This window comes from Gemmobacter lanyuensis, from assembly GCF_014652355.1.
Classification (GTDB): domain Bacteria; phylum Pseudomonadota; class Alphaproteobacteria; order Rhodobacterales; family Rhodobacteraceae; genus Gemmobacter; species Gemmobacter lanyuensis.
This window is the reverse complement of sequence record NZ_BMYQ01000001.1, coordinates 396999-454669: the sequence shown is the minus strand read 5'-3', so window position 1 is coordinate 454669 and position 57671 is coordinate 396999. Positions and strand designations below refer to the sequence as shown.

Genomic DNA, 57671 nt, shown 5'->3' with positions numbered 1-57671 from the left:
GCTGGACGCTGAACGCCCTGAACCCCGAGGCCGCGGCCACCTTCCAGCCGCGTGGCACCCTGCCCTCGGATCTGACGGCCGATGCCATCCGCGACAGTTTCGGCAGCCCTGCGGCCATTCCGGTTTGGGATCTGCCCGCCTATATCGCCGGGCTGGAGCGCGCCGGATTTTCTGCCCGCAGCCACCAGGTCTGGCTGCAGATGCAGCTCGCGCTGCCGCTTCTGATGGGGGCCATGGTGCTGATCGCGGCGGGTTTCACCATGCGCCACGCCCGTTTCGGCAAGACCGGGATCTATGTCCTGATGGCGATCCTCGGTGGTTTTGCGATCTTCTTCCTGCGGAATTTCGGGCAGGTTCTGGGCGAAAACGGACAGGTGCCGGTCATGGCGGCCGCCTGGGCCCCGCCCCTTGCCGCGGCGCTGTTTGCGCTGGGGCTGCTGCTGCATCTGGAGGATGGCTGATGCGCCTGCGACGCCTGATTGCAACCCTTCTGCTGACCGTGGCGCCGCTGGCGGCGGTCGGGCAGGACATGGCCTCGCTTCAGGCCGATCAGGTGGCCATCGCCGGCGATAGCCTGCTGACCGCAACGGGCAATGTCGAGGTGCGCTACAAGGGCCAGATCCTGCGCGCGGCGGGCGTGCGCTATGACCGGACCAGGGATCATCTGACGATCGAAGGCCCGATCACCGTCACCGATCCGGCCGGGCATGTGATCACCGCCGCACGGGCCGAGCTTTCGGCCGACCTGTCCGAAGGTCTGCTGACCTCGGCCCGCTTCGTGCTGAACCGCCAGATGCAGATTGCCGCGCGGCAGATGTTTCGCACCCAGGGGCGCTATACGCAGCTGACCGATACGGTCGCCTCCTCCTGCCAGGTCTGCACCATTGATCCGGTGCCCTTATGGGAAATCCGGGCGGACAAGGTGGTGCATGATCAGGTCGCACGACAGCTATGGTTCAGCGGCGCACAGCTGCGGGTGGCGGGTCTGCCCGTGGCCTATGTTCCGCAACTGCGGATGCCCGACCCCACGCTGAACCGCGCAACCGGCGTTCTGGCGCCCACCTTCCGCACCACGACCGATCTGGGCACCGGGATCGAGCTTCCCTATTTCATCGCGCTTGGCCCCAGCCGCGACCTGACGGTTTCGCCCTTTCTGTCCACCAAGGACGGGCGCACCCTGAAGCTGCGCTACCGCGAGGCCTTCACCTCTGGCAGCATAGAAATCACGGCCGCTTCGTCGCGCGACAGCATTCTGCCGGGACAGGCCCGCGGCTATGTGGTGGCCGAGGGCGATTTCCGCCTGCCCGACGGATTTCAACTGCGCTTCAGTGGCACCGTGGTTCAGGATGAGGCCTATCTGCTGGATTATGGCATTTCGGATGAGGACCGCATCGAAAGCAGCGTCGAGGTCAGCCGCACCCGCCGCAACGAATATGTGCAGGGTCGGATCGTCAATTACCGTTCGATCCGGGATATCGGCGGCCAGCTTGAAAGCAATGCCACGCTTCCGACACTGATTGGGGATTTCACCCTTCACCGGCGCTTTTCCGGCGGCCCCCTTGGCGGCGAGGCGGGTTTGCGCGTGCAGGCCCACAGCCATTACCGCAGCTCGGACTCGGAATTCGACAGCGACATCGACCCCGATGACATCGCCGACGGGCGCGATGTCTCGCGCCTGTCGGTGCGGGCCGATTGGCGGCGCAACTGGATCTTCGGGCCGGGGCTGGTGGGGTCGGTCTTCGGGGAAGGCACGGCCGATATCTACAGCTTCCGGCAGGATGCCGAATATGCCGGGACCGTCACGCGCCTGCATGGCGCCGCCGCGGCCGAGCTGCGCTGGCCCTGGACCGGCAGCACCGCCGATGGCGCGGCCCATGTCATCGAACCGGTGGCGCAGGTGGTCGTGGCCCCTTCGGATACCAGCGACATTCCGAATGAGGACAGTGCGCTGGTGGAATTCGATGAGGGGAACCTCTTTTCGCTCGGGCGCTTCTCCGGCTCTGACGGGCGCGAGGAAGGCCGTCGCATGAACCTTGGTCTCAGCTGGACCCGCTTTGACCCCGCAGGTTGGAGCCTGGCGATGGCGGCAGGCCGGGTCTACCGCATGGCGGATGAGGCACAGTTTACGGCAGCCTCGGGCCTGGACGGGATCAATTCCGACTGGCTGCTGAGCGGACAGGTCAGCCTGCCGCAGGGCCTGTCGGCCACCGGGCGCGCGCTCCTTGACCCGGATTACGAATTGACCAAGGCCGAGCTGCGGCTTGATCTCGACATGCAGAAATACGGGCTTTCGACCTCCTATGTCTGGCTTCAGGCCGATACTTCGGAAAATCGCCCGGTCGATACGCAAGAGCTTTTCTTTGATGGCCGCTACGCGCTGACCCCGACCTGGACCGGCAAGCTGTCAGGGCGTTATGACCTTGAGGCAGATCGCGCCAATCGTGCTGCCATCGGGTTCGAGTTCCGCAACGAATGCCTGAAGGTCGATCTTTCCCTCTCGCGCCGCTTCACGACCTCGACTAGTGTGAAGCCGACGACGAATATCGGGGTTTCGGTCGATCTGCTTGGCTTTGGCGGCAAGGCAACGGCTGGCCCCGCGCGGGCCTGCCGCGGATGAGGAGACCGACCATGACCCCGACGCCCCGCATGGATTTTGGCCCCCGGCCGCAACGGAAAGACCGCCCCAAGATGTTCCGCTTCCTGCCCCTGCTGACTGCAAGCCTGATCGCGCTTTCTGCGCCCGTGCTGGCCCAGCAGAACCTGTTTGCGCCGCGCATCATCATCAATGACCGCGCCGTGACGGAATTCGAATACCAGCAACGCCTGCGCTTCCTTCAGCTTCTGCGCGCGCCCGGCGATGTGGAAAAGGCGGCGCTCGAAGGGCTGATCGATGACCGCCTGCGCCAGCAGGAAGCCAAGCGCTTTGACGTCAAGCTGAACGAGGATGACCTGAAGAAGGGCATGGAGGAATTCGCTGCCCGTGCCAATCTGAGCGCGGAGGAGTTCATCAAGGCGCTGGGGGAAGCCGGGGTCGAACCCGAAACCTTCCGCGATTTCGTCAGTGCTGGTCTGCTGTGGCGCGAGATCGTGCGCGGCAAGTATTCCGCCTATGCCAAGGTCAGCGAAGAGGAAATCGACCGCGCGCTTGAGGCCGAAACGCGCAAGGCGGCCCTGACCGTGGGTCTTGCAGAGCTGATCATCCCCGCCGAGCCGGGACGCGAGGCCGAAGCCCTGGCGCTGGCGCGTGACATTCAGGCCAATGTGCGCAGCGAGGCGGACTTCAGCGCCGCCGTGCAGAATTACTCGGCAGCCGCCACGCGTGATCGTGGTGGCCGATTGAACCCGATGCCAATGGCGAACCTGCCGCCCGTTGTCGCGGCGGCGGTCGGCCAATTGTCGCCGGGGCAGATTTCCCCGCCCGTGACCATTCCGGGGGCGGTGGCGCTGTTCCAGCTGCGCAGCCTTGTGGAAGGCAAGCCGGGCGATGGCAGCGCCGTGCAGGTGGAATATGCGCGCCTGCGCCTGCCGGCAGGACGCGAAACTTCCACCCTTTTCGCAGAACTCCGCGCCAAGGCGCAGATTTGCAAAGATTTTTACGGTATGGCATCTGGCGTACCCGCCGATCAGATCACGATTGAAAGCCAGCCGATGTCGGCTGTGCCCGCGGATCTGGGGCTGGTCTTGTCGCGGCTGGACCGCGGAGAGATCGCAGAGCGCACTCAGGCTGGTCAGCAAGAGCTGATCATGCTTTGCAGCCGCAGTGTCGTGCGGGAAGAGCCGGTGGATCGCAACGCGCTGCGTATCCAGCTGCTGAACCAGAAGATGGAAAAGCTGGCGGATCAGTACCTGGCGACGCTGAAGGCCGAAGCCATCATCCGAGAGCCGTGATCCATGGCCGAGATGCGTCCCGTTGCCCTGACCTGCGGCGAACCGGCGGGGGTTGGCCCCGAAATCGCCGTGAAGGCGCGCGCCATTCTTGGTGACAGCGTGCCGCTGTTCTGGCTGGGCGATCCGCGTCACCTGCCCGACGGGACGCGGTATCAGGTGATCGCCAGCCCGGCCGAGGCCACGGCGGTTCTGCCCGCGGCGCTGCCCGTGCTGCCCCATCCCTTTGCGGCCCCTGCTACGCCCGGCAAGGTCACCTATGCCAATGCCCGCGGCGTGGTCGAGGTGATCGCCCGCGCGGTGGATTACGTGATGAAGGGGCAGGCATCGGCCATTTGCACCGCGCCGATTGCCAAGAAAGTGCTGAAGGACGGTGCCGGGTTTTCGCACCCCGGCCATACCGAGTTTCTGGCCTATCTGGCGCGGGTCGAGACGGTGGTGATGATGCTTGCCTCGCCGCTGCTGCGGGTGGTGCCGGCGACGATCCATATCCCGCTCGCCGAGGTGCCGCGCGCCCTGACCGCCGCCGGGCTGGAAGAGATCATCCGCATCACCGCAGCCGGGCTGACCCGTGATTTCGGTATCGCCCATCCGCGCATCGCCGTGGCGGGGCTGAACCCCCATGCGGGCGAAGGCGGGGCCATGGGGCAGGAAGATGCCCGCATCATCGCCCCGGTGATCGAGAAACTGGCGGCCGAGGGCATGGCGATCCGTGGCCCTTTGCCCGCCGATACCATGTTCCATCCGCGCGCGCGGGCGGCCTATGACGTGGCGGTCTGCATGTACCACGATCAGGCGCTGATTCCGATCAAGACCATCGATTTCGATGGCGGGGTGAATGTGACGCTGGGCCTGCCCTTCGTGCGGACCTCGCCCGATCATGGCACGGCCTTTGACATCGCGGGCAAGGGCATCGCCGAACCGGGCAGCCTTGTGGCGGCGCTGCGTCTGGCGCATGAGATGGCGGCCGCGCGCGGGATGTGAGCCGCCGGGGGTTTCACACCCCCGGACCCCCGTGGGATATTTGGACCAAGATGAAGGAGCCGGATCTGATGGCGACGATTGACGGTTTGCCGCCGCTGCGAGAGGTGATCCGGGCGCATGAGCTGGTGGCGAAGAAACAGCTGGGGCAGAACTTCCTGCTGGATCTGAACCTCACGGCCAAGATCGCGCGGCAGGCGGGCGATCTGTCGGGCTGCGATGTGCTGGAGGTGGGGCCGGGCCCCGGTGGGTTGACGCGCGGGCTTTTGGCGGAAGGGGCGCGGCGGGTGCTGGCGGTCGAGAAGGACGCGCGCTGTCTGCCCGCGCTGGCCGAGGTGCAGGCGGCCTATCCCGGCAAGCTGGATGTCATCAACGGGGATGCGCTGGAGGTGGATGTGCTGTCGCATCTGACCCCGCCGATCCGGGTGGTGGCGAACCTGCCTTACAACGTCGGCACCGAGCTGCTGATCCGCTGGCTGACGCCGAAGTCCTGGCCGCCCTTCTGGGAAAGCCTGACGCTGATGTTCCAGAAAGAGGTGGCCGAGCGCATCGTCGCCAAGCCCCGCACCGATCACTACGGGCGGCTCGCGCTTTTGGCGCAGTGGCGCTGCGAGGCGAAGATCGTGCTGCATTTGCCGCCCGAGGCCTTTACGCCCGCGCCCAAGGTTCATTCGGCGGTGGTGCATCTGACGCGGCTGCCGGGGCCGCGCTATCCGGCGGATGAGGCGGTGCTGTCGCGTATCACGGCCATGGCCTTCAACCAGCGGCGCAAGATGTTGCGCTCCTCGCTCAAGGGCCTTGGTCCGCAGATCGAGGCGCAGCTTGAGGCCGCGGGGATTGCGCCCACGGCACGGGCCGAGGAGATCTCGCTTGAGGGGTTTTGCGCCCTGGCGCGCGAGGTGGCCCGGAAGCCAGAGCAGAAACCGGAATGAAAAACGGGGCCAGTTGGCCCCGTTTTCTTATTCTGCAGCTTCGGAATTGTCCTTGGGCGCGGCATCGGCCTTGGGCTTTTCCGCGCGCGGCTTGCGCGGGGCGGCGGGTTTGCGCGGCTTGGCGGCCGGCTGATCGCCCGCGACCGGCTGGGCCGAGCTTTCGGGGCTTGCGGCTTCTGCCGGGGCCGCTTTCGGCGCGCGGGGTTCGCGCTTCGGTGCGGCGGGGGCCGGTTCGCTGATGGGGGCGGGTTCCGGGGCGGCAACCTCGACCACGGGGGCAGGTTGTGCGGCGGTCTCGACCGGCTTGGGGCTTGTCTCTTCGGACTGCGGGCGACGATCCTGCTGCGGGCGGGGCGCGCGGAATTCGCGGCGTTCGCCACGGATTTCGTTGCGCTCCGGACGGTCGCCCCGATCCTTGCGTTCGTTCCGGTCCTGACGCTCGCCGCGTTCTTGACGGTCACCACGGTCCTGGCGCTCGCCGCGCTCCTGCCGATCACCACGGTCCTGACGCTCGGTCCGGTCTTGGCGGTCGCCGCGGTCTTGACGGTCATTGCGCGGGCGGTTGTCGTCGCGGCGCGGTTCGCGCGGCTTCATCTCGGGCGTGTCGATGAGGATGGTATCCTCTGCCCCGCCGCCAAAGCCGCTTTCCGGCAGGTCGGGCTGATCACCCAGACCCGGCTGGTCGTCGCCACGGTCGCGGTAATCGGCGCGATCGCCGCGGTCACGGAAGCCGTTGCCGGTTTGCTGATACTGCTGCTGGCGCGCTTCCTGTTCGGCGGCAAGCTCGCGCTGCGCCTCACCCAGCATGCGGGTATAGTGTTCGGCATGCTGCAGGAAGTTTTCGGCCGCGACGCGGTCATTCGAGAGTTGGGCATCCCGGGCAAGGATCAGGTATTTCTCGATGATCTGCTGCGGCGTGCCACGCACCTTGCCTTCGGGGCCGGAGCTGTCGAAGACGCGGTTGACGATATTGCCCACGGAACGCGGGCGGTTCGACTTGGAACGCGAACGGGACTTGGAGGATCTCATCTTGACCTTTGATCCGGGTATGGGGCCTTGACAACCATCCGCAGCGATCCGGCCCTGCCGGTCTGCGTGTCGTCGAGTTATCGGCTTGATCGCAGGCGCCGGTCGAAACCGCCTGTCTGCTGGGTTCCGAGTAACCATGCACGGCCCCGGCTGACAAGCGGATTCTTGGGGCGAGTGCCGAAATTAAGGCGTTTTTCCGCCCCTGTTGCGCGATTTCCGCGATCAGGCGGGGCGGATCGCCGCCACCACCCGATCCCGACCGTCGAAATCAGGCAGGACGCGAATTTCGGCAAGACCCGCGGCGGCGAACAGGGCCGCGACATCGGCGCCCTGCGCGGGGCCGATTTCCACCATCAGGCGCCCGCCGGGCCGCAGATGGGCCGGGGCGCCCGCGGCAATCGCGCGATAGGCGTCCAGCCCGTCGCCGCCGGGGGTCAGCGCGAGATGCGGCTCCCACTCCAGCACCTCGGGCGAGAGACCGGCCATTTCCGCGGCCGAGATATAGGGCGGGTTCGAGACGATCAGGTCAAAGCTTCCCACAACCGGGTCAAACCAGCTGCCCTGGGCAAAGCGCGCGCGGGCGCCAAGGCCCAGCGTCGCGGCATTGGCCTGCGCCACGGCAAGGGCGGCGGGTGAAAGATCGGTCGCAAGGCCCTGGGCCAAGGGGCGCTCTGCCAGAAGCGTCAGCAGGATCGCCCCGGAGCCGGTGCCAAGATCGAGAACCTCGGAAAAGGGCGCCCTCAGCGCCTCGGCGATCAGGCCCTCGGTTTCAGGGCGCGGGTCCAGCACATCGCGCGTCACGCGGAAGGACCGGCCCCAGAAGTGTCGCCGCCCGGTGATCTGGCTGACGGGTTGGCGCGCCGATCGGGCGGCAAGGGCGGCGTCAAACAGGGTGGCGGCGTCCTCGGACAGCGGGTCTTGCAGCGCCAGCATCACCCGGTCTGGCGTCACGCCGAGGGCATGGGCCAGCAAGAGGCGCGCATCCCGCGCGGGATCGGGCACCCCTGCCCCGGTCAGCCGCGCGACGGCGGCGCGAAAGGCCTCGGCCCCGGTTATGGCGCGGTCACTCATGCGTCCATCTCGGCCAGTTTGGCGGCCTGATCATGGGCGATCAGCGCCTCGATGATCTCGCCCAGATCGCCCTGTAGGATCTGCGGCAGTGCATAGAGCGTCAGGTTGATGCGGTGGTCGGTCATGCGCCCCTGCGGGAAATTGTAGGTGCGGATCCGCTCGCTCCGGTCGCCGGATCCGACCTGGGCCTTGCGGTCGGCGGCGCGGGCGGTGGCGGCCTTGTCGCGTTCCATCTCATAAAGACGTGCGCGCAGCACCTGCATGGCAATGGCGCGGTTCTGGTGCTGCGATTTTTCCGACGAGGTGACAATGATCCCGGTCGGGATATGGGTGATCCGCACGGCCGAGTCGGTGGTGTTCACATGCTGCCCGCCCGCACCGCTGGCGCGCATCGTATCAATGCGGATATCGGCGGCGGGGATGTCGATATCGACCTCTTCGGCCTCGGGCAAAACGGCAACGGTGGCGGCGCTGGTATGGATGCGCCCGCCCGCCTCGGTTTCCGGCACGCGCTGCACGCGATGCGTGCCGGCCTCATATTTCAGCCGCGCAAAGACACCGTCGCCCTGCACATGGGCGGTGAATTCCTTGATCCCGCCCAGATCAGATTGCTGCTGTTCCAGAATGTCGAACCGCCATCCCATGCGTTCCGCATAGCGTTGGTACATGCGCGCCAGATCGCCTGCGAAAAGCGCGGCTTCCTCGCCCCCCGTGCCGGGCCGGATTTCCAGGATCGCGGGCCGGGCATCGGCAGCATCCTTGGGCAGCAGCGCCAGCCGCAGCGCCTGTTCCATCTGCGGGATACGGGCGCGGAGTGCGGGGATCTCTTCCTCGGCCAGCGCCTTCATGTCGGGGTCCGACAGCATCGACTCGGCCTCGGCCAGATCGGCCAGCGCACGGCGATAGGCCTCGATCTCGGACGCGACGGGCTTGAGGTCGGAATATTCGCGCGACAGGGCGGCAATTTCGGACGGGCCTGCGCCTTCGGCAAGCTTCGCCTCGAGAAACTCGAAACGCCGGGTGATCTGGTCAAGTTTGTCGAAGGGCACCATGCGGGCGGGTTTCGCGCGAAAGGCGGGCCGGGGTCAAGGGTGGAACGATCAGGGATGGGTCAGCGCCGCCAGCCAGCGTTCGGCCCGCGCCCGGTTCACCCCGAAATCGGAATAGCCGAACCGCGCCCGCGACCAGAGCCGCAGCGTCGCGCCCCCCGGCACGGCAAAGGTTTCCACGGTGATGACATCGGGGAACCCCCAGATCCGGCTGCGCTGCACGAAGGTCAGCCGCCCCTGGGCCACCGATCCGGCCATCAGTTGCGTGCGGGGTTCAGCCAGCGCAATCTGTTGGATGCGTTCGGCCAGGGCCTGCGGTGTCAGGGGCAGCACGGGCGCCGACAGGTCGGCCCCCGTGGGTGCCACGGTCACGTCATTGGGCTTGATGCTGCGGGGCGCGCTGGCAAGCGAGACATGCCAGCGCGCGGGGTCCAGGGGTGTCAGCCGGACAAAGGCCATGGCGACCAGCACCGCCAGCAGCGGCAATCCGAAGGTGACACCCAGCAACCATTTCATGTGCGGAACTTCTTCCAGTGATGCAGACAGAGGATTTCATAGGCCACATGCGCCCCGGCAATCGCCGTGGCCCCGGTGGTGTCGTAGGGCGGGGATACCTCGACCACATCGCCGCCGACAAGGTTGATCCCGGCCAGATCGCGCAGAATGGCCGCCGCCTGCCAGCTGGCAAGCCCGCCCCAGACCGGCGTGCCGGTGCCGGGGGCAAAGGCGGGGTCCAGCGCGTCGATGTCGAAGGTCAGATAGACCGGATGGTCGCCCACCAGCGCCTTCACCCGCTCGACAATCCGTGCCACGCCGATTTCGTGGCATTCGCGCGCCTCGATCACATTCATGCCCAGATAATCGTCGCAGAAGGTGCGGATGCCGATCTGCACCGACCGCGCGGGATCAACCAGCCCGGTCTTGACCGCCTTGTACATCATCGTGCCGTGGTCGATGCGCGTCAGATCATCATCGGCCCAGAGATCGGAATGGGCGTCGAAGTGGATCACGCTCATCGGGCCATATTTCTCGGCATAGGCCTTGAGGATGGGATAGGTGATGTAGTGATCGCCCCCCAGCGTCACACTGCCCGCCCCGGCAGCAAGGATGGTGCGGATATGGGCGGTCAGCCGATCGGGGAAATCGGCGGTCTTGGCATAGTCGAAGGCCAGATCGCCGTAATCGACCACATTCAGATCGACCAGCGGGTCGGTGCCCCAGCCGGTCGGCGGATCATAGGCCTGAAGGGTGCTGGCCTCGCGGATAGCGCGGGGGCCAAAGCGGGTGCCGGTGCGATGCGTCACCGCTTGGTCGAAGGGCACCCCCGTCACCGCAAGGTCGACCCCGGTCAGATCCTTGGTATAGCGGCGGCGCAGAAAGCTGGTGGCCCCGGCAAAGGCGTTTTCAAAGGCATAGCCCCGCGACCCGGGACGGGTAAAAGCGGTGTCAACTTCGTTCTTGGCATCTTCAAGGGCCATGGAACGCTCCTGTTCATGAAGCGGTCGTCGTTCTGGTCCTCGGAGACGCGCCGGATCCGGTTGCGGCGACTGTGCCGGGCGGCGCGGCGATGGTCAAGTTTGATCATATCACCGCGCGGTGATCATTCGCAGACGCCCGGCACCTCAATGCTATAGGTGGTCATGCCGGGGCCGTCGGGCAGATGCGGCACGACCCAGACCTCAAGGTCGCAGTCCTGCACGCGGACCTGCCAGATATCCTTGCCGTCCTTGGTGGTGCCGATATTGCTGATGGCGCCGATGGGCGCCTGCCGCAGGGCATCGCCCACCGCCTCACTGGCCAGAATGGCAGTAATCTTGGCGCCGCTGTCGTAAAATCCGGACAGTGCCGCCAAGGCGGGGCTGGCCGGGATCAGAAGGCCCAGGGCCAGGGCACGGAACATGGCGCGTCCTTTCCTTACTTGGCGGCCAGCGGCAGGGCGCGTTCGACCAGCCGGGCAAAGAAGCTTGCACCGATGGGCGCGGCCTCATCGTTGAAATCATAGGCCGGGTGATGCAGCCCCGCCCCCGGCCCGGTGCCGAGGAAGAGATAGGCCCCCGGACGCGCCTCAAGCATATAGCTGAAATCCTCGGACCCCATTTCGCGCGGGGCATCGGTCAGCACCGCCCCCTCGCCCGAAACCTCGGCCGCGACCAGACCTGCGAAATGCGCCTGATCGGGGTGATTCACCGTGGCGGGATAGCCCCAGTCGTAATCGATGCGCGCCGTGCAGTTGAAGGCCATCGCATGGCCTTCGACAATCTCGTAAATCCGCTTTTTCAAAAGCTTGCGAACCTCGGGGTTGAAGCAGCGGATGGTGGCGCAGAACATCGCCTCTTCGGGGATGATGTTCGAGGCGGTGCCGGTGTGGATCTGGGTCACGGAAATCACCGCCTCATCCAGCGCATAGACATTGCGCGGGATGATGGTCTGCACCGCCTGCACCATGGCCACCACCGCCACCACCGGGTCCACGCATTCATGCGGCGTGGCGCCGTGGCCCCCGCGCCCGGTGATATAGACAAAGGCCGTATCGACCGAGGCCATGAGCGGACCGGGGTTGGTGTGGAAATGCCCGAAGGGCAGCCCCGGCGCATTGTGGATGCCGTAAACCTCGGTCACGTTGAAGCGATCCATCACCCCTTCCTGCACCATGACCTGACCGCCGCCGCCATCTTCCTCGGCCGGTTGGAACAGCAGCGCCACCCGCCCGGCAAAGCGCCGCGTCTCGCACAGGTATTTCGCAGCGCCCAGCAGCATGGTCACATGGCCGTCATGCCCGCAGGCATGCATCTTGCCCGGCACGGTCGAGGCATAGTCCGCCCCCGTCGCCTCGACGATCGGCAGCGCATCCATATCGGCGCGCAACCCGATGGTCGGGCCGTCGCCCTGCCCGTTGATGATGGCCACGATCCCCGTCTTCGCGATGCCCGGATGGATCTCATCCACCCCCATCTCGCGCAGGCGATCCTGGATGAAGGCCGCCGTCTGGTGACATTCGAATTCCAGTTCCGGGTGTTGGTGCAGATGGTGACGCCAGCCCTTCATCTCCTCGGCGAAATCGGCGATGCGGTTCAGAACGGGCATGGTGGACTCCTCGTGGCGTTCAGGTCTAAGCCGGAAGGGAAGCCGAAAACCGAAGGAGCCGCAATGCCTCAACGCCCACTCCCCCGTCCTGAAAGCGACGCGCTGGTGCATGACGCTGCGGCAGGCATGGCGCGGCTTCTGGAAATCATGGCCCGGCTGCGCGCGCCCGATGGTTGCCCCTGGGACATCGAACAGACCTTCGCCACCATCGCGCCCTATACGCTGGAAGAGGCGCATGAGGTGGCAGATGCCATCGAGCGCGAGGCCTGGGATGAGCTGAAGGGCGAGCTGGGCGACCTGCTCTTCCAGTCGGTCTTTCACGCGCAGATGGCCGAGGATCGCGGCCTGTTCCGCTTTGAGGATGTGGTGACGGCGATTGCCGACAAGATGGTCGCGCGCCATCCCCATGTCTTCGGCGATGAAAACCGCGACAAGAGCGCCGATCAGCAGACCGCCGACTGGGAAAAGATCAAGGCGGCCGAACGGGGCGCTGCGCGCACGCTTGACGGCGTGGCCATGGCGCTGCCTGCGCTGACGCGGGCGGTGAAGCTGCAGAAACGCGCGGCGCGCGTGGGGTTTGACTGGCCCTCCACCGCCGAGGTGATCGACAAGATTGCCGAGGAGGCGCGCGAGCTGGTTGAGGCCCGCGACATTTTGACCGAAACCGAGGTGGCCGAAGAATTTGGCGACCTGCTTTTCGTCATGGCCAATCTGGCGCGTCACCTGAAGGTGGACCCCGAGGCTGCGCTGCGGGCCGCCAATACGAAATTCACGCGGCGCTTCAACCGTATAGAGGACTTTCTTGCCGCGGATGGCCGCCGCCCCGAAGACAGCGATCTGGCCGAAATGGACGCCCTGTGGAACCGCGCCAAGGCCGAGGAAAAAGCCGCTTCACAAATTTCTGACCAGATCAGTCAGACATTGACCTGAGTGAAAAACTAAGGTTTAAGTCCGGCCATAATCTGACGAAAGAGGTCAAGAATGAAACGCGCCCTTCTCGCCATTGCCCTGTCCAGCGCCGCGCTGCCCGTCCTTGCGGATGAGGTGAATATCTATTCCCACCGCCAGCCCGAGCTGATCCAGCCGCTGCTGGACGCTTTCACGGCGGAAACCGGCATCACCACCAACGTGGCCTTTGTCGACAAGGGCATGGCAGAGCGTCTGCAGGCCGAAGGCGACCGGTCGCCCGCCGACGTGGTGCTAACCGTGGATATCGCGCGGCTGAAGCAGATCGTCGATGCGGGCGTGGTGCAGCCGGTGCAATCGGATGTGCTTGAGGCCAATATCCCCGCCGCCTTCCGCGATGCCGATGACCAGTGGTTCGGCCTGACCGCGCGGGCGCGGATCGTCTATGCCTCAAAAGACCGCGTAGCCGATGGTGAGGTCACCAGCTACGAAGACCTCGCCAACCCGAAATGGAAGGGCAAGATCTGTTCGCGGTCGGGCACCAATGATTACAACGTGGCGCTGCTTTCGGCCTATATCGCCCATCACGGCGCCGAGGCCGCCAAGACCTGGGCCGAAGGTGTGAAGGCCAATCTCGCCAAGAAGCCCGAGGGTGGCGACCGCGATCAGGTGAAATCGATCTGGGCTGGCGAATGTGACATTGCCATCGGCAATACCTATTACATGGGCCAGATGCTGAAAGACCCGGAGCAGAAGGCCTGGGCGGATTCGGTCCGCATCGTCTTCCCGGTGTTTGACGGCGGCGGGTCGCATATGAACATCTCGGGCGTGGCGATGACGAAATCGGCCCCGAACAAGGAGGCGGCGCTCAAGCTCATCGAATGGCTGTCCTCGGATGCGGCGCAGAAGATCTATGCCGAAACCAACAATGAATTCCCGGTGAAGCCCGGCGTTCCGGCCTCGGAACTGGTGCAGAGCTGGGGCAGCTTCACCCCCGACGCAATCCCGCTGACCGAAGTCTCGGGTCACCGCGCCGAGGCGCTGAAGATCATGGAAGAAATCAACTTCGACGGCTGATCTGCGTCCCAGACCGTCCGAGTGCAAGCGCCGTCCCTGCGGGGGCGGCGCCTTGCATTTCGGGGGAAAGGTATTGTCATTGATACAATGTTTCGTGATTTGCGACGCGATCTGGTCGCAACCTGTGGTTATATCGGGCAAAAATTGCCCCACAGTTGCCCCGTGCAAGATGGCCTAGGACCCTGACATGACCCATACCCCCCGCAAGATCATCATCGACACCGATCCCGGACAGGATGATGCCGTGGCGATCCTGCTGGCGCTTGGCAGCCCGGAAGAACTTGAAATTCTGGGCATTACCGCCGTTGCGGGCAATGTGCCGCTGCCACTGACGCAAAAAAACGCGCGCATCGTCTGTGAACTGGCGGGCAAGCCCGACACTCGCGTCTATGCCGGCTGCGACCGGCCGCTGAAGCGCAAGCTGGTCACTGCGGAACATGTGCATGGCAAGACCGGCCTGGATGGCCCGCAGATGGCCGATCCGGTGATGCCGCTGCAAGATCAGCATGGCGTCGATTTCATCATCGAAACCCTGCGCCGGGAACCGGCCCATACCGTCACGCTCTGCCCGCTGGGGCCGCTGACGAATATTGCCACCGCTTTCCAACAAGCGCCCGATATCATCGCCCGCGTGCAGCAGATCGTGCTGATGGGCGGCGCCTATTTCGAGGTCGGCAATATCACCCCGGCCGCCGAATTCAACATTTACGTCGATCCGGAAGCTGCTGAAATCGTGTTCAAATCCGGCGTTCCGCTGGTCGTGATGCCGCTGGATGTCACGCATAAGGCGCTGACCACCCGCGCCCGGATCGAAGCCTTCCGCAATCTTGGGACAGAGCCGGGCCGCATGGTCGCCGAATGGACCGATTTCTTCGAACGGTTCGACATGCAGAAATACGGCAGCGAAGGCGCCCCCCTGCATGACCCCTGCGTCATCGCCTATCTGATCCGCCCCGATCTGTTCAAAGGCCGCCATATCAATGTGGAAATCGAAACCGGATCGGAACTGACCCTGGGCATGACCGTCGCCGATTGGTGGGGCGTGACCGACCGGCCTGCCAATGCCCTGTTCATCGGCGATCTCGACGCGGCCGGGTTCTACGACCTGCTGATCGAACGGATCGGGCGGCTCTGATCACTCGGCGGGCAGGATCACCGCAAAGATGCTGCCCTTGCCCTTTTCGCTTTCGATCTTCAGCCGCCCGCGATGGCGGCTGACGATATGCTTCACGATGGCCAGCCCCAGCCCGGTGCCGCCCTTTTCGCGCGACCGATGGCTATCGACCCGGTAGAAGCGTTCGGTCAGGCGCGGCAGGTGGATTTCGTCGATCCCCTCGCCATGGTCGCGCACCGCCACCAGCGCCGCCCGCCCCGGCATGCCTGACGCCCCGGAGAGGACCGAAAGCCCCACCTCGACCCGCTTTCCGCTGCCGCCATATTTCACCGCATTTTCAATGAGGTTATGGAACACCTGCGTCAGCTGGTCACCATCGCCGCGGATCAGGCAAGGCACCTCGGCCCCGGTCACGGTCAGCGTGACGCCTGCATCGCCGGCCAGCGGCTTCAACGTCGCCGCCACTTGCAGCAGCAGCCCTCCCAGATCGACCTGACCGGCCGGGCGCTGACGCTCCTCTGCCTCGACCCGGCTCAGCGACAGCAGATCCCGCACAAGCCGCGTCATCCGCCCGGCCTCGCGGGCCATGATGCCCAGAAACCGGTCCCGCGCCGCCGGATCATCCCGCGCCGGGCCTTGCAGCGTCTCGATGAACCCCAGAAGCGAGGTCAGCGGCGTCCGCAGCTCATGGCTGACATTGGCGACGAAATCGCGGCGCAGCTGGCTGATCTGTTCCTGTTCGCTGATATCGACAAAGGTGCAGACCGCCCCGCCCCCGGGCACCGGGCCGACCGTCACCTCGTAATTGGCCTCATGCCCCGCGATGGTCAGCGTGACGCGCAAAACCCGCCGCGCATCGCCCCGGCTGACGGCCTCGATCGCGGCCACAAGTTGCGGCTGGCGGATGGTGAAGTTGTAATGCCGCTCCAGCCCCGCTGCGCCCAGCACGCGCGCGGCAGCCTCGTTCATCGCCATGAGGCGCTGGTCCCGCCCGACAAAGAGCATGGGAAAGGGCACGGCATCGAGGATCGGCTCAATCTCGTCGCGCTGCATTTCTGTCCCCCGTGCTGCCCCGCAGGTCTTGTGCCGCCTGCAGGCCCAGCTTGCAACGCCCGGACGACAGAAATGCAACAAGGGCCAGACGTTTCCGCCCGGCCCCCGCAAGATTCATCCCTGCAGATCGCGCTGATAGATCCAGTCATGATCCGGATCATTGTTGAACCGCCACTTGCGGATCGGCCCAGCCATGACGTTCAGGTAATACATCTCATAGCCATAGGGCGTGCCGCAGGGGTGATGGCCCTTGGGCACCAGCGTGACATCGTGGTTCTTCACCGCCATGGTCACATCAAGACTGCCATCCTCGGTATAGACCCGCTGGATGCCAAAGCCCTGCTCCGGGTTGAGACGCATGTAATAGGTCTCTTCCAGATAGGTCATATTGGGATAGTCGTCCTCGTCATGGCGATGGCTCGGATAGCTCGACCAGTTGCCTTGCGGGGTGAAAACCTCGGTCACCAAGAGGCTGTCGGCCACATCGCGGGCTTCCATGGCGATATTGTTCACATAGCGGGTATTGCTGCCCTTGCCACGCGGGGTCAGCTCGATCCCCTCGGGGCCAAGCTGCTGGGCCGCGTAATTCCCCTTGCCCGGCGCCGAGCAGACGGCCAGCGTGCAGGCCGTGGTCGCCTCGGCGGCCCAGTCACTGCCATTGGGCACGTAAAGGCAATGCGGCGGCGTCTTTTCAAAGACATTCATCCGATCGCCCATCTCGCCGAAATCCTGTCCTGCGGTGGTGATGCGCGCCTTGCCCTCGACCAGCACCAGAATGACCTCGCGCTCGCCCGTCACCTCAGCGACCTTGTCGCCCGCCTCAAGCCGATAAAGCCCGAAGCCCACATAGCCCCAACCGGCGCTTTCGGGCGTCACATCATGCACCTTGCCGCGCGTCCCCGCGGGCTTCACCAAAAGCTCGGTCATCCGCATCCCTTTCATCTTGGCAAAAATATCCTCGGGGGGTCCGGGGGGCAGACAGCCCCCCGGCCTTTCCACCGGGATCAGATCAGACCGGCCTCTTTCGACAGCCGCTTCAGCGTCGCCAGACCCAGCGTCTGATAGAGCAAGGGGTTACGGACATTCGGGTCCTGTTCGGCCTCGATGACGATCCAGCCGTCATAGCCCGCGCAGGCAAGGATCTTGAGCAGCGGCCCGAAATCGACGCCCCCCTCCTGATCGCCCGGCACGGTGAAGGCACCGCCGACGACGCCCTGCAGGAAGGACCAGCCCTCGGCCCGGACCTTCTCGACAATCGCGGGGCGGATGTTCTTGGCGTGGAAGTGGCGCACGCGGGCAACGTGCTTCTTCAGCACCTCTTCCGGGTTGCCGCCGCCAAAGGTGCAATGCCCGGCATCGAACAGCAGATGGGTATGGGGGCCGGTGGCCGCCATCAGCGCGTCGATCTCTTCGGGGCTTTCGACGATGGTGCCCATGTGGTGGTGGTACACCAGCGTCACCCCTTCCGAGGCGAGATAGGCGGCAAAGGCCTCAAGCTTCTGGCCGAAGGCCACCATCTCTTCCGCGCTCAGCACGGGGCGGTCGTTCACCGGCTTTTTCGCATCGCCATGAATCGCGTTCGAGGTTTCGCAGACGATGCAAACCTTGCAGCCATTGTGTTTGAGCTTGGCCAGATGGTCCTGCACGGCCTTGATCTCATCCTCGACCGAACGGACCAGAAGCTCGGTCGAATACCAGCCCGAGATGAACTTGAGCCCATAGTCGGCCAGCAGCGCGCGCAGCGCCTCGGGGTCGTTCGGCCAGCGGTGGCCGTTCTCGATCCCGTCAAAGCCGATCTGACGGCCCGCTTCGTCCAGAATGCGGGTGGTGGGGATATCGGCGCCGATGGTCTGGTCGTCGTCATTCGCCCAGGCGATGGGGTTGGTTCCGAAAAGGATCATGGTCTTGACCTCAGTTGCCCAGCCACTGGCGGGCGGTGTTCTGTTCATATTTCTCGCGCGCGGCATTGACCTGCGGGCGCTCGGACACTTCGGGGACGGCGACATCCCACCAGGTGCCACCCGCGCCGGTGCCGGGGCCGGCATCGGTTTCAATCAGGATGACGGTCGGCAGGGCAGCAGTCTTCGCCTCGGCCATGGCGGCCTCAAGCTCGGCCACCGACCCAACTTTGCGCGCAATCGCCCCCATCGACCCGGCATGGGCGACAAAGTCGATATGGGCGGGGTTCACGTGATAGCTGTCATCCAGCATATTGTTGAACGGCGCCCCGCCACAGCCCTGCTGCAGACGGTTGATGCAGCCATAACCGCGGTTGTCCGTCAGGACCACCGTGAAGGGCACGGCCATCATCACGGCGGTGGCAAGCTCGCTATTGGCCATCATGTAGCTGCCATCGCCCACCATGCAGACGACATGTTTCTCGGGTGCGGCCATCTTGATGCCCATGGCGCCCGCCACCTCATAGCCCATGCAGCTGAAGCCGTATTCCATGTGATAGCCGCCCGCGGCCGCCCGCCACAGCACATGCAGCGCGCCGGGCATGGTGCCTGCGGCCGACATGATGATGCTGTCCTTGCCGGTGGCCCGCGTCACCGCGCCGATGATCTGGGCATCGGTCGGCAGGCTGTTGCCCTCGGGTGCCGCAAGCAGGGCATCGGTGGTGGCAAACCAGGCATCGCGCGCGGCGAAATCCGGGTCGGCAAAGCGGTGATCGCCCAGGGCCGCACTGATCTTGGCCAGGGCCACCTTGGCATCCGACACCAGCGCCTGCGCGCCGCGCTTGCCCGCGTCATAGCCGTGGATGTTGATCGACAGGATCTTGCGCCCCGGGGCGCTGAACACGGTCCAGCTGCCGGTGGTGAAATCCTGAAAGCGGGTGCCGACACCGATCACCAGATCCGCCTCGGCGGCAAGCTTGTTGCCGCAGCCCGTGCCCGTCACACCGGGGGATCCGAAGTGCAGCCGCTCTTCCCAGTCGATCGCGCCCTTGCCGGCCTGCGTTTCCACGAAGGGGATATTATGCCGCTTGGCAAAGGCCAGCAGATCGGCCTCGGCGTCGGAATAGATCACCCCGCCCCCGGCCACGATCAGCGGTTTCTGCGCGGCCTTGATCGCGGCGACAGCGGCCTCAAGCTCCCGTGCATCGGGTTCGGGGCGGCGGATGGACCAGACCCTCGGCTCGAAGAAGCTGACCGGATAGTCATAGGCTTCGGCCTGGGTGTCCTGACAGAAGGCCAGCGTCACCGGCCCGCAATTCGCCGGATCGGTCATCACCCGCAGCGCGCGCGGCAGCGCGGTCAGCAGATGTTCCGGGCGCGAGATACGGTCGTAGTAGCGGCTGACCGGGCGGAAGCAATCATTGGCCGAGACGGTGCCGTCGTCGAAATCCTCGATCTGCTGCAGCACCGGGTCGGGCGCGCGGTTGGCAAAGACATCGCCCGGCACGAACAGCACCGGCAGACGGTTCACATGCGCCAGCGCCGCGGCCGTCACCATATTGGTGGCGCCCGGCCCGATCGAAGAGGTCACCGCCATGGCGCGACGGCGTTTGTGGGTCTTGGCATAGGCGATGGCGGCATGGGCCATCGTCTGTTCATTGTGGCCCCGCCAGGTCGGGAAGCTGTCCTTGGCGTGATAAAGCGCCTCGCCCAGCCCGGCCACGTTCCCATGGCCGAAGATCCCCCAGATCCCTTCGATGAACCGCTCGCCCTCTTCGGTCATCTGCACCGAAAGCCATTTGACCATGGCCTGGGCGGCCGTGAGGCGGATCGTGTTGCTCATGCTGCCACATCCTTCTTGGCGCGCGCCGCGTCCCAGACACGGCACAGATTTTCGTATTTTGCAACCATGTCGGCCACGGCGGCCGCATCACTCATGGTTCCGGCCAGCCACTGACGCGCGGCCTCGGCAAAGATCGTGCGGCCGACGGCGAAACCTTTGACCAGATCATGCCCCGCCGCCAGTGCAAGGCTGTCTGCCAGTTGGTCCATCGGCGCATCAAGGCCCAGCACCACGATGCCGCGCACATGCGGATCGTTGCGGGTGATTGCATCGCAGGCCTTGGTCCAGGCGGCATTGCTGGTAAAGGGTTCCAGCTTCCACCAATCGGGGTAGACGCCCAGATCATAGAACCGTTGGATGATGGTGGCCGAGGTCTCATCATTGACCGGGGCAACCTTGGAGGGGATGATTTCCAGCAGCATTTCCAGCCGGTTGCGGCGGCAGGCGTGGAACAGGCGCAGAACCGTCGCCTCTTGCTCGGCCTTCATCTCGGCGGTGTCGTCAGGGTGGTAGAAGCACAGCACCTTGACCACATGTTCCAGCGGCCATTCCGAAAGGCCGCCGAAATCCGGCCCGATTTCAGGTTCCAGCGTCAGCGGGCGCGAGCCCGGCCATTCCACCGGCCGCCCGATCCAGAGCCCCGTCCCCGCCGCCTTGTACAGCGCGCTGCGCCCCAGACGACCGTCACACAGGATACCGTGGCCCGGTTTGCCCCCCGCCACCTGCAACGCGGCTTGCAGGCAAAGCTGCTTGAAGGCGCCGATCTTTTCGACCGTGGCCCCTTCCATCGCCTCCAGCTGCATGCGGTGATCGAAGGCAAAGACGCGCATGGTGGACCAGTCGTTGTGGCGGTTGGTCGCCCAGTGGATCTGTTCCAGACGCTGATCCTTGCGGAGCGCCTTTTCCACCACGCCACGGTCCAGGAAGAACTGCAGCTCGGCCCAGCTCGGATAGGCCGGGGTGCAGCCGTGGCGCGACACTGCGAAGGCGCCGCAGGCATTCGCGTATTTCAGCGCGGTCGGCCAGTTTTCCCCATCGAGCCAGCCCTTGAGCAGCCCCGACATGAACCCGTCACCGGCGCCCAACACATTGAAGACCTCGATCGGGAAGCCGGGGCCGGTTTCGCCGTCATCAAGGCTGTCCGGGATCGCGCCGGTAAAGGCCACGGCCCCCTTGGCGCCGCGCTTGCAGACCAGCGCCGCCCCGCTGACGGCCCGCACTGCCCGCAGCGCAGCCACGGTATCGGTGGTGCCGCCGGCGATGTGGAACTCTTCCTCGGTGCCGACGATCAGGTCGAACAGATGCAGCGTCGATTGCAGCTTGGCCGTCACCTGCGCCGATTCGATGAAGCGGCTTTCACCATCCCCATGCCCCGCCAGACCCCAGAGATTCGGGCGGTAATCGATATCGAGCGCAGTCTGCGCCCCGGTTTCGCGCGCCAGACGCAGCGCCTTCAGCGTCGCCGCTTCGGTCCGCGGATTCGACAGATGCGTGCCCGTCGCCACAACGGCCCGGCTGTCCGCGATCAGTGCGGGGTCGATGTCATCCTCGCACAGCGCCATATCGGCACAGTTTTCGCGGTAGAAGATCAGCGGGAATTGCTCCTCGTCGCGGATGCCCAGCAGCACCAGCGCCGTCAGCCGTTCCTTGTCGGTAATGACACCGCGCACATCCACACCTTCGCGCGCCAGTTCCTCGCGGATGAAGCGGCCCATGTGCTCGTCACCCACACGGGTGATCAGCGCCGATTTCAGCCCCAGCCGGGCCGTGCCCGCGGCCATGTTGCAGGGGGAACCGCCGATGTATTTCTGGAAAGACCCCATGTCCTCCAGACGCCCGCCGACCTGCGCGCCGTAAAGATCGACCGACGCACGGCCAATGGTGATGACGTCCAGCGTCTTCATGCAGAGCCTCCCCCCTTTGCCCGCCTCGCCAGAGATTCGGGCTGCATCCTCGTTTTGGAATTTTTATTCCATTTTGTTCAGAGGAGGAAGCAGAAAATTCAGCCCTCGCCGCGCGCAGTCCCCACCGCAACCGCCAGCGACAGCGCCAGCGCAATGGTGGCCGAGAGTGAACGGAAGGCGCCAAAGTCAACTTCCGGCACCGTCAGGATGGCATTGGCATGGCGTGCAAGCGGGCTGGTCAAATGGTCGGTCACGGCAACCACCGGCAGGCCACGCGCCCGCGCATCGGCTGCAAGCGCCAGTGTTTCCTCGGAATAGGGCGCAAAGGTGATCGCGACCAGCGCATCCCCCGTCCGCAGAGCAAAGCGGTGGTCCAGCTTGCCGACCCCGTCATGCTGCATCGACGGGACCGACATCTTTTCGAACACATAGGTCAGATAGCTCGCGACCGGATAGGCGCGGCGAAAGCCCACCACATGCACCGTCTCGGCTGCGGCCAGCACCGCAACCGCCTGCGCCAATGACCCTTCATCGGCGGTTTTCGCCAGCGCCTCGAGACTGAGCCGCCCGGCCTCGACAAATTCCGCCAGCAGCGCCGCGGGGCTGCCCGCGCCGGTTTCCTTGAGGTTCTTCAATCGCGTCGAATAATCCGGCCAGCCCGGGCTATAGGCCTCACGGAAAAGCTTCTGCATCTCTGAAAAGCCGGAGAAACCCATCATCTGGCAAAAGCGCATCAAGGCCGAAGGCGGCACATCCGCCCCGGCGGCGAGTTCCGCAACGGTGCTTACAGCAATCCGGTCGGTATTGGCCGCGATATAATCGGCACATTGCCGCAACCGCTTGGGCAGGCTGTCTGACAGCTCTGCCAGGCGTTCGCGGAACTCCTCCACCGTGGCCGGCGTGGTCATGGGTGCAGCGCTGTCCATCATCCTGTCCTTGACATTCCCCCCTTGTTTGAGGCTAGCACGCATGGAACAAATATTCCAAGCGGAAAGCAGGAGGAGGCTTTGCTATGGCTTTGGGTGTGGGCGTAATCGGCACGGGCTTCATGGGCAAGACCCATGCCCTGGCCTGGCGTAACGTGAAGGCGGTTCTGGGCGGGATCCTCGAGGGCGCACCGACGCCCGAACTGCGGATGCTCTGCGAGACGCCGTTGGGCAAGGCGCAGGCGATGGCCGATCAATTCGGCTTTGCCGCCGCCACAGATGACTGGCAGGCGCTTGTCAACGATCCCGCGATCGACGTGGTTTCCATCACCACGCCGAACGGGCTGCATCACCCGATGGCCATGGCCGCCATCGCCGCGGGCAAACATGTCTGGTGCGAAAAGCCCATGGCGCTGACCCTCGCCCAGGCCGAGGAGATGGCCGATGCCGCCCGCGCCCGCGGCGTCGTCACCATGGTGGGCTACAATTACATCAAGAACCCCGCCTTCACCCATGCCCAAAGGCTGATCGAAACCGGCGCCATCGGCCGCGTGGTGCAGTTCCGCGGCTGGGTCGATGAAGATTATCAGGCCGACCCCGACCTGCCCTGGAGCTGGCGCGCCAAACTCGCCGATGCGGGCCTCGGCGCGCTTGGCGATATCGGCACCCACCTCGTCTCCATGGCACATGGGGTGATGGGTCCGATCGCAAGCCTCATCGCCGATATGCAAACCATCCACGAAACCCGGCCGCTGCCCGATGGCACGGGCCGCGGCCTCGTCGAAAACGAAGACGCGGCCTCGGTCGTCCTGCGCTTCGCCAATGGCGCCCAGGGCTCCATGGTGATCTCCCGCTCCGCCTGGGGCCGCAAATCGCGCCTCGGCTTCGAGGTGCATGGCACCAAAGGCATGATCGTCTTCGATCAGGAACGCATGAACGAATTGCAGCTTTACCAGAACGACGGCCCCAAGGCGGAACAGGGCTTCAAGACCATCCTCACCGGGCCAGCACATGCCCCCTATGGCGAATTCTGCCCCGCGCCCGGCCACCAACTCGGCTTCAATGACCTGAAGGTCATCGAATGCGCGGCCCTCCTGCAGGGAATCGCCGGGAAAGACACCTCGCACCCCAACTTCGATGATGCCCTGCGGATCGAACGGGTGATCCACGCCATCGCAGATTCGGCCCGCAACGGTGGCACGCGCGTGCATCTCTGACCGGGACTGCAGCTTCCCGTTGTCCAAATATCCTCAGGGGGTGAATGGCCGCAGGCCAGAGGGGGCGCGAGCGCCCCCTTCCTCCCCCGCCCAAGAAAAAAGGCGCGAAGGTTTCCCCCTCGCGCCTTCTCGAATTTTCCCGAAACCCGGATCTTACATCGCGATGCGGCGCTGTTCGTCGCGGCGCGCGGTCAGCTCTTCCGCCACAAGGAAAGCCAGTTCCAGCGATTGCGAGGCGTTCAGACGCGGGTCGCAGGCGGTGTGATAGCGGTCCGACAGATCCTCATCCGTCACCGCGCGCAGGCCGCCGGTGCATTCGGTCACGTCCTTGCCGGTCATCTCGAAATGAACGCCGCCCGGGACGGTGCCCTCGGCCTTGTGGATCGCAAAGAACTCGCGCACTTCGCGCAGCACGCTGTCGAAGGGGCGCGTCTTGTAGCCGGTCGAGGATTTGATCGTGTTCCCGTGCATCGGGTCGCACGACCAGACGACATTGGCGCCTTCTTCCTGCACGGCCTTGATCAGACGCGGCAGATGCTCGCCCACCTTGCCCGCGCCAAAGCGCGCGATCAGCGTCAGACGGCCCGCCTCATTCTGCGGGTTGAGCTTGGCCATCAGCACCTTCAGGTCATCGGCAGTGGTGGTCGGTCCGCATTTCAGACCGATCGGGTTCAGTACGCCCCGGCAGAACTCCACATGGGCGCCATCGGGCTGGCGGGTGCGGTCGCCGATCCAGATCATATGGCCCGACCCGGCGACGTTCTGCCCGGTGATCGAATCGACGCGGCACAGCGCCTCTTCATATTCCAGCAGCAGCGCCTCGTGGCTCGTGTAGAAATCGACCCGCGCCAGTTCATTGGCGGTTTCCGAATTCACCCCGGCCGCATTCATGAAGTCGAGCGCATCGGAAATGCGGTTCGACAGCTCTCGGTAACGCTCGGCCTTGTCATGTTCGGCAAAGCCCAGCGTCCAGCTGTGGACGCGGTGGATATCGGCGAAACCGCCGGTCGAGAAGGCGCGCAGCAGGTTGAGCGAGGCCGCAGCCTGCGTATAGGCCTGCAGCATGCGTTGCGGATCGGGCTGGCGGGCCTCGATGGTGGCATCGAACCCGTTGATGATGTCGCCGCGGTAGCTCGGGTATTCCACGCCGCCGATCACTTCGGTCGGGGCCGAGCGCGGCTTGGCGAACTGGCCGGCCATGCGGCCCACCTTGATCACCGGCACCTTGGCGCCATAGGTCAGCACCACCGCCATCTGCAGCATCACGCGGAAGGTGTCGCGGATATTGTCCGCGCTGAATTCGGCGAAGCTTTCGGCGCAATCGCCGCCCTGCAGCAGGAAGGCCTTGCCCTCGGCCGCGGCGGCAAGCTGCTTCTTCAGGCGGCGCGCCTCGCCTGCAAACACCAGCGGGGGATAGTTTGCCAGCTGGGCCTCGACAGCGTTCAGCGCAGATTGATCCGGATAATCCGGCATCTGGATCCGCGGCTTGGCGCGCCAGTCCGATTTCGACCAGGCTTTGGTCATGGCATTCCTCCGTCCGTTAGCGGTAGCGCAAGGGCTATAGTGAAGTGACAAGGAAAAGCAATGGGGCAAGCAGTGCAAGCCCCCCTTGAACGGACGGTAAAATCCTGCCTACATGCACCGAAACCGACGCATTCAGGTCGCATCATGTCCATGTCTCCGCGCAAAGCCACCTCGAACACGAAAGACACCGCGCCGCGGCGCTTTGTCTTTCTGTTGCTTGATCGTTTCACGATGATCTCTTTCGCGGGTGCGATCGAACCTCTGCGGATTGCGAACCGCGTCGCGGGGCGCGAGATCTACAGCTGGAAACTGGCCGGGGAAGGTGGCGAAAGTGCCATTTGTTCCAATGGCGTGTCCTTCAAACTTGACATGGGTCTGGATGAGATCGACCGCGACGACACGCTGTTCGTCTGTGGCGGCATCGATGTGACTCGGGCCACGACGCGGGCGATCACGGCCTGGCTGCGGCGGGAATCGCGCCGGGGCGTCGCCATTGGGGGCCTTTGCACCGGGGCCTATGCCCTGGCCAAGGCGGGGTTGCTCGATGGCAAGAAGGCCACGATTCACTGGGAAAATCAGGACGGCTTCCTCGAGGAATTCGAGGATGTGCGTCTGACGAAGTCGGTTTTCGTCATCGACGGCAACCGGCTGACGACGGCGGGTGGGACCGCCTCGATCGACCTCATGCTCAAGCTGATTGCCGCGGATCATGGTGAGGATCTGGCCAATACCGTGGCCGATCAGCTGATCTACAATTCGATCCGCACCGATCAGGACACGCAGCGCCTGTCGATTCCCACCCGGATCGGCGTGCGCCACCCCAAGCTGAGCCAAGTCATCCAGATGATGGAGGCCGCGATCGAAGACCCGATCTCGCCCGCCGATCTGGCCGAGGATGTGGGCATGTCGACGCGGCAGCTTGAACGGCTGTTCCGCCGCTATCTGAACCGCAGCCCCAAGCGTTACTACATGGAACTGCGGCTTCAGAAGGCGCGCAATCTGCTGATGCAGACGGATATGAGCGTGATCAACGTGGCGCTCGCCTGCGGTTTTGCAAGCCCGTCACATTTCTCGAAATGCTACCGCAGCCACTATAACACCACGCCTTACCGCGAACGCGGCACGCAGGGGGCCGTGCCCGGCGTGGGGGCACGGCTCGCGATCTGACATGTCAGCTATAGGCCGGCCCGGCCGAGGTCAGAGGATCGGGGCCGAAGCGGTTCGGCCCTTCCGTGCCGCGGGTGACATACCAGTAGATCAGGATGATCCAGCCGACGAGCGGGATCAGCCCGATCAACAGCCACCAGCCCGAGCGGTCCTTGTCATGCAGGCGCCGCACCGCAAGGGCGAGGCCCGGCAACAGGTTCCCCAGCGACCAGAGCGTGCCGATGATCCCGGCGTTGTAGCTGTACATCATGCCGCCGCCGCCCATATGGCCGCTGCCGCCGCCTTCGACCAGACCGATCACTGTGGCGACCACGACATTGAACAGCGCGAACCACCAATATTCAGACCGCGCCGCGCGGCCTGAGAAAGTGATGTAATTCCGGTAGGCGGATTTGATTGCGTCAACTGGCGTCATGGCTTGTCCCTCCCGTGTTATTGTCACTGAAGAGATGCTACCGCGCGCCCGGCACCTTGTCGCGCAGAGATTGCAAAGCCGGGCAGTGCAGGCTCAGGGGACCGGGCGCAGACGATAGAGCGCCCCGTCGATGACCGACAGGAACCAGATCTCGCCGGCCAGGCTTTCGACGACGTCGCGCACGCGGCCGGTTTCATCGGCCACGATCTGTTCCTCGGCATAGCCCGCTTCGACGGCGCTGTCGGGGTCAAGACGGCTGATGAAACCACTGTTGAGGCTGCCGGTGAAGATGTCGCCCGCCCATTCGGGGATCAGCTTGCCGGAGTAGATCATCAGGCCCGAGGGCGCGATGGACGGGTCCCAATAATGCAGCGGCTGTTCCATGCCGGGTTTCGCGCTTCCCTCGCCAATGGGCAGAAAGCTGTAATCGACGCCATAGGTGATGACGGGCCAGCCGTAATTCGCGCCGGGCTTGATGCTGTTCAGTTCATCCCCGCCGCGGGCGCCGTGTTCAACGGTCAGAAGGCGCCCATCGGGCGCAATGGCCGCCCCCTGCAGGTTGCGATGGCCCAGCGAATAGACCCCGGGCAACCACCCCGCGCGATGGGTGGCGGGGCTGCCATCCCGCCGCAGATGGATGATCTTGCCCGCCGCCAGTGCCGGGTTTTGCGCCTGCATCCCCTGCGGCCCGGTGCCGCGCTCTCCCGTGGTCAGAAAGATGGTGCCATCCGCCGCCTCAACCAGACGCGAGCCGAAGTGCCGCTCCCCGGAATAGCCTTCGCCGACAAACAGGGTGCGGAAATCCTCAAGGCGTGACGCATCCGCGGAAAGCCGCCCCTTGCCCACGGCAGTGGCCAGGCCGCCTTTTGCCTTCGAGGCATAGCTGAGCCAAATTTCGCGCGATGTTTCAAAGTCTTGCGGGACCATCACGTCCAAGAGGCCACCCTGCCCCTTGACCGCAACCTCGGGCAGGCCAGAGATCGGGGTGGTCTTGCCGTCGGTCAGGCGCAACAGGCGGCCCCCCCGTTCGGTGATCAACACCGATCCATCCGGTAGAAAGGCGATGGCCCAGGGCTCCTCAAGGCCGGTCGCAACCGCCGTGATCCGCATCGGCCCGGCCGAGGTCTCGATGTCGCTGGCCAGGACGCCCGTCCCCAGAACCGCCGCCGCCAGCAGCCCACCCCAAAATTCCAGATAATTCCGCATGCTGCCCCGATGGCGCACCCCTTGCGCCCCTGTTTTCAACCTGAACGTCATATGATTTAGGCCAGTTCCGCGCGGCTTCATCCTGACGTAACGGCAGGCATGAAAAAAGGTCCGAAAAGGACACTTTTCTTTTGATCACATGCAGTCTAGCTTTCCTGCTGGATACGCATCCGACACGGGAGTCAAAAATGAAAAAACTGCTGCTCGCCACTGCGGCCACCGCGCTGATGGCTGGTGCTGCCTCGGCCGAAGAGGTCAAGGTCGGCGTTCTTCTGGGCTTCACCGGCCCGCTGGAAACCACCGTTCCGGGCATGGCTGCCGGTGCCGAACTGGCCATCAAGGAAGTCTCGGATTCGGGCAAATTCATGGGCGGTTCGACCGTGGCCCCGGTGCGCGGCGACACCACCTGCGTCGATGCGGCTGCGGCCCAGTCGGCAGCCGAGCGTCTTGTGACCTCGGAAAAAGTGGCCGGCATCGTTGGCGGTGACTGCTCGGGCGTGACCGGCGCGGTTCTGCAAAACGTGGCCCGCCCGAATGGCGTTGGCATGATCTCGCCCTCGGCGACCTCGCCCGCGCTCTCGACCGCCGAAGATGATGGCCTGTTCTTCCGCACCGCCCCGTCGGATGCCCGTCAGGGCGAAATCATGGCTGACATCCTGTCGGAACGTGGCGTGAAGGAAGTCGCTGTCACCTACACCAACAACGACTACGGCAAGGGCATGGCGGATGCTTTCGCCGCGGCCTATGCGGCCAAGGGCGGCAAGGTGACCCTCGCGGCCCCGCATGAGGACGGCAAGGCCGACTATTCGGCCGAAGTCGGCGCGCTGGCCTCGGCCGGTGGTGAGGCACTGGTCGTCGCGGGCTATGTGGATCAGGGCGGCAAGGGCATGATCCAGGCCTCGGTCGACTCGGGCGCTTTCTCGACCTTCTTCCTGCCCGACGGCATGTTCGGTGAAAGCCTGGTCCAGGCCATCGGCGAACCGCTGAACGGCTCGTACGGTTCGGTCCCCGGCACCGACAGCCCCGGCAACGCCAAGTTCCTCGAAATCGCCAAGGCCGCGGGCTTTGACGGTTCGACCGCCTATTCGGGCGAAAGCTATGACGCTGCCGCTCTGATGCTGCTGTCGATGGAAGCCGCCAAGTCCACTGCGGGCAAGGACTGGACCGCCAAGGTCATGGACATCGCCAACGCCCCGGGCGAGCCGGTCTATCCGGGCGAGCTGGGCAAGGCGCTTGAGCTGATTGCCGCAGGCACCGACATCGACTATGTGGGCGCGACGGCCGTGGAAATGATCGGTGCAGGCGAAAGCGCAGGCAACTTCCGCGAATACGAAGTCAAGGACGGCAAGCTGGAAACGGTGAAATACCGCTGATCGGCCTCGCCTGACAGGAAACGGCTTTGGCCCGGGCGGCTGCCCGGGCCTTTGCCTTAGATAGACTTCAGGCGATGGCCGCGACCGGGATCAACCTGGCCGGAACGTCTGGAATTTGGGGGACATGGATGATCCGTGTTGAAAATCTGCACCGCCATTTCGGCGGGTTTCGCGCCGTGGACGGGGCGACACTGGAGATCGCGAAAGGTTCGATCACCGGCCTGATCGGCCCCAACGGGGCGGGCAAGTCGACGTTGTTCAACGTGATCGCGGGCCGGTTGCCGCCGACCTCGGGGCGTGTGGTGATGGATGGCGAGGATGTGACGGGGCTGCCGCCGCACAAGCTCTTTGACAAGGGCCTGCTGCGGACCTTCCAGATCGCGCATGAATTCGGCTCGATGACAGTGCGCGAGAACCTGATGATGGTTCCGGCGCTGCAATCGGGGGAAACGCTGTGGAACGCCTGGTTCAACCGCGGCCGCGTGGCGCGGGAAGAGGCGCGCATCCGCGAAAAGGCCGATGAGGTGCTGGAGTTCCTGACGATCTCGCATATCGCGGATCTGAAGGCGGGGCAGATTTCGGGCGGTCAGAAGAAGCTGGTCGAGCTTGGCCGCACCATGATGGTGGACGCCAAGATCGTCTTCCTGGACGAAGTCGGCGCAGGGGTGAACCGGACGCTGCTGAACACGATCGGCGATGCCATCGTGCGTCTGAACAAGGAACGCGGCTACACCTTCTGCGTCATCGAACACGACATGGATTTCATCGCCCGCATCTGCGACCCGGTCATCTGCATGGCCGAGGGCAAGGTGCTGGCGCAGGGCACGGTTGATCAGGTGAAGAACGACGAACGGGTGATCGAGGCCTATCTCGGCACCGGGCTGAAGAACAAGGTGAAGGAGGAAGCCAATGGCTGATCCTTTCCTGATCGGGGACAAGATGACCGGCGGCTACGGCGGCGCGGACATCCTGCACGGCTGTACCATCGCGGTGGAACGCGGCGAGATTGCCGTGATCGTCGGCCCCAATGGCGCGGGCAAATCCACGGCCATGAAGGCGGTCTTCGGGATGCTGAAGCTGCGGGAAGGCCGCGTGCGTCTGGATGGTGAGGATATCACCACCCTCTCACCGCAGGCGCGCGTTGCCAAGGGCATGGGCTTTGTGCCGCAGACCCACAACATCTTCGGCTCGATGACGGTGGAAGAGAACCTCGAGATGGGGGCCTTCATCCGTACGGATGATTTTCAGGACACCATCACGCAGGTCTACGATCTGTTTCCGATCCTGAAGCAGAAACGCCACCAACCCGCGGGCGAGCTTTCGGGCGGGCAACGCCAGCAGGTGGCTGTGGGCCGCGCGCTGATGACGCAGCCCAAGGTGCTGATGCTGGATGAACCGACGGCGGGCGTCAGCCCCATCGTCATGGACGAGCTGTTCGACCGCATCATCGAAATCGCGCGCACCGGGATTTCCATCCTGATGGTCGAACAGAACGCCCGCCAGGCGCTGGAGATTGCCGACAAGGGCTATGTCCTTGTGCAGGGCGCGAACCGCTTCACCGACACCGGCAAGGCCCTGATGGCCGACCCGGAGGTCCGCCGTTCCTTCCTCGGGGGCTGAGACATGGATATCCTCAACGCCTTCGTGGCCTTTCTGAACTTCGTTTTCGTGCCGGGCCTTGCCTATGGCGCGCAGCTGGCGCTTGGCGCGCTGGGTGTGACGCTGATCTATGGCATCCTGCGGTTTTCCAACTTCGCCCATGGCGACACGATGGCCTTCGGGACCATGGTGACGATCCTGTTTACCTGGTGGTTCCAGTCCATCGGGCTGACGGCGGGCGTGATCCCCACTGCCATGCTGGCCCTGCCGATCGGCATCGCCGTGACTTCGGCGCTGGTGCTGACGACTGACCGCATGGTCTATCGCTTCTACCGCCGCCAGAAGGCGACGCCGACCATCCTTGTCATCGTCTCGATGGGGGTGATGTTCGTGATGAACGGCATCGTGCGCCTGATCATCGGGGTCGATGACCAGAACTTTGCCGATGGCGGCAAATTCCTCGTCTCGGCCGGTGATTTCAAGGCCGCAACCGGCCTGAAAGAGGGGCTGGCAATCAAGGGCAGCCAGGCCGTGACCGTGATCACCGCCTTCATCGTGGTGGCCGCGCTGTTCTGGTTCCTGCAAAAAACCCGCACCGGCAAATCGATGCGCGCATTCTCTGACAATGAGGATCTGGCGCTGCTGTCGGGCATCAACCCCGACCGCGTGGTGCAGGTGACCTGGATCATCGCTGCTGCGCTGGCAACGATTGCGGGCGTTCTTTACGGGCTCGACAAGAGCTTCCGCCCCTTCACCTATTTCCAGCTGCTGCTGCCGATCTTTGCGGCCGCCATCGTGGGGGGCCTCGGCTCGCCGCTGGGCGCGATTGCCGGGGGTTTTGTCATCGCCTTCTCCGAGGTGATGGTGACCTATGCCTGGAAAAAGGTTGTCACCTATCTTGTGCCGGAAAGCCTGGCGCCTGACGGGCTGCTGCAACTGATGGCGACGGATTACAAATTTGCCGTCAGCTTCGCGATCCTCATCCTTGTGCTGATCTTCATGCCGACCGGCCTCTTCAAGGGGAAATCCTACTGATGTCGAAGAACCTCAAACTCTTCCTCGGCGTCGCGGTTCTGTTTCTGCTGACGGGGCTGTTCATCAGCTGGAACCAGGCGCTGTTCATCCTGAACTTCGCGCTGGTGTCGGCGATCATGGCACTGGGGGTCAATATCCAGTGGGGCTATGCGGGCCTGTTCAACACCGGGATCATGGGCTTTGCCGCACTTGGCGGCCTGTCGGTCGCGCTGGTCGCCACCCCGCCCGTGCGCGAGGCCTGGTCGGCCGGTGGCGCGGGCATCCTGGGTGGCCTTGCCATCGGCGTGGCCGTGCTGGCCGCAGCGGTTGCCCTGTGGAAACGCATGCCCAAGGGGCGGACCCGTGGTCTGGCCATGATTGCGCTGCTAACGGTGGGGTTCATCTTGTTCCGGGCCGTGTTCGACCCGGCGGTTGAGGCTGTCGAGGCGATCAATCCCTCGGTTTCGGGCAACCTCGGCGGGCTGGGCCTGCCGGTGTTGGTGGCCTGGCCGGTCGGGGGGCTTCTGGCGGCGGCAGCGGCCTGGGCCATCGGCAAGACGGCACTTGGCCTGCGGTCTGACTACCTTGCCATCGCCACGCTGGGCATCGCCGAAATCATCATCGCGGTGATGAAGAACGAAGACTGGCTGGCGCGCGGCGTGAAGATGATGAACCTTCAGCAGCGCCCCTGGCCCGTCCCGTTTGAAGTTGAGCTTCAGGCGAATGAGACCTTCCTCAACTTCGCGGCTTCGCTGGGCTTCGATCCAGTCACGGGGTCGTCGATTCTGGTCAAGCTGGTCTATATGGTGATGATCCTTGCCGTTCTGGCGCTGGTGATCTGGCTTTCGGAACGGGCGCTCAACAGCCCCTGGGGCCGCATGATGCGGGCGATCCGCGACAACGAAGACGCCGCCCGCGCCATGGGCAAGGACGTGACCGCGCGTCACCTGCAGATCTTCATCCTCGGCTCGGCCGTGGTGGGGGTGGCGGGGGCGATCCTCACCTCGATGGACGGCATCCTCAACCCCGGCACTTATCAGCCGCTGCGCTTCACCTTCCTGATCTGGGTGATGGTGATCGTCGGCGGATCGGGCAACAATTGGGGTGCGGTGCTGGGCGCGATGCTGATCGGCTGGCTTTGGCTGATCGTGGAATCGCTTGGTCCGGTCGCCATGTCGGCCATTACATCGGGCATGTCCGAAGGGCCGCTGAAGGCGCATCTCGTGGACAGCGCGCAGCACATGCGGCTGCTGACCTTGGGGGTGATCCTGCTGCTGGTGCTGAGGTTCAGCCCCAAGGGCCTGATCCCCGAGAAGTGAAGCCGAGGGGCGCCGGAGACGGCGCCCTTTTTGCATGGCGTTGCGGATGACCCACCTTCCCCTGATCCTGATCCTTGCTGCCGGGGCAGCCTCGCGGATGCGGGGCGGCGACAAGATGCTGGAACAGGTCGCGGGCGTGCCGCAGCTGCGCCGCATCGTGAATGCCGCCTGTGCGACCGGCGCCCCGGTGCGCGTGGCCCTGCCCCCGGACCGGCCCCTGCGGGCGGCGGCTTTGACGGGGCTGGCCTGTGAACAGGTGCTGGTTGCGAACGCAAGCGCAGGGATGTCAGCCTCGATCTGTGCAGGAATCGCGGGCTGGACCGGCGCGGTTATGATCCTGCCGGCGGACATGCCTGACCTTGATACCCCAATGTTGCAACGGATGTTGGCCTGCCACCGGCAAGATCCACGGGCGCTTTTGCGCGGGTCAAGCGGGGCAGAGCCGGGGCATCCGGTGCTGTTTCCGGCAGATCTGGTGCCCGCGCTGAGGGATCTTCAGGGCGATGCCGGGGCGCGCCCAGTGGTTCAGGCCGCACACAACCGCCTGCGCCTCGTTCCCCTGCCTGATCGTGCCGCGCTGACCGATCTGGATACGCCGGAAGACTGGGCCGCCTGGAGAGCGGCCCGGCCCGAAGCTTAGGCCATCAGCAAAACCCGCGCCTCATGTGATTTGAGACAGCGACGTGCTGCCGGGAAGCTTGTTCCGTCCATCAGCTCGGGGAACAGCGCCAAAAGCTCATTACGCTGATCATCATCCATCCCTGCAAGCGTCATGTCCCCGGGCTGGAAGCTCTCTGTCCAGGCACCGTCAGCGCGGATGACCTCATGCTGATCAAAGAGGATGTGGATATAGCTGATCCCGTCCGGGCGCATACGATCGATCCCGGGCTGTCCCACCAGATGCGTGGCCGCGACCAGAACCTCATGTTCCCCAAAGAACATTTCGGCCCGCGCGCCCGTCATCAACATGCGATGCTGCGGGCTGACCATCATGTCCCGCTCGGGCAGGTTCTGCCCGAGGGCATGCTGCGCGATGCGGATGGGGGCAAAGTTCGGATGCGCCGCCAACTGGTCAGCCGAAAGATCGCGGCGCCCCACCCAGCGGATCTGCTGGAAGCCATTGTCCCGGGTCAGGACGAAATCCCCGACCTGCAGGTCCTCGACCGGGATTTCCCCTTCCGAGGTCAGGATCAGGCTGCCCGGCGTGAAACAGGGAATGATCGTTTCGATGTCGGTGAAGGTCATCGTCCCGACGACATTCCCGTTGGCATCAAGGAATTCGACCGTGCCGTTTTCACTGTTGTTCGGATCGACGAAGATATTCGTCAGATCCTTGCCCCAGCTCCGCAGGTCAAGCGTGTCGTTGTCATCCCCGCCGCTGCCGCCATCGACAGCATCACCTGCCCCCAGATCGGTGAACAGATCGCGGTCGTCGCCCCCTTGCAGCGTGTCGACCCCGTCCCCACCCGCAAGCACGTCGTTCCCGGCGCCCCCTTGCAGAAGGTCATTTCCGGCACCGCCCTGCAGACTGTCGTCGCCCTGATCCCCGATCAGAACATCGGCATCATCGCCGCCCGAGAGAAGATCATTGCCGGATCCGCCGCTCAGCGTGTCCCGACCGGCGTCGCCGGAAAGGGCATCATTGCCTGCATCGCCTGCCAGCTGGTCATTGCCGACCCCACCAAACAGCTGGTCGTCATTGTCGCCGCCCGACAAGGTATCACTGTCAGCCCCGCCGTAGAGCGTGTCGTTGCCCATATCCCCAAACAGGGAATCGGCATCGCCGCCGCCGGTCAGATGGTCATCTCCGGCCCCGCCATAAAGCGTATCGACCCCGGCGTCGCCCGAGAGCGTGTCGTTGCCATCGTCGCCATAAAGCGTGTCAGCGCCGTCGCCGCCATCGAGCACGTCATCCCCGGCGCCCGCGACCAGCAGGTCGTTGCCGATGCCCCCGTCAAGGACATCGACCATATCGCTGCCATCAAGCGTATCGTTGCCCGCCTCCCCGAACAGAGAGTCGCTGCCGTCATTGCCGATCAGGCTGTCGTCGCCGTCGCCGCCGTAGACCATGTCCGGCCCGGCGCCCGCGTCGATGGTGTCATTGCCGCCGTAGCCATAGACCGCATCAAAGACGCCGTCCGTCCCGTCGATCATGTCGCCTTGCGGGTCGACATAGCCGGGCCCCATCAGGTCATTGCCGGAGGTGCCATCCACCACGAGGTCGGGCGAAATCGGAATGCCGATGGCGACCAACTGTTCGGGCGATGAGACGGAGGATACGGGCACACCATAAAGCGTGATGGTTTCCCCGTTGGGGAAAGACAGCAGCGCATTGCCCTGCCCGTCATCACTGACGATCACGTCGGCGGTGTTGACCGGTTTTCCATCGGCGTCGGTCAGGTTGCTGACATCCAGGCGGTCGCGGCCCGCATAAGTGCCGTCCGGGTTCAGGATCGGCCCTTCAAAGCCGCGGATCGTGTCGTTGCCATCGCCGTCGGCCAGGCGGATGAGGTCATTCTGGCCATCAGCAGCGCCGATGTCGAAATCATCATTTCCCGCACCGCCGCGGATTGTATCGGCCCCCGCGCCGGTCGACACGTGATCGGCCCCCGACGAGCCGATCACACTGTCATTGCCCGAGCCCAGGCTGATGTTTTCGATCTGCGAGAAGGTCACGCGATCCGACCCGATGGTCAGCGTCCCGTCCTCGGCATCGCCGGGCAGACCCGCCGACAGGTCAAGGACCATGCCGGAGCTCAGATCGGAGGCATCGAGATGATCGCCCGCAGTTTCTGCGCTTTCCCCGCCGACCACGGTGTCCTGGCCGAACCCGGTGCCCACGGCGAAATGGTCATCGCCACCATCGCCGACAAGGCTGTCATTCCCCGCACCAAGGCCAAGGGCATCGTTCCCGTCGCCACCGAACAGCGTGTCCTGCCCGTCACCGCCAACAAGGCTGTCGACCCCGGTGCCCCCATAGAGCAGGTCATCGTCGCTGCCGCCCTGCAGGGTATCGGCGCCATCGCCGCCAAAGAGCGTGTCCTTGCCGATCCCGCCGTCGAGCTGGTCATCGCCCGTTCCGCCGTCGAGCATGTCATTGCCCTGACCACCGACGAGCGTGTCATTCCCCGCCTCACCGGAAAGCTGGTCGTTGCCGTCATTGCCCGTGACGCTGTCATCATCCGCACCGGCAAAGACAGTATCATTGCCGGTCCCCGCCACGATCACATCGGCATTGGTGCCGGTGCGGCTGTCGCCGGCATCGACGCGGTCACGTTCCGGATCGCCGGTATAATTGGCGTCGATCAGATCATCGCCGGATGTGCCATCAACCACGAAATCCGGTGGCAGATACTGTTCGCCATCCACGAACAGGTTTTCGATATTGTAGAAGTTCAGCGTGCTGCCATCGAGGAAGGTGACAACGCCGTTTTCCTGGTTCGTCACATCGAAAGAGACAGAGCGCACCCCGCTGACGTGCAGCGTATCATTGTCGGTTCCGGTGGTGACGCTTTCACCCCCATCGACATAATCCCCGATGCCGCCATAAAGGACATCGGCATCCTCCTCGCCAAGCAGGATGTCATTGCCTGCGCCGCCATAGAGCGTGTCGTTCCCGTCCGAACCCTGAACCCGGTCGTCGCCGTCATCGCCATAGACGATGTCGTTCCCGCCCGAACCTGTAACGCTGTCGTTTCCAATCCCGCCATAGACGGTATCGGTCCCGAAGCCGCCATAGACCTCATCATTGCCGTCGCCGCCATAGACAAGGTCGTTGTCCGCACCGCCATAGACGCTGTCATTGCCAGTCCCGCCCGAGACGGTGTCATTGCCCGCATCGCCGCGCAGGAAATCGTCGCCACTATCCCCGGTCAGGCTGTCATTGCCGGCGTCGCCCTGAATGTAGTCATTTTCATTGCCGCCGCTGATCGTGTCCTGACCATCGCCGCCGTAAAGCGCATCGTTGCCCGCGTCACCGAGGATGCTGTCATTCCCGGCATTGGCATAAACTTCGTCCGCGCCCGTACCACCCAGAACGGTGTCGGCCCCGCTGCCGGTGACCAGGAAATCATTACCGCCACCGGCCGAGATGTTCAGCCCTGCGGTCGCCGCGCTGCCGGTGAGCGTATCGGCCTGATCCGTCAGGACGAACTGCTCCATCTCAGAGAAGGTGGTGGTGCCGGTCGCGGTGCTTGCCGTCCCGGCCTCGGACCCGGTCAGGTTGATGCTAACCGCCGCCGTACCATTGAAGGACAGCACATCTGCATCAGTGCCGGTTTCGCCGCCGATCAGCGTGTCATTGCCGCCTTGCGCGGTGGTGATGAAGGTATCGGCATCCGCGCCACCGTTGACGAGGTCATTGCCCGCGCCATCGACCAGCGTGTCGTTCCCGGCCCCGCCCAAGAGCGTATCCGAACCGGCGCCCCCGATCAGGGAATCGGCCCCGTCTTCACCCAGAAGGCTGTCGTTGCCATCGCCGCCATCAACGGTATCGGCCCCGACCCCGCCATAAACGGTATCATTGCCCGCACCTGCAATGATGCTGTCGTTTCCGGCATATCCCCAGATGGTGTCATTCACCCCATCCGCACCGTCGATGATGTCACCCTGCGCATCGGTGAATCCGACGCCCATCGTGTCATTGCCCGACGTGCCATCCACGGCACCGGTGATGCGGATATTCTCGATCTCCGAGAAGGTCAGCGTGCCGCCGCCGGTGAACGTGACAGTGCCCGCCTCATTGTTGCCGCCGCCATAGACGATCGACTGCACATCCGACAGCACGAGGATGTCATTGTCGACACCGCCTTCGCCGCCAACGATCACGTCGCCCGCATCGCCGGTGATGGTATCGGCCCCGTCGCCGCCCGTCAGCAGATCGCTGCCCAGACCGCCGGTCAGGACGTCATTGCCCGCCCCGCCTTCGAGACTGTCATTGCCGATCCCGCCATCGACCGTGTCATTGCCATCGCCGCCCTGCAGAAGGTCGTTGCCATCCCCGGCGGACAGCGCGTCATCACCGACACCACCATAGAGCGAGTCATTGCCGGCCCCCGCAGTCAGGGTGTCATTGCCGTCGTCGGCGGTCAGCCGGTCATCGCCATCACCACCGTCGAGCGAGTCATTCCCCGCGCCGCCCGTGAGGACATCTGCCCCGATCCCGCCGAACAGGCGGTCCTCACCGTCGTCACCGGCAAGGGTGTCATTCCCGGCCCCGCCGACCAGCGTGTCATTGCCATAGGCCCCGACGATGGAATCGGCCCCCGCGCCGCCATCGATGCTGTCATTCCCGGTCCAGCCATCCAGACTGTCATTCCCCGCCCCGCCCAGAAGGGTATCATCCCCGGCGTTGCCCCAGAGCGTGACCGGCCCGGTGCTGGCCTGTGCATTCAGGACGTCATTGTAGCTGGTGCCGGAAACCGCCTCGATCTCGCTGAAGCGCCCCGCGGTATTGGCATTGCCCGCAAAGCTGTAACCGCCGGCCTCGGTCCCCGTAAAGGTGACGTTCACCCCCTGGGTGGTGGCGTAATTGCCAAAGGCGATCGCGTCGGAATCCGTGCCGCCTTCACCACCGAAGATCGTGTCGCCTTCATGATCGTCGGTGATCATGAACCAGTCGGAATCATTCCCGCCGTAAAGCGTGTCATTCCCGACGCCGCCCGACAGCGTATCAGCCCCGGCATCCCCATAGAGCAGATCACTGTCGCCGCCCCCGATGATCGAGTCATTGCCACTGCCGCCATAGACGGTGTCATTGCCCGCGCTATCGGCGCCGAAGGTGCCAAACACATCGTTCCCGGCGCCGAGATCGGCGTAGTCATTGCCCGACCCGCCATAGACGGTATCCTGATCGGCCCCACCGTAGAGCGAGTCATTCCCCCCGTTCCCATACAGCAGGTCGTTGCCGCCATTGCCGTAGAAGACGTTGGTATAAGTGTCGTTGGCGACCGTGGATTCCCCGTCAAAGCCGGTCAGCGTATCGCCGTATTCCGACCCGAAGATGCCATCGACGCCCGAATAGGTGTCACCCGCCGCGTCCCCGCCGCTGCCAACCCCGGCCCCCAGATCGACCGAGACGCCCGCGCCCGAGGTTGAATAATCGACATAATCCATGCCCGATCCGGCATTGATCGTGTCAAGGCCCGCGCCCGGCGCCACGGTATCGTTGCCCGCACCCCCGAGGAGCGAGTCATTGCCCGCGCCACCGTCGATCAGGTCATTGCCGTCATCGCCGCTCAGCGTGTCATTGCCGAGGCCGCCATAGAGGGAATCATTGCCCAGACCGCCCACGGCCGAGTCATTGCCCGCACCCGAGACCAGGCTGTCATTGCCATCTTCGCCGTAGAGCGTGTCGTTGCCATCGGCCCCGTCGACGACATCATTGCCTGTCCCGCCGTAAACGACGTCATTGCCAAAGCCAGCCGCGACCGTGTCGTCACCTGCACCGGCGCGGATAAAGTCATCGTTGCCGCTGCTGCCTGCAAGGCCCGCATCGTTGTTGTCGACCCGGTCCGACCCGTTGTTGACGGGTTCGACATAGTTTCCGTCGATCAGGTCATTCCCGGTCGTGCCGTCGATATACCCGTCGTCAAAGGCCGTGACCCAGCGGTCGGCGGCGAAGTTGACGTTTTCGTAGGTCTCGACGCTGTTGAACGTGACCGAACGGATCGGCTTGGCCTCATAGGCCACCGTATCCGTGTTGTTGGTCATCTCCGGCGCAAGAAACAGGTTCCCGCTGGTATCCTGCACAAGCACAGCAGTGATCTGTGCCGTGGTCCCATCGGCATAGGTCAGCGTCGCATTGTAGGTGGCAATGCCGTCATAGGTGAAGGTCTGGGTGCCGTTCCCGATATTCGTCGTGAACTGGTCATTGTTCAGCAACGTGTTCGCGGTGTTCAGATTGCCGTCGCCGTTCCGGTCGATGGTGGTCGCGGTCGTGATGCGCGTGAACAGCGGGTTCGAGGTCGAACCATAGGTTTGGCCGACGAAATTGGCATAGCCTTCGCTCGTGGCGTCATTGCTTGACCACTCGTAGGGGTCCAGCTGCTGGGAGGAGTTCCCAAGAAAAAACCATCTGAACGTTGTCGCCATGTCTCATTCCCCTGCGGCGGGTACGATGACGATTGCGAAGACGTGCCGCAAAGTCGCAATACCCCGAAGGGTAGAACGGCATCCGCATTGCCACATTTTAGCTGTCATCCTGGGTGTCACACGCCGACTCATTACTCAGACCCGCACCAAAGTTAGGCAGGTAAATCCTTACGGACGGTTTCTGATCCAAATGTGTCGAATTCATGGGGCGGGGATGGTGCGATCCGGGCAGCGTGGCCGGATCCGGGCCTGAATGCGGCATAAATATGGCGCCTTAAACCGGAACGGGGCCCCGAAGGGCCCCGTCCTCAACCGATGAGTGAAATCAACCGGTTGGCTGCATAACTTGCAGGATCACTTTACCAGAAGCTTGGCTTCATGCTTCTTCAGGGTGCGGCGGGCCGCACCATAGGCCTCGCGGCCGGTTTCGGTCTTGAGATCGGGGAACAGCTCATAGATTTCGTTCCGCTGGGCATTGCCCATACCCTTGAGCGTGTAGTCCCCGGGCTGGAAGCTTTCGGTCCAGGCACCGTTCGACAACACCACCTCATGGCGGTCGAACATGAAGTGGATATAGGTGGTGCCCATGCTGTCCACCTCATGCACACCACGACCGGCGACCAGATGCTTGGCCGCGACCAGCACCTCATGTTCATCGAAGTAGAGCGCGGTACGGTCGTTGGCGACCAGAACCCGGTGGTTCGGCGACACCATCATATCCTGTTCCGGCAGACCGTTGCCGAGGCTGCCCTTGCGGATCAGGATCGGCTTCAGATGCGGGTTGAGCGACAGATCGGCCCAGCTCAGCTGTTTTTGACCCACCCAGCGAACCTGCTGGATACCGTTGTCCCGCGTGATGACACGGTCGCCCGCCTGCAGCTGTTCCACCGGGATTTCGCCGCGCGGCGTCGCGATCAGCGTTCCGGGCGTGAAGCAGGGAATGATGTTCTCGATATTGCTGAAGGTCAGCGTACCTGTGACATTGCCCTCGCGATCCATGAAATCGACCGTGCCATTTTCGGCATTGGTCGGGTCATAGTTGATGACGAAGGGACCGCTGCCGGTCAGATTGAGCGTATCGTAATCGTCGCCCAGTTCGTTGCCATCAATCACATCGCCAATGCCGTCGCCCGGAGCGGAAACGACAAAGACGTCGCGATCGGCACCGCCGCTCATGGTGTCGGCACCCTGCCCGCCGATCAGCGTATCATTGCCCTGCGACCCGAGCATCGAATCTTCGTCGATGCCGCCATCCAGCACATCATCGCCATAGCCACCGACCAGGGTGTCATCATCGTCCTGACCGTAGATCGTGTCATTCCCCAGACCGCCGAACAGCTGGTCCCGGTTGTTGTCGGGATCGGGATCGACATCGTCCGTCAAATGCGTGGGATCAGCCGACAGATCGGCCGTGCCGCCATAGATCAGGTCATCGCCCAGATCGCCGGTGACGAGGTCAGCCCCCTCGCCAGCCTCAACCGTGTCGTTGTCGGCATTGGCGGTGACGATGTCATCATCATCGCCGGACTGGATCAGGTCGGTCCCGCCACCACCATAGATCGTGTCGGCATCATCCCCCGTGCGGATCGTATCATTTCCCGCACCGGCAAAGACATAATCGCGATCATCCTCGGGGTCGGCATCCGCAGCATAGAGATCGGGGTAGTCCCGGTCCGGCGAGGACACACCCCCCGCAGTATCAATGAGGTCAGACCCGCTGTTGCCGATGACACTGTCGCGGCCGTCGCCGCCATAAATCTGGTCGTCCTCGGCACCGCTGACCAGCGTGTCGTTGCCCTGACCGCCGATCAGCGTATCCATCCCGCGCTGGCCGGCGATGTAGTCGTCACCATCTTCGCCCATCAGGCTGTCGGCGCCCGCGCCGCCGCTGATGGAATCCGCCCCTGTGCCGCCCCAGACGGTGTCATCGCCATTCCCGGCAAGCACGGTGTCGTTGCCTGCCCCCGCGCGCACGCGATCCTCATCGCCGGTATCACCGGGAAGGATGGCATCGTTCGCATCAATGCGGTCGCCGTCGGGATCGCCGGTATAGGCCAGATCGATCAGGTCATCCCCCGCGGTGCCATCGACATAGCCATCGCGGTCCGGCAGATTGTCCACGCTGTCCGACAGCTGGAACATGTCCACGGACCCGGCGAAATGCTGGTCGATGTCATTGAGCAGGCCGGGGTTCGATGCCGTCTGGCCCGCGCCCACGATCCAGGGCTGGTTCAGCGACTCGCCCTGATCCATGGTCAGGCCAGCGGGAACTTCCGACCCGAAGGTGGTGCCCGCCGTTGCATTCGCAATGCTCAGCTGCCCGCCACTGGCCACATCCCAGGAATAGCTCAGCTGGATTTCATCGCCCGGTGCCGAAAAGCCCGGCTCGGTCGTGTAAACGACATCCCCTGCAGCGGATTCGTGGGTGATCTGGATCGCCCCATCTGCCAGCAACTGGATCCGGAAACCGCCATCCGTCTGGCCGATGCTGTCGCGCGACAAGATGGTTTGGGTTGCCTCCTGCGGCGTGGTGGACGAGGTGAACCGGATATCCAGCGTGCCCCGATCCATCTGGAAGCTCGCGTCCGGATAGATCTTGACCAGATCATCGGCGCCATCCAGCACGGCCTGCGACCCGTTGGAAGCTGCACCGTTGAGATAGATGCCGTCTTGCGCGCCGTTTGTGCTGGCCGAATCCAGCGCCGCCGACGTTGCATCATCAAAGTTGTAAAGGGCAAAAACCGGCATCGTTCCTAATCCTCACTCAAGCAGAGCCCCCGGCCCGCGCGACCTGCATCCAAACCGCCGAACCCGGCGGCACCTGATCGGCGGAGCCTGCGAAGACCCTGCGCCACGCGGCCTGAGGTCAGCTGTGAAGAAAGCGGCAAAAGCCATCTGCTGCCCGAAAATGCGGGCACAGTTCAGACGATGATCCGAAAATGCCGACCGGGCAGACCGGACGGTATGGCAGCCTTTGCAACTCCCGCGTCTTGCGACGCACAACACCACTGACGACCGCCCCCACGGCCACACGTCCTACCCAGACGGACAGTTGATACATACCTTTTGCTGGCACGTCCGAAAAGTGCAAAAACTTTGACGAAAGCATGGATCAACCGGGGCAGGCCGCATTCAGAGGGCCACAGCGCCGCGTCCCGGGCGTGTTTTGCGCCACCACTGTTTCCCCACAAGAAATTCAAAAGCCTGCAAAAACCTGCAGCATGCAGCGCCAACCCTTAGTTTCCTGCAAATTCTTGCGATGTCGGGAGTGGCGGCGGACGTCACCGTTTCGGGATGTGGAACAGGCGCAGCAGCCGATCCCGCGCCCCAGGTGGGCCATATTTCAGCCGCATTTTGTTCTGCTCTCCGGCCGAAAAACGGGAACATCGGCCCGATTTGCGACCGGGAGCATCGGAAAACACCATATCTCGGACGAATCATCCCGGTCCGCACGGGGCACGCCAGCAAATGGTCTTCGCGCTGTTTTGGATGTGAGGGGTGGTGCCCGAGGTGAGATTCGAACTCACACACCTTGCGGCGGAGGATTTTGAATCCCCTGCGTCTACCGTTCCGCCACTCGGGCCCCGTGGGGTTGGGTGTAGCCCGCCCGCAGAGCCCCGTCAACCGCTGCTAAAGCCTTCTGACCGCGAAGGTGTCGCATTGGCCCATGTCGCCACTGTCATATCCGCGCAGAAACCAGCGGGCCCGCTGCGCCGAGGTGCCATGGGTGAAGGTATGGGGCATGGGCACGCGACCGGCATTGCGTTGCAGCGTATCATCACCGATCCGATGGGCCGCGTTCACGGCCTCTTCCACATCTCCCGCCTCAAGCGTTCCGAACATCGCTTCGGCCCCCCGCGCCCAGATTCCCGACAGACAGTCGGCCTGCAGTTCGACCCGAACCGAAATGGCATTTACCTCTGTCGCACCCGCGCGGCTGCGCGCGGCATGTGCCTGTCCAAGGATGCCGATCTGGTTCTGGACATGATGGGCAACCTCATGGGCCACCACATAGGCTGCCGCAAAATCCCCACCTGCCCCAAGATCCTGTGCCATGGTCGCGAAGAACGCGGTGTCCAGATAGATTTTCTGGTCAGACGGGCAGTAGAACGGGCCAGTTGCCCCGCTTGCCCCACCGCAGGGCGATCGGGTGACATCGCGATAAAGCACCAGAACCGGGGGGCGATACCGATCTCCGACCTGATCGAGAAAAACCGTGGTCCAAACCTCTTCCGTATCGGCCAACACGACCGAGACGAAATTTCCGGCCTCCTGATCGGCCGGTGACAGCGCTGCCGGGGTGGACGTGCTGGCGCGGCCGGGCGCCTCCGCTTCGATCAGGCCCGAGACATCGACCCCGAAATAGGCCCCGACCAGCAAAAGGACCAGCGCACCGATCCCCCCCACCGCTGGGCCACCTGCCGCGCGGCCCTGTCCGCGCCGATCCTCGATATTGCTGCTGCCACGACGGCCACGCCACTCCATGTCACGCTCCTTGCACCAAATTGAGGCAGACTACCCCGAAGCGCCCCAGACGAATACCCATGTCCATGTGCAATCTGGGGATGCAGGATTCCGGGCGGCACGCACCTTGACCTTGTCGCGGGGGCGTGTTGCAAGGGCGATATTGCGGCATAACGGTCCCAGCCAATCGGAGGTTCCATGTTCCGGGCGCTTTATGACTGGACGATCAGGTGGGCAGGCTCGCGCCATGCTGAAAAGGCGCTCGGTGGCGTGTCTTTCGTGGAAAGCTCGGTCTTTCCGATTCCGGCGGATGTGCTTTTCGTTCCCATGTGCCTTGCACGGCCGGAACAGGCCATGCGCTACGCGCTGATCGCGACCGTCACCTCGGTGCTGGGAGGGATCCTTGGCTGGGCGATCGGGCTTTATGCCTTTGACCTGATCGCGCGGCCGATCCTTGAGTTTTACGGAAAATACGCGGCCTTCGAGGCGCTGAAGGCGCAGACCGGCGAGGGGGCGATCCTGCTGATGCTCGTGACGTCGGGCCTGTCGCATCTGCCGCCGATGAAGGTGGTCACGATCCTGTCAGGTGTGGTTGCCTTTGACCTGAAGTTGTTCATCCTGTCGGCCATCGTGGCGCGCGGGGGGCGGTTCTATCTGCTGGCCTGGTTGCTGCGGCGCTATGGTGTGGCGATCACCGGATTTATCGAACGGCGTCTGCCGCTTATTGCCCTCGGGGTCTGCCTTGCACTGGCAGGGGCCTGGGTCGCGCTGAAGGCGATGTGAAAGGACCGAAGGGATGACAATGACGCGGCAAAAGGCGGCCATCGCGGCGGCGGCGGGCGGTTCGGCGGCGCTGCTGCTGGGGGCGCTGGCCTTTCAATATCTGGGGGGGCTTGCGCCCTGTCAGCTCTGCATCTGGCAGCGCTGGCCGCATCTGGCGGCAGTGATCATCGGGCTTCTGGCGCTGACGCTGGGCCTGCGGGCGCTGGCTTGGCTGGGGGCGCTGGCGGCGCTGACCTCGGCCGGGATCGGGGTTTTCCACGTCGGGGTGGAGCAGAAATGGTGGGAAGGGCTGGCCTCTTGCACCGCGGGCTCGATCCAGGGGATCAGCACGGCCGACCTGCTGAACCCGTCGGTGGATGTGGCGGCGGTGGTGCGCTGCGATGCGATTGCCTGGCAGATGTTCGGCCTGTCGATGGCGGGCTGGAATGTGGTGATCTCCGTCGCACTTGCCCTGATCTGGATCTGGGCCGCGCGTCGGGCCTGACCCATCAGCCAGACCCATCAGACGGACAAAGGGGGCCTTGCGGCCCCCTATTTCATGGGGCGGGGTCTGATCCGAACAACCGCCCATGTTCCTGAATGGCGAAACGGTCCGTCATGCCGGCGACGTAATCGGCCACGATCCGCGCCAGCGCTGTATCCGAACTCGCCGCTTCAATATCCGCGCGCCATTCCTGCGGCAGCAGATCCGGCTGACGCAGGAAGAGCGGAAAGAGATCATCCAGCATCGCCGTCACCCGCGCGCGTTCCGTCATCACCGAAGGGGCGCGATACATGCGATGGAACAGGAAGCTGCGGACGGCCTTGAGTTCCTGATAGAGCGGCTTGGAAAAGCGGATGATCGTCGTGCCCATGGCGCGGATTTCATCCACCGATTTCGGCCGGGCCGCATCAAGACGGTTCTGCGCGACATGGATCACATCCTCGACCATGACGCCAAAGACCCGGCGCAGCGCCTCATGCCGGCGGCGCATCTTCTCCAGCCCCGGATAGAGGCGATCTACCAACTCGAATGCGGGGCCTGTCACCGGAAGCTCCATCAGGTCCGCCTCGGTAAACAGCCCCGAGCGCAGGCCATCATGCAGGTCGTGGTGCGAATAGGCGACATCATCGGCAATCGCCGCCACCTGCGCCTCGGCGCTGGCGTGGGTGTCCAGCTCGAGGTCCCAATCGGCATTGGCTTCGACCAGCGCATAGGGCAGCGGATCGGGCGCATGTTTCGGGTCTGCATTGGGGCCGGTCAGCGGGCCATTGTGCTTGGCGATGCCCTCAAGGCTTTCCCAGGTCAGGTTCAGCCCGTCAAAGCCCGCGTAATGGCGTTCCAGCTTGGTCACGATCCGCAGGGCCTGCGCGTTGTGATCGAAGCCGCCATAGGGTTCCATCAGGCGTGCCAGTGCATCCTCACCCGTATGGCCGAAGGGCGTATGTCCAAGGTCATGGGCCAGCGCGATACATTCCGCCAGATCTGTATTCAGCCCCAGCACCCCCGAGATCGTGCGCGCGACCTGCGCCACTTCGATCGAATGGGTCAGGCGGGTGCGGTAATAATCGCCCTCATGTTCGACAAAGACCTGGGTCTTGTGTTTCAGACGCCGAAAGGCCGAGGAATGGATGATCCGGTCACGGTCGCGCTGAAAGGGCGAGCGGAAGGTGGACATGCTTTCGGGGTGGCGGCGCCCGCGCGAGTGTTCGGGCAGGCAGGCGAAGGGAGCGAGCGTCTGGGTCATCAAACCTAGGTCATGCAGAACTTGTGTGTCATCACTCTGGCACCTATATGTGGAAAAGCCCATGAAGGATATGGAAATTCCACCGATGGACCTTCAGCTTCCTGCCGATGCCACCCTGCCGCGCGTGACCGACCGCGCCTTTGCCCGCCTTGCCGAAATCGCCGAGATGACCGGCGAGACCAAGGCCCTGCGCGTTGCGGTCGATGGCGGCGGCTGTTCCGGCTTTCAATATGACATCAAGCTTGACGATCCCGCGGCCGAGGATCTGGTGCTGGAAAAGGACGGACAGAAGGTTCTGGTCGATCCGGTTTCCCTGCCCTTCCTGCAAAATGCGGTGATCGATTTCACCGAAGAGCTGATCGGGGCGCGGTTCGTGATCCAGAACCCCAATGCGACCTCTAGCTGCGGCTGCGGCACTTCGTTTTCGATGTAAGGGGCGGCTCAGCCCGCCCGCCGCTGCGCCTGCACCAGCCAGATCCCCGATCCGATGACCAATGCAGCCCCGGCCCAAAGCTCGGGGCGCACCGTCTCACCAAAGAGGATCTGCCCGATGATCACCATCCAGAGGAACTGGATGTTGGTGATCTGCATGACCACATAGGCTGGCAGCAGCTTGACCACGATCACGATCAGCCAGCGCGTGATCACCAGAAACCCGGTATAGACCCCCAGCATCATCAGATCGCCCGCCCCCATCGGCTGCCAGACCTGCGGCAGGAAGGCGAAGCCCACCAGCGCGCAGGCAAGCTGGGCGTAAAAGACCTGCGTGAAGGAATGGGTATGGCTGCGGCAAATGCGGCGCGACAGCACGATTGAAGCCGCGCCCAGAAGGCTTGCCCCAAGTCCGGCAAGATAGCCGGGGCCGATGCTTCCGGTGCAATCAGGCTCCATCATCAGAAGTCCGATCAGGCCGAAGCCAAGTGCCCCCCAGGTCGCCAGCCGGATGCGTTCGCGCAACAGCAGCCCCGACAGCACCGCCCCGAAGATGGGCATCATCGCCACAAAGACAAAGACCTCGGCAAAGGCAAGGTCGCGGAAAGCGAGGAAGAAGCAGACCGTGCTTGCCGCGCCGAAGATCGAACGCAGCGCCACCAGACCCGGCGATCCGGTCCGAAGGATGAAGCGCCCCGGCCCTGCCGCTGCCGCCCCCAGCCCCGCCAGTACAACCAGCCCCCCCGACAGGGCCATGAGCTGCGGGGCCGCATAGCTGACGATCAGATCCTTGGCAATGGCATCCGCGCTGACCGACACCAGCGTATTCAGTAGCGCAAGCCCGGCCCCGACCCAGGCCGCGCGCGACACCATGCTGCTGCCTGCCAGCGTCGCCGTCATGCCGGACGCGCCTCGGGCCAGATCGGGACGGGGCGCGAAGCGCGGGCAAAGCGGGCGAAGAAGCGGTCGAACATCGGGCTTTCGGCGGCCCCCAGATCGGCCCGGGCAAAGGCATTTTCCGACACCTGATCCCGGCAGAGGCTGCGCATCCTGGACCAGTCGGCGCTGCGGCGGTTGCCCTGTGCCCGCAGTGCCTGTGACCATTCCCGCAAGGGGGAAATCGCGGGGCGGTTCAGTTGGATCGACATCGGTCCCCCAGAATAGGCATCACCAAAAGCACGATCTTCGATTGTGCCGAACAGCCACTGATTGACAAGAAAAATATGATAGCAATCAGAGGAATCCGGGCAGGTACCCGGGCTGATCCGGAACGCGGTGTTTTCAGCCCGCAGATGCCGCAACCAGAGCGGCGGCAGCACCTCGCCCGCGTAATGCAGCGCGAGGCAGACCTCGCCCAGCAGATCGCCATTCCCCTCCAGATGCGACAGACTGCCCAGCATGAGCATGCTTTCCACCACCGCAGGCTGCAATTTCAACGGCTTGCGCCCGTAGTCCGCCAAGTAAAAGACCGCATGAAGAAGATCATAGGCCGCGCGCGGATTGGGGATGGCAAAGGTCTCGGGGCGCGACATGAAGCGCGTCAGACGCTCATCCAGCCCCTCGAAGGCCACTGTCCGACCATGACGCGCCATCAGAAACCGCAGCTCTGCGCGCTGAAGATCATTGACCTCGGCGTCCACCAGACCCTGATCCAGCATCCAATCCGCAAGGCGCGCGCCAAGCCCGCCGGGATAGCCCAGATCCTCAAGCGAGGTGATCAGATTCAGAATCAGCCGTGCATATTGCGGATGGAAGGCCACCATATCGGCCGCACCCTCGACAAAGGGCTGATAGACCGACAGGGCCAGCTCCGGCAGCCGCCGGTTTAGCGCGCTCAGCACGCCCAGAAGCTCGCCGTTCTCCTTCAGCCAATAGGCATCGCCCGGCTGGCGGCGGTGATGGGCGAAGCTGGCCAGCAAAGGAGCGATCCCGCCGGACGCAGCCGCGGGGTGCGCGGCGCGGGCGCGCTGCGCGAAACGGACGATGTTGGACATGGAACCCTCAGGGCCCGGCTGGGAAAACCCCCGTCCTGCGCCGGGCCAAGGCCATGGACGGGGGTCTTGTCAGCTCAGTTCGAGCAGAGCATCAGCTGGGCATTTCCACCCGAGATCATGTCGCCTGCTTCGATGTTCGAGCAGAGCATCAGATCGGTCGACACGCCGGTTTCGATGTTGGAGCAGAGCATCAGGCCGGTCTCGGCGCCGGCGATCATGTCGCCTGCTTCGATGTTCGAGCAGAGCATCATGTCCGCGCCCTGACCCAGGGTCATGTCGGCGGCGGCGAAGGACAGGGTTTGGGCTTCGGTCTTACGCAGTGCGCTCATGGTGGATCTCCCGTGGTTGAGCAGGTTTTGCCCCTTCACGGTTGATCCAAATGATTGTTTTTTCAAACGTTTTTACATCCACAGGTTGCACATGCGCTTGTCCACATCCCTGCTATCCGCTAAGCCCACGCACCGATTAACCTAAACGTGATTTTGATCCGTTATCCACAACTTCAGGGTAGGAAACTTGTCCACACCCTGCCCCACAATCCATGATTCGAAAGAATTAACAAAGTGTTAACGTCGGGAGTTTCCGTGCAGGTTTAACTGCGCCGAAAGCCCGCCTCGGCCACCGGCCCTTGCCAGCCGCCCGCAGGCGCGCGATAGAGACCCAAGGGCCGAAAAGCGCGCGGAGCGGACATGAAAATCGCCACCTTCAATATCAACGGCATCAAGGCCCGGATCGAGGCCCTGCCGCGCTGGCTTGAGGCCGCGAAACCCGATGTCGTGGCGCTGCAGGAAATCAAGTCGGTCGATGACGCCTTTCCCCGCGAGATGTTCGAGGATCTGGGCTGGCGGGTCGAAACCCATGGGCAGAAAAGCTTCAACGGCGTGGCGATCCTGTCGCGCTTGCCGCTGGAGGATGTGACGCGCGGTCTGCCGGGCGATGACAGTGACGAACAGGCGCGCTGGATCGAGGCCACGGTGATGGGCGACACGCGCCGAGTGCGCCTCTGCGGGCTTTACCTGCCGAACGGAAACCCGGTCAGCTTCGGCGCAGATGGCCGCCCGCTGATCGAAGGGAAATACGGCTACAAGCTGGGCTGGATGGAGCGTATGCGGGCCCGCGCGGCCGAACTGCTGCTGGGGGAAGAGCCGGTCGTCTTGGCCGGGGATTACAACATCATCCCGCAGGCCGAAGATGCAGCCCGCCCCGAGGCCTGGGGGCAGGATGCGCTGTTCCTGCCCGAAAGCCGCGCCGCCTTCCGCCGCATCCTGAACCTTGGCTATACCGAGGCGTTCCGGTCGCGCGTCAGCGGGCCGGGGCATTATTCCTTCTGGGATTATCAGGCCGGCGCTTGGGACCGGAACAACGGCATCCGGATCGACCACCTGCTGCTCAGCCCGCAGGCGGCCGACCTGCTCCGCGATGTGCAGATCGACCGGGCGGTGCGGGGCGAGGACAAGCCTTCCGACCACGTGCCGGTCTGGATCGACCTCGACGCCTGAGGGCCCCTCAGGGGAAGTCGCGCGTCACATCCATGCCGTGGATCCAGTCGAAGCGCGCAAGCCCCGCGCCGGGCGCAATGCGGCCTGCCACCCGCAGGCCCAGATGCGCGACACCCCGCGCGACCCCCGACAGGTGATAGGCGCGCGCATTGCCATTGGCGGCGCTGACAATGCGGTCGCAGCGTCGGACGCGCGCGTCCTGATAGGCCGCAAGCGTCGCCGCGCCGGGGCCGTGGCGATCCAGCAGCGCGGCCAGCGCCCAGGCATCCTCCAGCGCCATATTCGCGCCCTGTGCCAGAAAGGGCAGCGTCGGATGGGCGGCATCGCCGAGGATCACCGCCATGCCCTCGGGCAGCACCCGTCCCCAGACCTCGGCAACAGGGTGCCGGAACAGACCCCAGAGCCAAAGCTCGCGCACCTGATCCAGCCAGCCCCGCACCCGCGGCCCGAAGCTTTCAAAAGCCAGTTGCAGCGCCAAGGGATCATCCGGCTGGTTCCAGCCTTCTTCGACCCAGCGGCTGCGCTCTTCAACCGCGACGATGTTCCGCAGCGTGCCGCCGCGCAGCGGGTAGCTGACCAGATGGCGCCCCGCGCCCATATGCACCTCGGCCACCGGGGCGGCGCCAGGTTCAGCGGGGATCGTCGCGCGCCAGGCGACCTGGCCGGTAAAGAACGGTGGCACCACCCCGTTCAGCGCCCCGCGCACCCGCGAATGCAGCCCATCCGCCCCGATCAGCAGCGGCGCGAGGCTTTCGGCCCCCTGCGCCGTCAAAAGGCGCGGGCATGGGCCGGAAAGATCGACCGAGTCGATCTGCTGCAGCAGCCGGATCTGCACCCCGGCGGCGCGCGCGCCATCGGCCAGAAGGTCGATCAGATCGGCGCGATGCGTCAGATGCCAGCCTAGGCCTGGGCGAAGCTTGGCTAGATCCATCCGCAGGACTAGGCTGTCATCGCGGCCATCGCGCAGTTCGACCGCGGCCGCACGCTGGGTGGCCGCCTCAAGCGCGGGACCAAGGCCCAGCCCGCGCAACACCGCCGCCCCGTTCGGCGTGATCTGCAGCCCGGCGCCCACCTCGCGGATCGCCTCGGCGCGTTCCAGAACCGTAACCTGCGCGCCGCGCAAGGCCAGTGCCCGCGCTACCGCCAGCCCCGCCACCCCGGCGCCCAGCACCGTGATCTCGCGTCCCCGAACCCCAGACATACCCATCCCCGATCATGAAAAAGCCGGACCCGAAGGCCCGGCACATCCTTGGCGATCAGCCGCATCCCCGCAAGGTTGCGGCCTGTGACCTGCCGTCGCAGCACTCAGTCCTCGCGGTGGACCTTCTCGCGGCGCTCATGCTTTTCTTGCGCTTCCAGCGTCATGGTCGCGATGGGGCGTGCATCGAGACGCTTGAGGCTGATCGGCTCGCCGGTCATCTCGCAATAGCCGTATTCGCCATCCTCGATCCGGCGCAGGGCGGCGTCGATCTTGTTGATCAGCTTGCGCTGCCGGTCACGGGTCCGCAGTTCCAAGGCGCGATCCGTCTCTTCGCTGGCGCGGTCGGCCAGATCGGGGACGTTGCGGGCGCTTTCATGCAGGTTGTCGATCGTTTCGGCGCTCTGTTCCAGCAGTTCCTGCTTCCATGTCAGCAGTTTGCGCCGGAAATACTCAAGCTGCCGATCATTCATGAACGGCTCATCCTCCGCGGGGCGGTAGTCGTCGGGGAGAAAGATCTCTGCCTTCATCGCAGTAACTCCACTTGGGCAGACGACGCGATCCGGGCCTGACGGCGGGCCGGGCGGCGTGTCGTCTTGTGCGGTCCCTCTAACGGAAGCCGACGCGATTGTCACTAGCAGTTGCGAGGATTTTGGTGGCGCACTAGGGTCCCTCCACAAACTGTTGCACAACCGACGGACGCCCCATGCAATTTTCCTCGACCCGCAGCTACATCGCCTCGGAGGATCTGGCCATTGCGGTCAATGCCGCCGTCACGCTGCAGCGCCCCCTTCTGGTGAAGGGCGAACCCGGCACCGGCAAGACGGAACTGGCCCGGCAGGTCGCCGAAAGCCTGGGAATGGAGCTGCTGGAATGGAACGTGAAAAGCACGACCAAGGCGCAGCAGGGGCTTTATGAATATGACGCCGTCAGCCGGTTGCGCGACAGCCAGCTGGGCGAAGAGCGGGTCCATGATGTCCGCAACTACATCCGCAAGGGCAAACTCTGGCAGGCCTTCGAGGCCGACCGCCGCGTCGTCCTACTGATCGATGAAATCGACAAGGCCGATATCGAATTCCCCAACGACCTGTTGCAAGAGCTCGACCGGATGGAGTTCCACGTCTACGAGACGGGCGAGACGATACGCGCCCGTCATCGGCCCGTGGTGATCATCACCTCGAACAATGAAAAGGAACTGCCCGACGCGTTCCTGCGTCGCTGTTTCTTTCATTACATCCGCTTCCCGGACCTGGAGACGCTGCGCGCCATCGTCTCGGTGCATTACCCCGATATCCGCGAACAGTTGCTGACCACCGCGCTGACGCAATTCTACGAAATCCGCGAGACGCCGGGGCTGAAGAAAAAGCCCTCGACCTCGGAGGTGCTGGATTGGCTGAAGCTCTTGCTGGCAGAAGATCTCGGCCCCGAGGATCTGAAACGCGAGGGGCGCAACCTTCTGCCGCGGCTGCATGGGGCGCTGCTGAAGAATGAACAGGATGTGCATCTTTTTGAGCGGCTGGCCTTCATGGCACGGGGGCAGCGCTGAGGGGCGTGTGAACAACGTCCGCCAAGCCCTTGGTCTGCGCGAAGAATCAGGCACGGGCGGCCGCAGGGTCGCCCCGATATTGGCCACAATTCAGACACAATAACATCACGACACCAGTTGAATCTGAAACAATTGAAACAATCTGGGAGCAAACAGCCGCAAATCTGGCAAAAATGTGGCGAAACACCACGAAAGCTTGGGGTGCCGCTCTGGCACCGAAATCCAGAGATTGACACATTCACGTCCTGCTTCTGACATGGGTCTGGCGTTCAGTCCAAAAGACGAAACGTGCATTCACCTACGGACGGGTCTTTGTCGGATATGATGTTCAGTCCCAAACCAGCGTCGGCGCGCGATCAGCGTGCATCTGGCGCAGCGGGGGCCGCTGCCGCGGTGGCTCTTGGCATGGGGATTGAAGGGGTCATCGCGACAGATGCACCGCCTTGCAGGTGTCCGCAGCGCCCCCTGCCGGGGCAGTTTGCGGGAATGACGAACCCGGCGACCTTCGGGCCGCTGCGACCGGTGGGGGCCGGTTGCAGTGGCATCGGGGGCGCCACCTCCCTGTCCGGTCGGGTGGGCGATGCGGGGGCATCGCACGCAAGACAGCACCGGGAACTGCGTGAACCGGGCCGAAGGGCGCGCCTTCTGCGGGCGTGGCCGCGGCCATTTGATGAAGATTATAGTCACGGGGCTGCCAACCCATGCGTTTTGCTGCAATTCTTGCCGTCGCCACCCTGACGGCCTGTGCGCCGACCTCGAACCCGTCAGGCAATGCCGAGGTGTCGATGAACCGCATTCCCGAAACAACCGGGTCTGCCACGACGGCGCGCAGCGCGGCGCCCGCCTTTGCGGCGGTGGCACCGACACGGGTGCAGCGGTCAAACACGGAAATCGCGCAAGACTTCATGGACCTTGAGTTCCGCATGGAAAGCGGGCGCCCGCTTGCGATGCTGACCCGGTTCGAAGGCCCGATCACGGTGGCGTTGCGCGGGCAGGTTCCTGCCTCGGCGCAGGGCGATCTGACCCGGCTTCTGGGGCGGTTCCGGGCCGAGGCCGGGCTGAACATCTCGCAGACGCAGGGCGCGGCCTCGATCACCGTGGAATTCATCCCCCGTCGCACCATTCGCAACACCTATGCCAATGTGGCCTGTTTCGTGGCGCCGCGCGTGTCTTCCTGGGCGGAATACAAACAGGCCCGCGGCACCGGTCAGCTGGATTGGGCCAGCGTGACCCGGCGTGACCGGGTCGCGATCTTCGCCCCCTCGGATGCCAGCCCGCAAGAGATCCGCGATTGCCTGCATGAGGAAATGGCGCAGGCGATGGGGCCGCTGAATGACCTGTATCAGCTGCCCGACAGCGTCTTCAACGACGACAACTTCCACACCGTGCTGACCGGTTTCGACATGCTGGTGCTGCGCCTGCATTACGCGCCGGAACTGCGGTCGGGGATGACCAGGGAACAGGTCGCGGCCATCGTGCCGGGCCTGCTGGCGCGGATGAACCCCTCGGGCGTGGCGGGGCGCAGCCATAACGGCGGGCGCACACCGCAACCCTGGGTCAAGGCGATGGAGGCAGCCCTTGGCGCCGGCGGCACTGCGAGGACCAAGCAGGAGGCCGCGGCGCGCGCGCTCCATATCGCGCAGGCGCAGGGCTGGGGCGATGCACGGCTTGCGTTTTCCTGGTTCGCCGTGGGCCGCCTGCAGGTCGGGCATGACCCGGTCGCCGCCGCCAATGCCTTTGCCGAGGCCGCGCGCATCTACCGCGCCCTGCCCGGCGCGCAGATCCATGCCGCCCATGTGGACATGCAGCTCGCCGCCCTCGCGCTGAGCCAAGGCCGCCCGGATCAGACGCTGGCCTTCGCCGAACGCGCCCTGCCCGTGGTGCGTGAGGCGCAGAATGCCTCTTTGCTTGCGACGCTGATGATGCTCAAGGCCGAGGCGCTCGACCTCTCTGGCGACAGTGCGGGTGCGCGGGCGGTGCGCCTCGACAGTCAGCCTTGGGCGCGCTATGGCTTCGGCTCGGACGCGGTCACGCGGGCCCGGCAGCGCGACATCACGGCGCTGGCGCCCTCGCGGCTGGCCATGGCACTGAAGGGATAAGGGCGGCCCTGCCGCCCGGCAGGAGAGGCACATGATCGTCATTACCGCCATTGTTTTCGGGGCTTTGCTGGGGGCGCTGCGGGCCCGCAAGCATGGCGGAAGCAAGCTCGACATGCTGCAATGGGGCGCAGGCTTTGCGATCCTCTTCGGGATCCTGGGCCTGTTCCTCACGATCTACATCGAACGCATGATCTGATCGCGATGTTCCTGCCCTTCTTTGAGACGCTGCGACGGGTGGGGGTGCCGGTCTCGCTCCGGGAATATCTCGCGTTTCTGGAAGGGTTGGCCGCGGGTCTGGTTACCTATGACCCCGAGGGGTTCTATTACCTGGCCCGCACCGCCATGGTGAAGGACGAACGGTTTCTGGATCGGTTCGACCGCGCCTTTGCGGAAAGCTTCAAGGGGCTCGAATCGATCCCGGCCGAGGCGGTGCTGGAGGCGATCGACCTGCCGCGCGACTGGCTGGAAAAGCTGGCCGAGAAATACCTGACGCCGGAAGAAAAGGCCCAGATCGCCGCGCTTGGCGGGTTCGACGCGCTGATGGCAACCTTGCGGAAGCGCCTTGAGGAACAGAAGGGCCGCCATCAGGGCGGCAACACATGGATCGGCACGGCCGGAACCTCGCCCTTCGGGGCCTATGGTTACAACCCGGAAGGCATCCGCATCGGGCAAGAGACCAGTCGCCACCAGCGCGCGGTCAAAGTCTGGGACAAGCGCGAATTCAAGAACCTTGACGATCAGGTCGAGCTTGGCACCCGCAACATCAAGGTAGCGCTGCGCCGTCTGCGCCGCTGGGCCCGCGATGGCGCCGCGGAAGAACTGGACCTTGACGGCACGATCCGCGCCACCGCCGATCACGGCTATCTGGATGTGCAGACCCGCCCCGAACGCCGCAATGCCGTGAAGGTGCTGCTGTTTTTGGATGTCGGCGGGTCGATGGACCCTTACATCCGCGTGCTGGAAGAACTGTTCAGCGCCGCGAAATCCGAATTCAAGCATCTGCGGCACTATTACTTCCACAATTGCCTCTATGAAGGCGTCTGGACGGACAATGCCCGCCGCTGGAACGAACAGACCCCCACATGGGAGGTGCTGCGGACCTATGGCCCCGATTACAAGGCGATCTTCGTGGGCGACGCCGCCATGTCGCCCTATGAGATCCTGCATCCAGGTGGCGCAAATGAACATTGGAACCCCGAGGCAGGTCAGGTCTGGCTGGAACGGGCCTGCACGCAATGGCCGAACCATCTC

At 64.2% G+C, this 57671-nt stretch carries 48 protein-coding genes, 1 tRNA gene and 1 pseudogene (2 of these 50 cut by a window edge); 24 read left to right on the top strand and 26 right to left on the bottom strand.

Annotated features, from left to right (window positions below):
• The 5 genes from lptG to rsmA all read left to right on the top strand — a co-directional run.
• A protein-coding gene (lptG, locus tag IE101_RS02215) for an LPS export ABC transporter permease LptG (protein ID WP_189632152.1) crosses the window boundary here: on the top strand, nt 1-461 show its 3' end. The gene continues 634 nt to the left of window position 1, outside the view; the window shows 461 of its 1095 coding nt (coding positions 635-1095); its start codon lies off the left edge, out of view; the stop codon is at nt 459-461.
• Complete coding sequence (locus IE101_RS02210; protein ID WP_189632151.1) at nt 461-2617, top strand: LPS-assembly protein LptD; 2157 nt, start codon at nt 461-463, stop codon at nt 2615-2617. Before lptG ends, IE101_RS02210 begins: the two co-directional genes overlap by 1 nt.
• Before the next feature lie 11 nt (nt 2618-2628).
• Nucleotides 2629-3888, top strand: a complete 1260-nt coding sequence (locus tag IE101_RS02205) for a peptidylprolyl isomerase (RefSeq protein WP_189632150.1) — start codon at nt 2629-2631, stop codon at nt 3886-3888.
• A gap of 3 nt (nt 3889-3891) precedes the next feature.
• On the top strand, nt 3892-4869 hold the full coding sequence (gene pdxA, locus IE101_RS02200; protein ID WP_189632149.1) for a 4-hydroxythreonine-4-phosphate dehydrogenase PdxA: 978 nt from the start codon (nt 3892-3894) through the stop codon (nt 4867-4869).
• 68 nt (nt 4870-4937) lie between these two features.
• Nucleotides 4938-5798 (top strand): 16S rRNA (adenine(1518)-N(6)/adenine(1519)-N(6))-dimethyltransferase RsmA, encoded by an 861-nt coding sequence (gene rsmA / locus IE101_RS02195; RefSeq protein WP_189632148.1) that lies wholly within the window; start codon nt 4938-4940, stop codon nt 5796-5798.
• A gap of 773 nt (nt 5799-6571) precedes the next feature.
• On the opposite strand, the pseudogene IE101_RS20105 reads toward rsmA, so the two are convergent.
• The 7 genes and pseudogenes from IE101_RS20105 to IE101_RS02160 form a co-directional block, all read right to left on the bottom strand.
• A pseudogene (locus IE101_RS20105) lies at nt 6572-6827 on the bottom strand (DUF4167 domain-containing protein); the annotation flags it as partial.
• A gap of 222 nt (nt 6828-7049) precedes the next feature.
• Nucleotides 7050-7883: a peptide chain release factor N(5)-glutamine methyltransferase gene (gene prmC / locus IE101_RS02185; protein WP_189632718.1), complete on the bottom strand. Its 834-nt coding sequence runs from the start codon at nt 7881-7883 to the stop codon at nt 7050-7052.
• Between the two features lie 11 nt (nt 7884-7894).
• Nucleotides 7895-8950 (bottom strand): peptide chain release factor 1, encoded by a 1056-nt coding sequence (gene prfA, locus IE101_RS02180; protein WP_189632146.1) that lies wholly within the window; start codon nt 8948-8950, stop codon nt 7895-7897.
• 48 nt (nt 8951-8998) lie between these two features.
• Complete coding sequence (locus tag IE101_RS02175; RefSeq protein ID WP_189632145.1) at nt 8999-9463, bottom strand: DUF1499 domain-containing protein; 465 nt, start codon at nt 9461-9463, stop codon at nt 8999-9001.
• The gene (gene speB / locus IE101_RS02170) at nt 9460-10425 is read right to left on the bottom strand and encodes an agmatinase (protein ID WP_189632144.1); all 966 of its coding nucleotides are present in this window, start codon (nt 10423-10425) and stop codon (nt 9460-9462) included. The genes IE101_RS02175 and speB overlap by 4 nt, the downstream gene beginning before the upstream one ends.
• A 122-nt stretch (nt 10426-10547) precedes the next feature.
• On the bottom strand, nt 10548-10847 hold the full coding sequence (locus IE101_RS02165; protein ID WP_189632143.1) for a hypothetical protein: 300 nt from the start codon (nt 10845-10847) through the stop codon (nt 10548-10550).
• A 14-nt stretch (nt 10848-10861) separates the two neighbouring features.
• The gene (locus IE101_RS02160; RefSeq protein WP_189632142.1) at nt 10862-12031 is read right to left on the bottom strand and encodes a M20 aminoacylase family protein; all 1170 of its coding nucleotides are present in this window, start codon (nt 12029-12031) and stop codon (nt 10862-10864) included.
• A 63-nt stretch (nt 12032-12094) separates the two neighbouring features.
• Between IE101_RS02160 and mazG the strand changes: the two genes are divergently transcribed.
• The 3 genes from mazG (at nt 12095) to IE101_RS02145 (ending at nt 15149) form a co-directional block, all read left to right on the top strand.
• On the top strand, nt 12095-12961 hold the full coding sequence (gene mazG, locus IE101_RS02155; protein WP_189632141.1) for a nucleoside triphosphate pyrophosphohydrolase: 867 nt from the start codon (nt 12095-12097) through the stop codon (nt 12959-12961).
• A 51-nt stretch (nt 12962-13012) separates the two neighbouring features.
• Entirely contained in the window at nt 13013-14014 is a 1002-nt protein-coding gene (locus tag IE101_RS02150; protein ID WP_189632140.1) for a Fe(3+) ABC transporter substrate-binding protein, read from the top strand.
• Nucleotides 14015-14201: 187 nt separating this feature from the next.
• Nucleotides 14202-15149 (top strand): nucleoside hydrolase, encoded by a 948-nt coding sequence (locus tag IE101_RS02145; RefSeq protein ID WP_189632139.1) that lies wholly within the window; start codon nt 14202-14204, stop codon nt 15147-15149.
• Here the strand turns inward: IE101_RS02145 and IE101_RS02140 are convergent, their stop codons facing one another.
• From IE101_RS02140 to IE101_RS02115, 6 genes are all read right to left on the bottom strand, one after another.
• Nucleotides 15150-16181 (bottom strand): ATP-binding protein, encoded by a 1032-nt coding sequence (locus IE101_RS02140; protein WP_189632138.1) that lies wholly within the window; start codon nt 16179-16181, stop codon nt 15150-15152. It abuts the gene before it with no gap.
• 114 nt (nt 16182-16295) lie between these two features.
• Entirely contained in the window at nt 16296-17108 is an 813-nt protein-coding gene (gene iolB / locus IE101_RS02135; protein ID WP_189632137.1) for a 5-deoxy-glucuronate isomerase, read from the bottom strand.
• Nucleotides 17109-17185: 77 nt separating this feature from the next.
• Entirely contained in the window at nt 17186-18082 is an 897-nt protein-coding gene (gene iolE, locus IE101_RS02130) for a myo-inosose-2 dehydratase (protein ID WP_189632136.1), read from the bottom strand.
• 10 nt (nt 18083-18092) lie between these two features.
• Nucleotides 18093-19922 carry a 3D-(3,5/4)-trihydroxycyclohexane-1,2-dione acylhydrolase (decyclizing) gene (gene iolD, locus IE101_RS02125; protein WP_189632135.1) on the bottom strand — a complete coding sequence of 610 codons (1830 nt, stop codon included), beginning with the start codon at nt 19920-19922 and terminating at the stop codon, nt 18093-18095.
• Nucleotides 19919-21826, bottom strand: coding sequence for a bifunctional 5-dehydro-2-deoxygluconokinase/5-dehydro-2-deoxyphosphogluconate aldolase (locus IE101_RS02120; protein ID WP_189632134.1), 1908 nt, complete (start codon nt 21824-21826; stop codon nt 19919-19921). The genes iolD and IE101_RS02120 overlap by 4 nt, the downstream gene beginning before the upstream one ends.
• A gap of 98 nt (nt 21827-21924) precedes the next feature.
• Nucleotides 21925-22752 (bottom strand): MurR/RpiR family transcriptional regulator, encoded by an 828-nt coding sequence (locus tag IE101_RS02115; protein WP_189632133.1) that lies wholly within the window; start codon nt 22750-22752, stop codon nt 21925-21927.
• A gap of 86 nt (nt 22753-22838) precedes the next feature.
• On the opposite strand from IE101_RS02115, the gene IE101_RS02110 reads away from it, so the two are divergent.
• Nucleotides 22839-23969: a Gfo/Idh/MocA family protein gene (locus IE101_RS02110; protein WP_189632132.1), complete on the top strand. Its 1131-nt coding sequence runs from the start codon at nt 22839-22841 to the stop codon at nt 23967-23969.
• Between the two features lie 153 nt (nt 23970-24122).
• Here IE101_RS02110 and IE101_RS02105 read toward each other — a convergent pair whose 3' ends face one another.
• The gene (locus IE101_RS02105) at nt 24123-25493 is read right to left on the bottom strand and encodes a class II 3-deoxy-7-phosphoheptulonate synthase (RefSeq protein ID WP_189632131.1); all 1371 of its coding nucleotides are present in this window, start codon (nt 25491-25493) and stop codon (nt 24123-24125) included.
• A gap of 144 nt (nt 25494-25637) precedes the next feature.
• Here IE101_RS02105 and IE101_RS02100 point away from each other — a divergent pair, with 144 nt between their 5' ends.
• Nucleotides 25638-26660, top strand: coding sequence for a GlxA family transcriptional regulator (locus IE101_RS02100; protein ID WP_189632130.1), 1023 nt, complete (start codon nt 25638-25640; stop codon nt 26658-26660).
• Nucleotides 26661-26664: 4 nt separating this feature from the next.
• Here IE101_RS02100 and IE101_RS02095 read toward each other — a convergent pair whose 3' ends face one another.
• Entirely contained in the window at nt 26665-27075 is a 411-nt protein-coding gene (locus tag IE101_RS02095) for a DUF805 domain-containing protein (protein WP_189632129.1), read from the bottom strand.
• Nucleotides 27076-27168: 93 nt separating this feature from the next.
• On the bottom strand, nt 27169-28281 hold the full coding sequence (locus IE101_RS02090) for a PQQ-dependent sugar dehydrogenase (protein ID WP_189632128.1): 1113 nt from the start codon (nt 28279-28281) through the stop codon (nt 27169-27171).
• Between the two features lie 188 nt (nt 28282-28469).
• Here IE101_RS02090 and IE101_RS02085 point away from each other — a divergent pair, with 188 nt between their 5' ends.
• The 6 genes from IE101_RS02085 to IE101_RS02060 all read left to right on the top strand — a co-directional run bounded on the left by IE101_RS02085 (nt 28470) and on the right by IE101_RS02060 (nt 34226).
• On the top strand, nt 28470-29654 hold the full coding sequence (locus IE101_RS02085; RefSeq protein WP_189632127.1) for an ABC transporter substrate-binding protein: 1185 nt from the start codon (nt 28470-28472) through the stop codon (nt 29652-29654).
• A 128-nt stretch (nt 29655-29782) separates the two neighbouring features.
• On the top strand, nt 29783-30571 hold the full coding sequence (locus IE101_RS02080) for an ABC transporter ATP-binding protein (protein WP_189632126.1): 789 nt from the start codon (nt 29783-29785) through the stop codon (nt 30569-30571).
• Nucleotides 30564-31274: an ABC transporter ATP-binding protein gene (locus IE101_RS02075; RefSeq protein WP_189632125.1), complete on the top strand. Its 711-nt coding sequence runs from the start codon at nt 30564-30566 to the stop codon at nt 31272-31274. The genes IE101_RS02080 and IE101_RS02075 overlap by 8 nt, the downstream gene beginning before the upstream one ends.
• A 3-nt stretch (nt 31275-31277) precedes the next feature.
• Nucleotides 31278-32288 carry a branched-chain amino acid ABC transporter permease gene (locus tag IE101_RS02070; protein WP_189632124.1) on the top strand — a complete coding sequence of 337 codons (1011 nt, stop codon included), beginning with the start codon at nt 31278-31280 and terminating at the stop codon, nt 32286-32288.
• Complete coding sequence (locus tag IE101_RS02065; RefSeq protein ID WP_189632123.1) at nt 32288-33586, top strand: branched-chain amino acid ABC transporter permease; 1299 nt, start codon at nt 32288-32290, stop codon at nt 33584-33586. The genes IE101_RS02070 and IE101_RS02065 overlap by 1 nt, the downstream gene beginning before the upstream one ends.
• A 46-nt stretch (nt 33587-33632) precedes the next feature.
• Complete coding sequence (locus tag IE101_RS02060; protein ID WP_189632122.1) at nt 33633-34226, top strand: nucleotidyltransferase family protein; 594 nt, start codon at nt 33633-33635, stop codon at nt 34224-34226.
• Here the strand turns inward: IE101_RS02060 and IE101_RS20030 are convergent.
• The 4 genes from IE101_RS20030 to ypfJ form a co-directional block, all read right to left on the bottom strand.
• A complete protein-coding gene (locus IE101_RS20030; RefSeq protein ID WP_229803993.1) occupies nt 34223-40678 on the bottom strand; it encodes a Hint domain-containing protein in 6456 nt (2151 codons plus the stop codon). The genes IE101_RS02060 and IE101_RS20030 overlap by 4 nt on opposite strands.
• A gap of 354 nt (nt 40679-41032) precedes the next feature.
• Nucleotides 41033-43426, bottom strand: a complete 2394-nt coding sequence (locus tag IE101_RS01990) for a Hint domain-containing protein (RefSeq protein WP_189632121.1) — start codon at nt 43424-43426, stop codon at nt 41033-41035.
• 751 nt (nt 43427-44177) lie between these two features.
• A tRNA-Leu gene (locus tag IE101_RS01985) sits at nt 44178-44261 on the bottom strand.
• A 47-nt stretch (nt 44262-44308) separates the two neighbouring features.
• The gene (gene ypfJ, locus IE101_RS01980) at nt 44309-45163 is read right to left on the bottom strand and encodes a KPN_02809 family neutral zinc metallopeptidase (RefSeq protein WP_189632120.1); all 855 of its coding nucleotides are present in this window, start codon (nt 45161-45163) and stop codon (nt 44309-44311) included.
• 177 nt (nt 45164-45340) lie between these two features.
• On the opposite strand from ypfJ, the gene IE101_RS01975 reads away from it, so the two are divergent.
• Nucleotides 45341-45925: a YqaA family protein gene (locus IE101_RS01975; RefSeq protein WP_189632119.1), complete on the top strand. Its 585-nt coding sequence runs from the start codon at nt 45341-45343 to the stop codon at nt 45923-45925.
• A 19-nt stretch (nt 45926-45944) separates the two neighbouring features.
• Nucleotides 45945-46409, top strand: a complete 465-nt coding sequence (locus tag IE101_RS01970; RefSeq protein ID WP_189632118.1) for a disulfide bond formation protein B — start codon at nt 45945-45947, stop codon at nt 46407-46409.
• A gap of 52 nt (nt 46410-46461) precedes the next feature.
• Here IE101_RS01970 and IE101_RS01965 read toward each other — a convergent pair whose 3' ends face one another.
• Nucleotides 46462-47715, bottom strand: coding sequence for a deoxyguanosinetriphosphate triphosphohydrolase (locus IE101_RS01965; protein ID WP_268247266.1), 1254 nt, complete (start codon nt 47713-47715; stop codon nt 46462-46464).
• Nucleotides 47716-47737: 22 nt separating this feature from the next.
• Between IE101_RS01965 and IE101_RS01960 the strand changes: the two genes are divergently transcribed.
• Nucleotides 47738-48085: a HesB/IscA family protein gene (locus IE101_RS01960; RefSeq protein ID WP_189632716.1), complete on the top strand. Its 348-nt coding sequence runs from the start codon at nt 47738-47740 to the stop codon at nt 48083-48085.
• Nucleotides 48086-48093: 8 nt separating this feature from the next.
• On the opposite strand, the gene IE101_RS01955 is transcribed toward IE101_RS01960, so the two are convergent.
• From IE101_RS01955 to IE101_RS01945, 3 genes are all read right to left on the bottom strand, one after another.
• Entirely contained in the window at nt 48094-48984 is an 891-nt protein-coding gene (locus IE101_RS01955; RefSeq protein ID WP_189632116.1) for a DMT family transporter, read from the bottom strand.
• Nucleotides 48981-50078, bottom strand: coding sequence for a DUF6902 family protein (locus IE101_RS01950; protein WP_189632115.1), 1098 nt, complete (start codon nt 50076-50078; stop codon nt 48981-48983). The genes IE101_RS01955 and IE101_RS01950 overlap by 4 nt, the downstream gene beginning before the upstream one ends.
• Before the next feature lie 74 nt (nt 50079-50152).
• Entirely contained in the window at nt 50153-50407 is a 255-nt protein-coding gene (locus IE101_RS01945; RefSeq protein WP_189632114.1) for a hypothetical protein, read from the bottom strand.
• Nucleotides 50408-50767: 360 nt separating this feature from the next.
• On the opposite strand from IE101_RS01945, the gene xth reads away from it, so the two are divergent.
• The gene (gene xth / locus IE101_RS01940) at nt 50768-51577 is read left to right on the top strand and encodes an exodeoxyribonuclease III (protein ID WP_189632113.1); all 810 of its coding nucleotides are present in this window, start codon (nt 50768-50770) and stop codon (nt 51575-51577) included.
• A 7-nt stretch (nt 51578-51584) separates the two neighbouring features.
• Here the strand turns inward: xth and IE101_RS01935 are convergent, their stop codons facing one another.
• Both IE101_RS01935 and dksA read right to left on the bottom strand, forming a co-directional pair.
• Nucleotides 51585-52778, bottom strand: coding sequence for an FAD-dependent monooxygenase (locus IE101_RS01935; protein ID WP_373296040.1), 1194 nt, complete (start codon nt 52776-52778; stop codon nt 51585-51587).
• 104 nt (nt 52779-52882) lie between these two features.
• The gene (gene dksA, locus IE101_RS01930; RefSeq protein ID WP_189632111.1) at nt 52883-53305 is read right to left on the bottom strand and encodes an RNA polymerase-binding protein DksA; all 423 of its coding nucleotides are present in this window, start codon (nt 53303-53305) and stop codon (nt 52883-52885) included.
• Between the two features lie 176 nt (nt 53306-53481).
• On the opposite strand from dksA, the gene IE101_RS01925 reads away from it, so the two are divergent.
• The 4 genes from IE101_RS01925 to IE101_RS01910 form a co-directional block, all read left to right on the top strand.
• Nucleotides 53482-54321: an AAA family ATPase gene (locus IE101_RS01925; protein ID WP_189632110.1), complete on the top strand. Its 840-nt coding sequence runs from the start codon at nt 53482-53484 to the stop codon at nt 54319-54321.
• A gap of 701 nt (nt 54322-55022) precedes the next feature.
• A complete protein-coding gene (locus IE101_RS01920; protein ID WP_189632109.1) occupies nt 55023-56420 on the top strand; it encodes a DUF2927 domain-containing protein in 1398 nt (465 codons plus the stop codon).
• A gap of 31 nt (nt 56421-56451) precedes the next feature.
• Nucleotides 56452-56616 carry a hypothetical protein gene (locus IE101_RS01915; protein ID WP_189632108.1) on the top strand — a complete coding sequence of 55 codons (165 nt, stop codon included), beginning with the start codon at nt 56452-56454 and terminating at the stop codon, nt 56614-56616.
• Nucleotides 56617-56621: 5 nt separating this feature from the next.
• Nucleotides 56622-57671, top strand: partial view of a vWA domain-containing protein gene (locus IE101_RS01910; protein ID WP_189632107.1) — the 5' portion only. The gene runs 132 nt beyond the window's last position; only the first 1050 of its 1182 coding nucleotides appear in the window; the start codon lies at nt 56622-56624; its stop codon lies off the right edge, out of view.

Coding starts and splice junctions, on each gene's coding strand:
- IE101_RS02105 (WP_189632131.1), bottom strand. CDS start 25,493: ATGACCAAAGCCTGGTCGAAATCGGACTGGCGCGCCAAGCCGCGGATC.
- ypfJ (WP_189632120.1), bottom strand. CDS start 45,163: ATGGAGTGGCGTGGCCGTCGTGGCAGCAGCAATATCGAGGATCGGCGC.
- IE101_RS02085 (WP_189632127.1), top strand. CDS start 28,470: ATGAAAAAACTGCTGCTCGCCACTGCGGCCACCGCGCTGATGGCTGGT.
- IE101_RS02175 (WP_189632145.1), bottom strand. CDS start 9,463: ATGAAATGGTTGCTGGGTGTCACCTTCGGATTGCCGCTGCTGGCGGTG.
- IE101_RS01915 (WP_189632108.1), top strand. CDS start 56,452: ATGATCGTCATTACCGCCATTGTTTTCGGGGCTTTGCTGGGGGCGCTG.
- IE101_RS02070 (WP_189632124.1), top strand. CDS start 31,278: ATGGATATCCTCAACGCCTTCGTGGCCTTTCTGAACTTCGTTTTCGTG.
- IE101_RS02145 (WP_189632139.1), top strand. CDS start 14,202: ATGACCCATACCCCCCGCAAGATCATCATCGACACCGATCCCGGACAG.
- IE101_RS02165 (WP_189632143.1), bottom strand. CDS start 10,847: ATGTTCCGTGCCCTGGCCCTGGGCCTTCTGATCCCGGCCAGCCCCGCC.
- IE101_RS01920 (WP_189632109.1), top strand. CDS start 55,023: ATGCGTTTTGCTGCAATTCTTGCCGTCGCCACCCTGACGGCCTGTGCG.
- IE101_RS01975 (WP_189632119.1), top strand. CDS start 45,341: ATGTTCCGGGCGCTTTATGACTGGACGATCAGGTGGGCAGGCTCGCGC.
- mazG (WP_189632141.1), top strand. CDS start 12,095: ATGCCTCAACGCCCACTCCCCCGTCCTGAAAGCGACGCGCTGGTGCAT.
- IE101_RS02065 (WP_189632123.1), top strand. CDS start 32,288: ATGTCGAAGAACCTCAAACTCTTCCTCGGCGTCGCGGTTCTGTTTCTG.
- IE101_RS02100 (WP_189632130.1), top strand. CDS start 25,638: ATGTCCATGTCTCCGCGCAAAGCCACCTCGAACACGAAAGACACCGCG.
- IE101_RS02060 (WP_189632122.1), top strand. CDS start 33,633: ATGACCCACCTTCCCCTGATCCTGATCCTTGCTGCCGGGGCAGCCTCG.
- IE101_RS02120 (WP_189632134.1), bottom strand. CDS start 21,826: ATGAAGACGCTGGACGTCATCACCATTGGCCGTGCGTCGGTCGATCTT.
- IE101_RS20030 (WP_229803993.1), bottom strand. CDS start 40,678: ATGGCGACAACGTTCAGATGGTTTTTTCTTGGGAACTCCTCCCAGCAG.
- IE101_RS01970 (WP_189632118.1), top strand. CDS start 45,945: ATGACGCGGCAAAAGGCGGCCATCGCGGCGGCGGCGGGCGGTTCGGCG.
- IE101_RS01990 (WP_189632121.1), bottom strand. CDS start 43,426: ATGCCGGTTTTTGCCCTTTACAACTTTGATGATGCAACGTCGGCGGCG.
- IE101_RS01950 (WP_189632115.1), bottom strand. CDS start 50,078: ATGTCCAACATCGTCCGTTTCGCGCAGCGCGCCCGCGCCGCGCACCCC.
- xth (WP_189632113.1), top strand. CDS start 50,768: ATGAAAATCGCCACCTTCAATATCAACGGCATCAAGGCCCGGATCGAG.
- iolB (WP_189632137.1), bottom strand. CDS start 17,108: ATGACCGAGCTTTTGGTGAAGCCCGCGGGGACGCGCGGCAAGGTGCAT.
- IE101_RS01965 (WP_268247266.1), bottom strand. CDS start 47,715: ATGGGCTTTTCCACATATAGGTGCCAGAGTGATGACACACAAGTTCTG.
- IE101_RS01960 (WP_189632716.1), top strand. CDS start 47,738: ATGGACCTTCAGCTTCCTGCCGATGCCACCCTGCCGCGCGTGACCGAC.
- IE101_RS02150 (WP_189632140.1), top strand. CDS start 13,013: ATGAAACGCGCCCTTCTCGCCATTGCCCTGTCCAGCGCCGCGCTGCCC.
- IE101_RS01925 (WP_189632110.1), top strand. CDS start 53,482: ATGCAATTTTCCTCGACCCGCAGCTACATCGCCTCGGAGGATCTGGCC.
- iolD (WP_189632135.1), bottom strand. CDS start 19,922: ATGAGCAACACGATCCGCCTCACGGCCGCCCAGGCCATGGTCAAATGG.
- IE101_RS02115 (WP_189632133.1), bottom strand. CDS start 22,752: ATGGACAGCGCTGCACCCATGACCACGCCGGCCACGGTGGAGGAGTTC.
- IE101_RS02095 (WP_189632129.1), bottom strand. CDS start 27,075: ATGACGCCAGTTGACGCAATCAAATCCGCCTACCGGAATTACATCACT.
- IE101_RS02080 (WP_189632126.1), top strand. CDS start 29,783: ATGATCCGTGTTGAAAATCTGCACCGCCATTTCGGCGGGTTTCGCGCC.
- IE101_RS01935 (WP_373296040.1), bottom strand. CDS start 52,778: ATGTCTGGGGTTCGGGGACGCGAGATCACGGTGCTGGGCGCCGGGGTG.
- IE101_RS02205 (WP_189632150.1), top strand. CDS start 2,629: ATGACCCCGACGCCCCGCATGGATTTTGGCCCCCGGCCGCAACGGAAA.
- speB (WP_189632144.1), bottom strand. CDS start 10,425: ATGGCCCTTGAAGATGCCAAGAACGAAGTTGACACCGCTTTTACCCGT.
- dksA (WP_189632111.1), bottom strand. CDS start 53,305: ATGAAGGCAGAGATCTTTCTCCCCGACGACTACCGCCCCGCGGAGGAT.
- IE101_RS02160 (WP_189632142.1), bottom strand. CDS start 12,031: ATGCCCGTTCTGAACCGCATCGCCGATTTCGCCGAGGAGATGAAGGGC.
- rsmA (WP_189632148.1), top strand. CDS start 4,938: ATGGCGACGATTGACGGTTTGCCGCCGCTGCGAGAGGTGATCCGGGCG.
- IE101_RS02110 (WP_189632132.1), top strand. CDS start 22,839: ATGGCTTTGGGTGTGGGCGTAATCGGCACGGGCTTCATGGGCAAGACC.
- IE101_RS01955 (WP_189632116.1), bottom strand. CDS start 48,984: ATGACGGCGACGCTGGCAGGCAGCAGCATGGTGTCGCGCGCGGCCTGG.
- IE101_RS02210 (WP_189632151.1), top strand. CDS start 461: ATGCGCCTGCGACGCCTGATTGCAACCCTTCTGCTGACCGTGGCGCCG.
- prfA (WP_189632146.1), bottom strand. CDS start 8,950: ATGGTGCCCTTCGACAAACTTGACCAGATCACCCGGCGTTTCGAGTTT.
- IE101_RS01945 (WP_189632114.1), bottom strand. CDS start 50,407: ATGAGCGCACTGCGTAAGACCGAAGCCCAAACCCTGTCCTTCGCCGCC.
- iolE (WP_189632136.1), bottom strand. CDS start 18,082: ATGATCCTTTTCGGAACCAACCCCATCGCCTGGGCGAATGACGACGAC.
- IE101_RS02075 (WP_189632125.1), top strand. CDS start 30,564: ATGGCTGATCCTTTCCTGATCGGGGACAAGATGACCGGCGGCTACGGC.
- IE101_RS02090 (WP_189632128.1), bottom strand. CDS start 28,281: ATGCGGAATTATCTGGAATTTTGGGGTGGGCTGCTGGCGGCGGCGGTT.
- IE101_RS02140 (WP_189632138.1), bottom strand. CDS start 16,181: ATGCAGCGCGACGAGATTGAGCCGATCCTCGATGCCGTGCCCTTTCCC.
- pdxA (WP_189632149.1), top strand. CDS start 3,892: ATGGCCGAGATGCGTCCCGTTGCCCTGACCTGCGGCGAACCGGCGGGG.